This window comes from Cryobacterium breve, from assembly GCF_004402375.1.
In the GTDB taxonomy this organism is placed as follows: Bacteria; Actinomycetota; Actinomycetes; order Actinomycetales; family Microbacteriaceae; genus Cryobacterium; species Cryobacterium breve.
The window spans coordinates 55,627-111,421 of the sequence record NZ_SOGJ01000010.1; the positions used below are offsets into that span (position 1 = coordinate 55,627).

The window sequence follows — 55,795 nt, forward strand, 5'->3', positions numbered from 1 at the left end:
TTTAGTGTTGGTACGTACAGATTTCGACCGCTCCCCGGTCGAGCAGGAAGGACGGAACATGGACCACGAGGTCGAGAAGTCGGATGCACAGTGGCGCGCGGAATTGAGCCCCGAGCAGTATGCCGTTTTGCGCGGTGCCGCGACCGAGCGCGCCTGGACCGGTGAGTTGCTTGATGAGGGCCGCTCCGGGATCTACACCTGCGGGGCCTGCAATGCCGAGCTATTCAAGAGCGGCACGAAGTTCGACTCCGGTTGCGGCTGGCCGAGCTTCTACGAGTCGGTGCGCCCCGAAGCGGTCGAACTGCTCGAAGACCGCACGCTCGGTGTCGTGCGCACCGAGGTGCGCTGCGCGAGTTGCGGCTCCCACCTGGGACACGTCTTCGACGATGGATTCGGAACGCCCACCGGCGACCGCTACTGCATGAACTCCATCTCGCTCAACTTCAAGCCGGTCGAGTAAGCGGTGTCAGCGGTCCTCGATGCGGTCGGTCAACGACGGTCCCACTCCAAGGTGACCGCCCAAGCGCCGTCCCACGAGGAACTGCTGCCGCTGGTGAGCATCGCAGCCCGGGTCGCCGACCACGGGGCACTACGCCCATGGCGCTTGATCGAGGTGCGCGGTGACGCTCGTCTCCGTCTGGGCGCCGCGCTGGTGGAGGCCGCCGGGCTGACCGGGGACGAGTCCGCCAAACTCGCCGCCAAACCCCTGCGCGCTGAACTTCTGATCGCCATCGTCGCGAGCCGCCGTGAGAGTGACTCTGTGGCCGTCTGGGAACAGGATGCCGTCGCAGCCGGTGTCGGCCACATGCTGAGTCTCCTCCTGACTGATCAAGGCTGGGGCGTCATGTGGCGCACCGGCCCGCTCACCCGCTCAGAACCCGTGCGCAAGGTCCAGGAGCTCAGCGCATCCGAAGAACTCCTCGGCTGGCTCTATGTCGGCGGCGTACCGGACGGTTGCAAGCAGGGAGTGCGGCGGTTGATCGACCCGTCGGACTACCTCAGAGAACTCTGAGCCGTACCAGTTCTGAGCCGTACCAGTTTGGAGCCGTACGACTTCTGCGCCATTTCGCTACAGGGCCGGCCACGGGACTTGAACCCGTAACCCCCACTTTACAAGAGTGGTGCGCTACCAATTGCGCCAGGCCGGCATGAGGCGAAAGCCGCCTCGACACACCATCCTAAATCACGAAACCTGCCCGTGGGGCCACGCCCCGGCCGGGATCAACCTGCTGGTGCAGGCTCGGGAGTCGGCGTCGAGGTGGAGTAGGTCTCGCCGGCCGCCTGCAGAACGAATGCCGCGAATTCCTTCGGGTCGTCGAGTGCACCGACGTACTGCTTGCCGTTGACGAGCACTGTAGGCGTTCCCGTGATGGCTTCGACCTCGGTCTTGGGAAGCGGTCCGGACACGGCCCGGTCGGTTGAGGCGATCACCCAGGACTTGAAGGTCGTGTCATCGATGCACTCGTTGATCTTCGACACCGCCGAGCTCACGCCAGCCTTCTTCACGAGCCCCTTGATGGCCGCATCGTTGTGACCGACGGTGCCTTCCTCGGGCTGCTCATCGAAGAGTGTGGCGTTGAAGGAGTAAAAATCATTGGGGGCGTAGTTCGCGACGCAGGCAGCGGCGTTGGCGGCCCGAAGCGAATACTTGGATCCGGACGACTTATGGGTCAGGATCGACACCGGGTGAATCTCAACGGTCGCCGCGCCCGACGTGACCCACTGGCTGATCTGGTCACTGTTCGCGGTCTCGAACTGGCTGCAGAACGGGCACAGGTAGTCAGAGTAGATGCGAATGTCGGCAACGGTTCCGGTCGCGTCCGGCTCAGACGGGATCGGTTTGGCGTCGGGCTGGAGAGCTGTCGTGGTGACCGGGGTCATCCCCTCACCGATCAGCACACCGTCGCTGGCCATATTCGCCGGCCCAGGGCCTACCGGGGGGATCGAGTTGATGATGACCAGGGCAATGACGGCGACAACGGCGACCCCCGCCGCGGCGATGACACTTCGAAGGGCGACCCGGTTGCGACGGTCCTTCTTCTTCTGCTGTTCGCGGATCCGTTTGGCTTTGGTGCGTACAGCGTCGCGTCGATGATTCTTAGTGGGACGGCCATCGCCCGATCCGCCAATAGTCATAAATGCTCGCTCCGAAGTAGGTATGTGCAAGGGCAAGCCTTTTGCGAATGCCTCCCAAATAGTAGGTCCCCTTTCTGGGAAACGACCAGACGAGGCCGGTCGGCAGGCCGGGCGCACCTTTTTCCGCTGATCGGGTGCTCTCCCCGCCATGTCATACTGAAGGAGCTGACCTGTAGCCCATGACGCGCTACCGGCATAGCAACCCATCACAACGGATCGTCCGGCACGTACCTGCCGGTGAAGGAGAAAACAACCATGGCTTCAGTCACATTCGACAAGGCAACCCGCTTATATCCGGGTTCCGCCATTCCTGCCGTTGACAAGCTCGACCTGTCGGTCGCCGACGGAGAGTTCCTCGTGTTGGTCGGCCCGTCCGGCTGCGGCAAGTCCACGTCCCTGCGCATGCTCGCCGGCCTCGAAGAGGTCAACGACGGCAACATCTTCATCGGTGAGCGCAACGTGACGGATGTCCCGCCGAAAGACCGCGACATCGCCATGGTCTTCCAGAACTACGCTCTCTACCCCCACATGACGGTTGCGGAGAATATGGGCTTCGCGCTCAAGATCGCCGGCGTCAACAAGGACGAGCGCGCCACCCGCGTTCTCGAAGCCGCGAAGCTGCTCGACCTCGAGCCCTACCTCAGCCGCAAGCCGAAGGCACTCTCCGGGGGGCAGCGCCAGCGCGTCGCCATGGGCCGCGCCATCGTGCGTCAGCCCCAGGTCTTCCTGATGGACGAGCCGCTGTCGAACCTCGACGCCAAGCTGCGCGTGCAGACCCGCACCCAGATCGCCTCACTGCAGCGCCGCCTCGGCGTCACCACGGTGTATGTGACCCACGACCAGACCGAGGCCCTCACCATGGGCGACCGCATTGCGGTGCTCAAGGACGGCGTCCTGCAGCAGGTCGGCACCCCACGAGACCTGTATTCGAAGCCGAACAACGTCTTCGTTGCCGGATTCATCGGCAGCCCGGCCATGAACCTCTTCCTGGCCGACACCGTCGACGGTGGCATCAAATTCGGCACAGCGACGATCCCCGTTCCCCGCGAGACCCTGGCCGGCTCCACCGGCAAGAAGGTCACGATCGGCGTTCGCCCTGAGGACATCCACCTGTCCACAACGCACGGCGAAGGCCTCGAAGTCGCCGTAGACCTCGTCGAGGAGCTCGGCGCCGACGGTTACCTCTACGGGCACTCCACGGTCGAAGGCAAGCGCACCGACATCGTCGCTCGCGTCGATGGCCGTTCGCACCCGTCCGCGGGCGACACCGTCTACCTCACCCCGACGCCGCACCACATGCACGTGTTCGACGCCGAGACCGGCCTCCGCCTCGGTGGTGCAGTCGCCGACTAGTCTTCGACGAAGAGGAACGGCGACTCACAGGAACGGCCGGAGGGAGCATGCTCCCTCCGGCCGTTTTGTCGTTCCCCGACCCGGTAGTCCGCCGGTAAACTCAGGTCATGAGCGGTTCTCTCAACATCACGTCGGCCACGGCCGATCCAGCCCTGCTTGACCTTCCCTGGCACCTCCCGCTCGACGCCTGGCCGAACGAGAACATCGCGGCCCTGCCCAAGGGAATCTCCCGGCACCTGGTGCGCTTCGCGCACCTGAGCGGACGTGTCGTCGCCATCAAGGAAACCACCAGCGAGATGGCTAAGCGCGAGTACGAGATGCTCCGCACCCTACAGGGACTCGAAATCCCCTGCGTCGAACCCCTCGCCGTGATCACCAACCGCACCAACGACGACGCCGAACCTCTGAACTCCGTCCTCGTCACCCGGCACCTCAAATTCTCCCTCCCGTACCGCGCCCTGTACTCGCAGACCCTCCGCCCGGACACGGCGACCCGCCTGGTCGACGCCCTGGCCCTTCTGCTCGTACGCGTGCACATGGCGGGCCTGTTCTGGGGCGATGTCTCCCTGTCCAACACCCTGTTCAGGCGCGATGCCGGCGCGTTCGCCGCCTACCTGGTCGACGCGGAGACCGGGCAGCTCTACCCGGGCGGTCTGTCCAACGGCCAGCGGGAGAATGACCTGGAAATCGCACGCGTCAACATCGCGGGCGAACTGATGGACCTCGAAGCCGGCGGCCGAGCGGCCGACGAGCTCGACCCCATCCGGGTCAGCAACGGAATCGTCGCAGCGTACCGTCTGTTGTGGAAGGAGCTCACCGGTTCGGAGTCGTTCTCCAGCTCCGAGCGCTGGCGCATCACAGAGCGCGTCGAACGTCTCAATGACCTCGGCTTCGACATCGAGGAACTCGCCATCAAGACCGACAACACGGGTACGACCGTGCGCATTCAGCCGAAGGTCGTCGATGCCGGCCACCACCAGCGCCGACTCCTGCGACTGACGGGGCTCGACGCCGAGGAGAACCAGGCCCGGCGCCTGCTCAACGACCTCGATTCCTACCGGGTCTCGTATGGTGACCCTGAGGCCGACGAGGAGATGCTGGCGCACGAGTGGCTGGTGCGCGTCTTCGAACCCGTCATCCGGGCCATCCCCCGCGATCTCAAGGGCAAGCTCGAGCCGGCAGAGGTCTTCCACCAGCTGCTCGACCACCGCTGGTTCATGGCCCAGAACCAGTCCAGGGACATCCCGCTGGCGGAGGCCGTCACCTCCTACGTCAAGGATGTTCTGCGGCACCGCCGCGACGAGGCCACCGTGATCGAGCCGGTCACCGGCGAGATCACGATTCCGATCGACGTCACCGACGACGACACCGCCGCTCTGGCGGACGCCGCCGAGTCCGCCGCAGACGATGAGGCCGACTGGCGCCTCAAGGTCTGACGCAGTCGGGTTCCGCGGGGCTGATTCACCCCGCCGAGACGCGAGGCGTCTTCCGGCAGGGTTAGGACGCGGAGGCGGCTGCGGCCGCGGCTGACTTCGCGACCTTCACGGCCTTGGCTGCCGCGCGCAGGCGGGAGACCTCGTACAGGGTCACTCCGGCCGCAATCCCGGCGTTCAGCGATTCGGCTGAGGCACTGATCGGGATCGATACGATCGCGTCGCAGGTCTCGGTGACGAGGCGGGACAGGCCTTTGCCCTCGCTGCCGACGACGATCACGATCGGGCGCTCGGCGAAACCGATACCGAGCTCAGGCAGTTCGGTATCACCGTCGCCGGCGAGGCCGATCACGAGCACACCGCGTTCCTTGAGCGCCTTGAGCGACTGGGTCAGGTTGGTGGCCATCGCGACCGGCAGGCGAGCTGCGGCACCGGCGGAGGTCTTCCATGCCGATGCGGTCACGCCGACGGAGCGACGCTGAGGCACGATCACGCCGTGACCGCCGAACGCGGCCGTCGAGCGGATGATGGCGCCGAGGTTACGGGGGTCGGTGATGCCGTCGAGGGCGACGAACAGCGGCTTGTGTCCGCGGCTGATCGTCAGCTCCAGCAGCTCCAGCGGCTCCGCGTACTCGTAGGCCGGCACCTTGAGCGCAAGGCCCTGGTGCACCGAGTCCCGGCCGGCCAGGCGGTCGAGTTCCGGACGCATGACCTCGAGCACCGGGATGCCGCGAGTCGTCGCCAGGGTGAGGACCTCTTTCACCCGGACGTCCATCTCAATCCGTGTGGCGATGTACAGAGCCGTGGCGGGGATCTTCGCCCGCAGCGCCTCGAGCACGGAGTTGCGCCCGGTCACGACCTCATGCTCGTCGATCTGCTTCGCCCGGCGGGTGGATGATCCGCCGCCGCCGGTGTTACCGGTGGTGGCAGCGCGCGGCGCGCTCTTGGGGCCCGCGGAGCTGCGGCTGCGACCGCCGCCGGCCGCGACGAAGCGGTCGGCAGCCAGTTTGCGCTTGCCGGCGGGGTGGTACGGACGGTCTTCGGCCTTGGGCGTGGGCTTCTTGCCCTCGAGTGCCTGGCGCCCCTGGCCGCCGGAGCCGACCTGCGGTCCCCGGCTGCCCTTGCGCACTGCCCCAGTACGGGACTTGCGGTCTGTGTTCTTCATCAGTCAAAACTCCAATGGGCACCCGAGGGGGTGTCTTCGATGGTAATTCCGGCGGCGACGAGCTCGTCCCGGATACGGTCTGCGGCCGCATAGTCGCGGCCCTGCCTTGCGATTTCTCGGTCGTCGAGCAGTCGCTCGACAAGGGCGGTCAGTGCGATCATGGCCGGTTCGTCCGTCGATACCGCCCACCCGGGCGATAGCGGGTTGATCCCGAGGACCTCACTCATAGCGAGCACGTGTCCACGCGCGGCGGCCGCGGCGTGCAGGTCTTCGGCGTCCAGCGCCGCGTTGCCCGTGCGCACGGTTTCGTGCAGCACGGCCAGAGCCTGAGGAACTGCCAGGTCATCGTCCATGGCCGTCGCGAATTCGTCCGGGACGATCTCCACGCCGGATCCGGCGAAACGGGTGTCGGCCAGGCGGCGGTCAGCGCGGTCGAGAAAGCTCTCGATCCGCTCGAGGGCCGCTTCGGCCTCCACGAGGGAACCCTCGTGGTAGTCGATGGTGGATCGGTAGTGGGCCGCGCCGAGGTAGTACCGCACGACGATCGAGCGAGCCTGGTCGAGCAGCTCGGCCGCGAAGACCGAGTTGCCGAGCGACTTGGACATCTTCTGCCCGTTCACGTTCACGAGCCCGTTGTGTACCCAGTAGTTCGCGAAACCGTCGCCGGCGGCGGCGGACTGAGCCAGCTCGTTTTCGTGGTGCGGAAAGCGCAGGTCAAGGCCGCCGCCGTGGATGTCGAACCGTGCGCCGAGGTAGCGCGACGCCATGGCCGAGCATTCCACGTGCCAGCCGGGTCGCCCTGCTCCCCAGGGGGACGCCCAGGAGGCCGATTCCGGTTCGTCGGCCTTGCGTCCCTTCCACAGAGCGAAGTCCCGCGGGTCCTTTTTGCCGCGCGGGTCGGCATCCACTGCCGCCTCCATGTCGCCGCGGCGCTGACGGGTCAAATCGCCGTAGCCGGGCCAGCTGGCCGTGTCGAAGTAGACATCGCTGGAGCCGTCGTCGGCCGGATAGGCGTGACCGCGCTCGATCAAGCGGCCGATGAGGTCTTGCATCTGCTGGATACTGGCGGTGGCTCGAGGTTCGTAGCTGGGGGCCAGGATGCCGAGCCGTTGGTAGCCGGCGGTGAACTCCAGCTCGTAGCGATAGGCCAGGGCCCACCACTCCTCGGTGCCGCGAGCGGCGTGGGTGAGAATCTTGTCATCGATGTCGGTGACGTTCCGCACGAACGTGACGTCGAAGCCGCGGTAGGTGAGCCAGCGGCGTAACTGGTCGTAGACGAGTGCGCTGCGCAGGTGGCCGATGTGGGGAGAAGACTGCACGGTGGGTCCGCAGACGTAGATGCCCACCGCGCCGGGCGTGAGGGGAATGAAATCGCGGAGGGCCTGGACCCGGGAATCGTAGAGTCGCATTGTCACGCTTCCCAGCTTAGGTCAGGGTCTGCCGGCTGCCACGGGAGAATGAGCGCTGTCGCAATGGCGGCGATTCCCTCGCCGCGCCCCGTGAAGCCCAGGGCATCCGACGTCGTCGCGGAAACATTGACCGGCGCCTTCAACAGGCCGCTCAGGATCGCCTCCGCTTCGGCACGGCGGGGGCTGAGCTTGGGCCGGTTGCCGATGATCTGCACCGCGACGTTGCCGACCCGGAAGCCGGCCTCGGCTAGCAGGCGCAGTGTCTCCTCCACGAACACGTCACCGTGGGCACCCTCGAAGCGCGGATCGGAGGTGCCGAAGACCCCGCCGATGTCGCCGAGTCCGGCGGCGGACAGCAGGGCGTCGCAGATCGCATGCACGGCGGCGTCACCGTCGCTGTGCCCGGAGAGACCACGCTCCCCCGGCCACATCAGCCCGGCCAGCCACAGTTCCGACTCGTCATCGAAGGCGTGAACGTCGAGGCCGGTGCCGACTCGAGAGGCGGACGCGGCCGGTTCCCGCACGCTGAGTAGGGACTCGGCGCGGCGCAGGTCCCACGGAGTGGTGATCTTGAAAGCCAGGGGGTCTCCGGCGATCACGGTGACCGGGAAGCCCGCGGCGGCCACCACACCCGCATCGTCTGTGGCCGCCGCGGTGGCGCCGGCGGTTGCGGATTCGAGCATGTCCCGCGGGAAGCCCTGGGGGGTCTGGACAGCGGACAGCTCGGCACGGTCCACCGTGCCGAGGATCACTCCGGAGGTCGTGACGTTCTTGATGGTGTCGACCAGAGGCAATCCGGGAACGATCCCGTTCCCGGTGGCCCGCACGGCATCGACGACGGCGTCGCAGAGCGCGGCAGGGGTGAGGGCGCGCGCCGCGTCGTGCACCAACACGATGCGCACGCCGGGCTGCAGGGCTGCCAGCCCGCGGTCAACGGATTCCTGCCGGGTTGTGCCGCCGGCCACCACATCGACGGATGCCGCACCGCCGGCCCGGCCTGCGATCCGACGTGCCTCGGCGAGGTGGCTGTTCGGTGCGACGACGATGACCTGGGCAGGGTCGCGCATGCCGAAAACGGCGAGCAGGGAGCGTTCGAGCAGCGTGCGCCCGGCCACTGTGACGAACGCCTTCGGCTGCGGGTGCCCGAGCCGGTTGCCATTGCCCGCGGCGACGACGATGACCGCAACCTGGGGCACAGGGGAATCATTCATGTCAGGAGGCTATCTGGTGAGGTCGGCGGCGAGTAGACGCGGAATCGGGGCGGTGAGGGGAACGCGAAAGGCGGCACCTTTCGGCGCCGCCTTCCAGCGAAAGCAGTTCAGGATGTTTCAGGGCCTGCTCCGGATCAGGAGGCAAGAACCTCGTCGAGAACCGTGGAGGCCTTCTCTTCGTCGGTCTTCTCGGCCAGGGCGAGCTCGGAGATCAAGATCTGACGAGCCTTGGCCAGCATGCGCTTCTCGCCGGCGGACAAGCCGCGGTCTTGGTCGCGGCGCCACAGGTCGCGAACGACCTCGGATACTTTGATCACGTCACCGGACGCGAGCTTTTCCAGGTTGGCCTTGTACCGACGCGACCAGTTCGTGGGCTCTTCGGTGAAGGGCGCTCGCAAGACCTCGAACACCTTGTCGAGACCCTCTTTGCCGATCACGTCTCGAACGCCGACCAGGTCGACGTTCTCAGCGGGCACCTCAATGGTGAGGTCGCCCTGAGTGACATTGAGCTTCAGGTACAGTTTTTCTTCACCCTTGATCATCCGCGTCTTCACCTCGGTGATCGTCGCGGCTCCATGGTGGGGATAAACGACAGTTTCGCCAACCTCAAAAAGCATGTGTGTATATCCCTTCAGCAACGTCTAGGATACCACAGCTGTCGGTGGTAGGGTTCGCCGCGCCTTCGCACGCGCCGTGCGGCCCGGTGTAAGCCAGTAGGCTGGAGCGAAAGCTAATTTTGCGGCGTTTGGCCATCGGGCAAAACGGTGAACTGTTGTGGAGGCCTTGTGAGAGCTCGAACCATCGTGTCCGTCGTCCTGGCGGCCGGCATCCTGCTGGGGACCAGCGGCTGCAACCTCTTTGCTCCGCAGTCGACGACCGCCAAGTACGACGCGAGCGATGGCGTGAGCGGCGATGTCGGCGACCTCGCCATCCGCAACGCAATCCTGCTGTCCGAGGAGGGCGCGGTCGCCAATCTCGTGGTCACCGTCGTCAACTCGGGCGACACGGCGCAGAGCCTGAACGTTCAGTACGACGACGGCTCCGACAAGGTCAACCAAAAGGTGAACGTGGATGCGAACTCCAGCGTGACCCTCGGCACGGAGGACGCTCCCACGGTCACGGTCACGGCCGACCTGGAACTCGGTTCGCTGTTCCCGGTGTTCTTCCAATACGGCGGCGAAACCGGCGTCGAGGTACTCGTTCCCGTGCTCGACGGCAGCCTCGGCGAGTACTCGACGCTGCTGCCGACGCCCGCCCCGTAGGGCGGGCGCGCGGCGCGCTCAGGCGTCGAAGCGGTAGCCGAGGCCGCGCACGGTGACCAGCATCGTCGGGTTCGACGGCGTGGCCTCGATCCGCGACCGGATCCGTTTGATGTGCACGTCGAGGGTCTTGGTGTCGCCGAAGTAGTCGGTGCCCCAGACCCGGTCGATCAGCTGACCCCTGGTCAACACCCGGCCCGCATTGCGGAGCAGGAATTCCAGCAACTCGAATTCCTTCAGGGGCAGGTTCACAATCTCGCCGGACACTGTGACGGTGTGCCGTTCGGTGTCCATGCGCACGGTACCGGCTGCCAAAACGCTGAGGTCCTCACCGGCTTCGTCGATGCGTCGCCGGGACACGGCCCGGATGCGCGCGAGCAGTTCCCTGGTCGAGTAGGGCTTGGTCACGTAGTCATCGGCACCCAGCTCGAGCCCCACGACGATGTCGACCTCGGAGTCTTTGGCGGTCAGCATGATGATCGGCACCATGGACCGTGTGCGGATTTCCCGGCAGACCTCCGTACCCGGAATGCCGGGCAGCATCAGGTCGAGCAGGATGAGGTCAGCACCCGTACGGTCGAACTCCGTGATGGCGCTCGGACCGTCCTCAGCGACCGTGACCTCGTAGCCTTCACGTTCGAGCAGGAAGCTCAGCGGCTCGCTGAGCGCGCTCTCGTCTTCGACCAGCAGGATGTGGCTCACAGGGTGTCTCCTATCGCCGCCGGAGCGGGGTGCGGCGCCTCGGGGAGGCGGATGGTGAATGTCGATCCGCTGCCGGGCTGGGACCAGACCCGGATATCGCCGCCGTGGATCAGAACGATGTGCTTGACGATCGACAGTCCGAGGCCCGTGCCGCCAGTGTGCCGGGAACGGGCCTGGTCGACGCGGAAGAAGCGCTCGAAGATCCGCTCGAGGTCGGCTTCCTCGATGCCCACGCCCTGGTCCGTGACGCTGATCTCGACGACGCCGTCATGGCGACGCACGCCGACGCCGACCCGGCCGCCCTCGGCGGAGTAGTTCACGGCGTTGGACACCAGATTGTGCACCGCCATCACGAGCAGGCGCTCGTCGCCGTTCACTTCGGCGCCGGACTTCTTCCCAACGGCGATGGTGATCTGTGCCGCGTCGGCAGGGACCCGGTTTTGATCGACCGCGGCCGTCACGATGGCGTCGACGCTCAGGGTCTCGGGTTCAGTGAGGGAATCCTGCGCCTGAAGTCGCGAGAGTTCGATGATCTCCTGGGTCAGCCGAGTGAGCCGTCCCGACTCGGTGGTGAGACGGTTCGCGAAGCGGCGCACCTGCGCCGGTTCGTCCGCGGCCTGATCGAGGGCCTCGGCCAGCAGCCCGACGGCGGCAATGGGGGTCTTCAACTCATGGCTGATATTGGCGACGAAGTCGCGCCGCACCTCGTCAAGGCGGAACGCCTCGGTGCGGTCCTCTGCCAGCAGCAGCACGTAGCGGGTTCCTAGTCGGGCCAGCCGCACTCGCACCCGCATGCTGGCATCGCCGAAGGGCCCGCGGGAGAGGACCAGGTTCTCTGAGATCGGTTCCCCGGTGCGGCGCACCTGGGCGATCAGGTCGAGCACCTCGGTGTGCACCAGCTGGCGGTTCCAGACCAGCCCCATCGACACAGCAGCCTGAGACGCCTTGATCACGTTGTTGGACGGGTCGACCACGGCACCGGCTGTCTCGAGCGCGTCGAGCACCTGGTCGATCCCATCGGGAACGGCCGGGTTCACCACCTCGGCCGCCCGTCGCCCGTGGCGCTCGGCCACGTGCAGAAGTGTCATGAATCCGGCACCGACGGTGAGGCCCAGTGCCAGCGCCAGCAGCACGAGCCCTGTCGATTCCATTTATCCAGATTACTGACACTTATCGGGGGCAGGTGACCCAGTCGCCCCGGCACGCAGACTACTTTAGGTAGTGTTCAAGACCACGGCACCTGCCGTTAACCTCACTCCCCCATGATTACCCGGGGCCCAGGTGGGTCTCACGTGTCTGCGCGTTACGCGCGCCCAGGAAGGACCACACACCATGCGTGAAGTATTCCAGCAGGAACTCGCCGAAGTGCAGGATCGCCTCGTCGAGATCTCGCGCCTCGTGGCGATTTCCATCGACAAGGCGACGCGCGCGTTCAACGAGTCTGACGTGGGCCTCGCCGAAGAAGCGATTTCCGAAGACGAGAAGATCGACGAGCTGACCCTCGAACTCGACGAACTGGCCATCACGATCCTCGCCCGCCAGCAGCCGGTGGCCCGCGACCTCCGGATCGTCGTCAGCGCCCTGCGCATCAGCGCATCGCTCGAGCGGATGGGCGATCTGTCCACGCACATCGCCCAACTCGCCCGCTACCGGTTCCCCGACAAGGTCGTGCCGAAGAGCCTGCGCGGCACGTTTGCGGAGATGGGCTCGCTCGTCACGGCGATCGCGAAGATGCTCACCGAACTCCTCACGAACGAGGACATGCTGCTGGCCGAGACCATCCGCAATGAAGACGACAAGGTCGACGCGCTGCACCTGAGTGTCTTCGACGCCGTGCTCGGCGAGACCTGGAAGGGCCAGGCCATCGACACGGTCGACTCCACCCTCGCCAGCCGCTACCACGAGCGTTTCGCCGACCACGCGGTCTCGATAGCCAAGAAGGTGCAGTATCTCGGCACCGGTGCCTGGCAGCAGAACACAAACGCCTAGCACCGGGCGCTCGCTCGATTCGGCAGCACCCACGAGAAAGCCCCGGAAGCACATGCTTCCGGGGCTTTCTCGTTCGAGGTGGGTGAGGGCGGATGCCCTACTTCTTTTTGCCCTGAGCTGCGACCGCTGCCGCGCCGGCGGCAGCGGCTTCCGGGTCCAGGTATCGTCCGGGGCCGAGCGGCATCATGTCTTCGCCGAGGCGGTACACCAGCGGGATGCCGGTGGGGATGTTCAGCTCGGCGATGTCGGCGTCGCTGACGCCGTCGAGGTGCTTGACCAGGGCGCGCAGCGAGTTGCCGTGGGCGGTGACGAGAACAGTCTTGCCCGCACGCAGGTCGGGCGTGATGTCCGACTCCCAGTAGGGCAGCATCCGGTCGACGACGTCACTCAGGCACTCGGTGCGGGGCAGGTCTTCACCCAGGTTCGCGTAGCGGACGTCGTGCGCCTGGGACCAGGCGGAATCGTCGGCCAGCACGGGCGGCGGCACGTCGAACGAACGACGCCACAGCTGGAACTGCTCCGGACCGAACTTGGCGAGGGTCTCCGCCTTGTCCAGGCCCTGCAGGGCGCCGTAGTGGCGCTCGTTGAGACGCCAGGAACGCTTAACGTCGATCCACAGCCGGTCGGCCTCCTCGAGCGCGATGTTCGCGGTCTGGATGGCGCGGGTAAGTAATGAGGTGTGCAGAACGTCGGGCAGCAAGCCTGACTCGGCGAGGAGCTCGCCGGCGCGCTTGGCTTCGCCAGCACCCTGCTCGCTCAGCCTGACATCCACCCAGCCGGTGAAGAGGTTTTCTTGGTTCCATAGGCTTTGGCCGTGACGGAGAAGGATGAGATTGTATGCATCTGACATGCGTCCAACTCTACCGACGTGCCGGGCGTGCCAGTGCTCAGCTCAGTGGCCGGGGGAGCGGATCCCGAGGCGGGGCAGCCGGGGGATGTCCGCGACGGAACCGGCCGACTGGGGCACGATGACCTCCTGGGCGGCCGACACGAGGATGCCCTGGGACGCCACATAGAGTGTGACCGTGGCGGGGACCGTGCGCTTGACGGTGGCGAGCGCGATCGGGCCGAGCTCGTAGTGGATGGCGCTGGAGGTGATCAGGCCGACCCCCCGGTGCTCGGTGCTGCCGTCCGTCAGCTGCCGCACGGCCTGCACCTCGTCACCGTGCGCCGGAAGGACAGCGTCGGAGCCGTCCAGGTGCAGCATGACCAGCCGGCGCGGCGGATGTCCCAGGTTGTGCACCTTCGCCACGGTCTCCTGGCCGCGGTAGCAGCCCTTGTTCAGATGCACGGCGGTACGGAGCCAGTCGAGTTCGTGCGGCAGGCTCTTCTCGTCGACCTCCAGGGCCCGGCGCGGACGCCAGGCAGCGATCCTCAGCGCCTCCAGGGCAAGCAGGCCGGCGACAGCGACCACGCCGTTGCGCACGGCGTCGCGTAGTTCCGGCAGCGAGGCCCGCGGCACGAGGGTCTCCGTCCACTGCCAGGCGGCCCCCGGGTGCGCCGGCGCATCCGCGTACTGGAATCCGCCTGCGGCCACCTGGTTCCAGGGGTCGTGCCACACCAGCGGCACGCCGTTGGGCGCGGCGGGGGTGGCGCTTGACGGCACCGCCGGATCACCCATGCAACCGATCACGGCCCAGGACGCAGTGTGGTCGACAACCTGCACGCGCAGGGTGAAGCGCATCTTGTCGAGCCAGGCATGCAGTCCCGGCAGCTGGGCCGCCTCGACCAGCAGCCAGGTCTCGACCCCGTCGTCGATGACCTCCATGGCGTACTGGACATGCCCGGTCGGGTCGAGCAGGAGCGTCTCGGTGGACTCCCCCGGGGTGAGGCCGCGCAGCTCCTGGCTCGAGATCGAGTTGAGCCAGCTCAGTCGGTCCGGTCCGGCCACGCTGAGCACGCCGTGGTGGGACAGATCGACGATGGTGCCGCCCGCCAGCAGCCGGCGCTGCTCGGCGAGCGGGCCGCCGTAGTGCGCGGCCACACCGGCGTCGATGCCCTCGGCCTGCACCGCGCCGTCGAGTTCGAGCAGCGGGGACGGGACGGCCAGGGGCGACGGAGATTCGATGGTCATGGGAACTCTTTCCAACTGACGGTTCGACGCCGTGGCGTCAGGATGTTCGGCGCTCGTGAGAACCGGGTCATTCGACGCGCTTGAGGCGGCCGGAGGCGTGTGTGCGCAGGCTCTGCCCGAGGGCGGCGATGTCCCAGGCCCAGAGCAGGTGACCGTCGACCAGACCGTAGAGCCTCGTGGCGGCGGAGTAGGGTTTGGCGCCCTGGGTGCGCATCACGGCATCCGTCGCCAGATCGATGCGGGGACCCTTCACCTGGCCCAGGTAGATTTCGGCGACGCCACCGGGATGCACGATAGTCACGTCGATGTCGAAGCCGTCGTCGGCGTTGCGCAGGTTTTCGACCGCCGCGGCGGTGACGAACGGATGCGCGCCAGCGGCCGGCAGCAGTCCCGGCCCGGGATCGCCGGCACCCTGACTACGACTCAACCGCCAGTACCCGGTCTCGGTCATCAGCGGCGTCTTCTCGTCGCTGCCGCTGTCCGGTTCGGGCTCGAGCCAGGTGTAGGAGCTGTAGTTCAGATGCGGCAGACCGTCGTGGCTGAAGCTCAGACGGTGGCCGAACTCGCGGCTGACGGACTCGTCTCCGATCAGGTAGTCGAGGACTCCCGACCCCTCCCACACTCCGAGCAGCCACGACAGCGGCACAACCTCGGACGGGAGCTGAGTGGGGAGCTCAAACATCGGTGGCTACCGCTGCCCCCGGAACAACTTGAACAGGACCATGCCGGACACCCAGGCGATCGACAGGCTCGCCAGCGCGAGCAGCCCCAGGAAAAAGATTTCGAGAGCGAGGATTGACATGTTTCTAACTCTAGTCCGACCGGAGGACTGAACCCCTAAGCAAGGCCGATCAGGGCGAAAAGGCCGGTTGCGGCGGCGAGCACGATCACGGCGCCGACGAGGCTGGCCGTGACCCGGCTGACGTAACCTTCCTTCTGTCCGGTGGCGAGCTGCACGCAGAGCGTGCCGATCGTGCAGCCGGCGAACGAGAGCCCGATCCAGACCAGCTGCTGGCCGGGCAGGGACAGCCACCCGGTCAGAACGGCGCACACGAGCGCGAACAGCCACACCACGACGACGCTCTTCCACTGCCAGCTCACCCTCTCATTCTGCACTGCCGGGCACCCTTTCCGCGGCACGGTAGGATTGTGCGCACAATCCTTGGAGGGTGCGCGTGGCCCAGTTGTTGATCCTGACCTCGGCGGTCAACAGTGACGTTCTACCCGCCCTTGCCCTGCTCTCCCACGGCACGAGGGTCATCCCGGCGCAGCCTGACCAGCTCGTGACGGCGCCCGACGCCGATCTGATGCTCGTTGACGCGCGCTTGAACCTGATGGCGGCCAAGTCGCTGTGCCAAATCCTGCGGAGCACCGGAAGCACTGTTCCGATCCTGCTGGTGATCACGGAGGGTGGCCTCGCCGCCGTCAGCCCGGACTGGGGGGTCGACGATGTCATCCTTGAGACCGCCGGGCCGGCGGAAGTGGACGCGCGCGTCCGTCTCGCCACCGGGCGAGTGCAACGCACGGAGGAATCCGGCACCATCCGGGCCGCCGGGGTCATCATTGACGAGGCCAGCTACTCGGCCAAGGTGCACGGCCGGCCGCTCGACCTCACCTACAAGGAATTCGAACTGCTGCGCTTCCTGACAGCGCACCCGTCGCGGGTCTTCACCCGCGAACAGCTGCTCAGCGAGGTCTGGGGCTACGACTATTTCGGAGGCACGCGCACGGTGGACGTGCACGTGCGACGGCTGCGGGCCAAGCTCGGCGACCAGGAATCCCTGATCGGCACCGTGCGCAATGTGGGCTACCGCTTCAACGTGGCGGAACAGGACGGAACCCGTGGAACTCATCCGGTCCTCCCCTGATCTGTCGGATGCAGGCTTCGCGGCCGAGTTCCACCGGGTCGCCGCCGCCGCCACTCTCGTCGACGGCTACGCCCCCTTCAATGAGCAGGCCCTGTTCGACGTGGCCGCCGGCCACCGCACGCCCGTGCTGATCGAGCATGCGGACACCGTGGTGGGCGCGGGAATCCTCGGGGGCGGCGAGCTCGACCTCGTCGTGGACCCGGCACGTCGCCGGCTCGGGCACGGCGGTGCCGCCCTCGCCGCCCTCATGGCCGACACGCTCGGCGAGCTCCGCATGTGGTCGCACGGTGACCACCCCGCCGCCCGGGTGCTCGCCGACCGGTTCGGCTTCCTGGCGGAGCGCACCCTGTTGCAGCTCAGACTCGACCTGACGGACCCGGACCGCGCCGGCATCCGTGTCGAGAATCCGGCCGACATTCGCATTGACACGTTCCGGCCCGGGCAGGACGATCGGGAGTGGGTGGCGCTCAACGCACTCATTTTTGCCGCTCACCCGGAACAGGGGGCGCTCACCGAGGGCGACCTGGCCGATCGCCGGAGCGAAGCGTGGTTCCAGGCCGGCGACTTCCTGATCGCTCGCGATGCGGGTACCGGGCGCATGGTCGGCTACAACTGGCTGAAGATCGAGGCCGACGCGCCAGTCGGCGAGATCTACGTCATCGGCGTCCATCCGGATGCCGCCGGCCGCGGCCTCGGCAGGCGGCTCATGCTGGCCGGGCTGGACCGTCTCCGGGAGCGCGGCTGCCGGGCCGCGGACCTGTATGTGGAAGCGGACAGCTCCGCCGCGGTGACGCTGTACCGTTCCCTCGGCTTTTGCGATCGCACCGTCGATGTTCAGTACCGCCGGGGCGCGCGTTAGACAGTGTTCATCCAAGATCGTCGCGTTCGCGCGGTCGGCAGTGTCAAGATGGATGAATGGACGGCGACAACATCCAGACCGACTCGGGACTGGGCAGCGACTTTGACGATGATTTCGATCCACTGATCGGCGCGAACGATCCCGCGCTCCCCACCGAGCGTTACCTTGATCGCGAACTGAGCTGGCTGGCCTTCAATCAGCGCGTGCTCGAGTTGGCGGAGGACCCGGACCTGCCGGTGCTCGAGCGAGCGAACTTCCTGGCCATCTTCGCCAGCAACCTGGACGAATTCTTCATGGTTCGCGTCGCCGGGCTCAAACGCCGCATCCTCACCGGGCTGGCCGTGCCGACCAACGTCGGGCGCGCCCCACAGGACGCACTCTCGGACATCTCCACCATGGCCCATGTGCTGCAGGCCCGGCACGCACGAGCCTTCCAGGATCTCGTCATCCCCGCCCTCGCCGACGCGGGCATCGACATCGTTCAGTGGGACACCCTGGACGACGCGGACCGCCGCTCCCTGCGCGACTACTTCTCGAACCAGATTTTCCCCGTGCTGATGCCCCTCGCCGTCGACCCGGTGCATCCGTTCCCGTATATTTCCGGGCTTTCGCTCAACCTCGCGGTCCGGGTGCGTAACTCCAAGACCGGCAAGCAGGAATTCGCCCGGCTCAAGGTGCCCACCATGCTCCCCCGCTTCGTGCGCGTGGACCGCCGCGAGGAGGCGAGCAGCGTGCGCTTCATCACGCTCGAGGACCTGATCGCCAACCACCTCGGAGATCTCTTCCCTGGCATGGACATCCTCGAGCATCACATCTTTCGGGTCACCCGCAACGAAGACGTCGAGATCGAGGAGGACGAGACCGAAAACCTGATCAAGGCCCTCGAGAAGGAGTTACTGCGCCGCCGGTTCGGCCCACCCATCAGGCTGGAGATCACCGAGGACATGGACGAGGTCACCCTCGGCCTGCTCGTGCGCGAGCTCGACGTCACCGACCAGGAGGTCTATCGGCTGCCGGCCCCGCTCGACCTGGGCGGACTGTTCGACCTGCGGATCGACCGTCCGGACCTGCGCTATGTGAAGCACGTGCCGACGACGGCCGTGCAGTTGCTGGCGCCGGAACCGAATGCGGAACCGGACATCTTCAGTGCCATCTCCCGCCAGGACATCCTGCTGCACCACCCATACGAGTCATTCGCGACCAGCGTGCAGGCGTTCCTGGAACAGGCCGCAGCCGACCCTGACGTGCTCGCCATCAAGCAGACCCTGTACCGCACCTCCGGCGACAGCCCCATCGTCGAAGCGCTCATCGCGGCCGCTGAATCGGGCAAGCAGGTGCTTGCCCTGGTGGAGATCAAGGCTCGCTTCGACGAGCAGGCGAACATCACCTGGGCACGAAAGCTGGAGAAGGCCGGCGTGCACGTGGTCTACGGTCTCGTGGGCCTGAAGACGCACTGCAAGCTCGCCCTCGTCGTGCGCAACGAGAACGGTGTCCTGCGCCACTACAGCCACATCGGCACCGGCAACTACAACCCCAAGACCAGCCGGCTCTACGAGGACCTCGGGCTGCTCACAACGGACCCGCAGGTGGGCAAGGACCTCACCCGCCTGTTCAACGAGCTCTCGGGCTACGCGATCGAGAAAAAGTTCAAGCGTCTCCTCGTGGCGCCGTTGCACTTGCGCCGCGGCCTCTTGAAGAGCATCGCGGCGGAAACCGCGGCCGCCAGGGCCGGCAAGCCGTCAGGCATCCGGATCAAGGTGAACTCAATGGTCGACGAGGCCATCATCGACGCGCTCTACCGCGCCAGCCAGGCGCGCGTGCCGATCGAGATCTGGGTGCGCGGCATCTGCAGCCTGAAGCCGGGGGTCCCCGGGATGAGCGAGACCATCAAGGTGCGTTCAATCCTCGGGCGCTACCTCGAGCACTCCCGGATCTTCTCGTTCCACACGAATGGCGACCCGCAGGTCTACATCGGCAGCGCCGATATGATGCACCGCAACCTCGACCGCCGGGTCGAGGCGCTGGTGCGCCTCGTCGCCCCCGACCACCTGGCCGAAATCGACGCCCTCTTCACCCGGGCCATGGACGACCGCACCTCATCGTGGTGGCTGGACAGCTCGGGTGAGTGGACGCGTCACCACCTGGACGGCTCCGGTCTCCCGCTCGACGATATGCAGGACAGGCTCATGCAACAGATTTCCCTCCGCAAACGCCCGACGGGCCGCCGATGAGCGAACCGGCGGTCTACGCCGCGGGCGCCGTCTGTTGGCGCCTGATCGACGGCAAGATCCACGTTCTCCTGATCCACCGCACCGTGTATGGAGATGTCACAATCCCCAAGGGGAAAGTCGATCCCGGCGAGACACTGCCGCAGACGGCCGTGCGCGAGATCGCGGAAGAGACCGGGCTCGCCGTGGCCCTTGGCGTGCCGCTCGGCATCTCCACGTATTCCCTGCTCAACGGCCGCGAGAAGATCGTGCACTACTGGGCTGCAGAGATCACCGCCGAAGCGATCCAGCACTCGACCTTCGTGCCCAATGGCGAGGTCGCGGCGATTGAGTGGGTCAGCATCAAGAAGGCGCGCACCTACCTCAGCTACACGCCCGACGTGGACATCATCGACGCTTTCGCCAAGCTCGTGGACACCGGCGTCACCCGCACCTTCGCCCTGATCGCCCTGCGCCACGGCAAGGCCGTGCAGCCGGGCCAATGGGACGGCCCCGACTGCAGCCGGCCGTTGACCGAGCGCGGCGTCAAGCAGGCCGCGGCCATCGTGCCCACGATCACCGCCTGGCAGCCCCAGCGGATCGTGTCGAGCACGGCGACCCGCTGCGTGACCACCGTGGCGCCGCTCGCGGCGGCCACCGGCATCCAAGTCAAGCGCACCGAGCGCTACAGCCAGGACGCCTTCGAGCAGGGACTGGCGGATGTCCGCTCCGGAATCGGCAAGCGGGTGCGGTCACGCAAAACTGCCGTGATCTGCAGCCACGGGCCGGTCCTCCCCGAGATTCTGCATGAGATCGCCCTCGCCACCGGCACCACCCACGGCGCGTACATCTCCCACGCGGCTGCTCTCGAAACAGGATCCTTCTCCGTGGTGCACCTCTCCGCCGACAATCCAAGCGCGGGAATCGTCGCCATAGAAACGCACTCACCTGCCCTGTGACCGGTTTTTGTCTGAATCGTCGGCTGCGTTCCCTCGGACGCCGCGCCGCGTTCACCCGCCGTTAACCTTTCTGCAGGGGTGTCGTTAACCGCGCCGAATAGGGTCCATTCGAGGCCAGCACCGGTCTTGAACTTGCAGTCACTTTTTTTGAAGTCAACCCTCGAAAGGGATATCTGTGAATTTCACGCGTTTTGGCCGACCCGCGGTCATCGCCGTCGTCGCCGCACTTGCTCTGTCTTCCTGCGCCGCCAACGAAGGAGCCGCACCGGAGTCTGACTCCGCCAGCGCCCTCACCGGCACGATCAACGCCGGCGGAGCTTCCTCGCAGGGCTCGGCCCAGGAAGCCTGGATCGCAGCGTTCCAGACCTCGAACCCGGACGTCACCATCAACTACGACCCCTCCGGTTCCGGCGCGGGTCGCGAGGCGTTCATCGCCGGTGGGCTGGACTTCGCAGGCTCCGACTCCTACTTGAGCGACGAAGAACTCGCCGGCACCTTCGCGGCCTGCGCAGCGGACACCACCGCTGTAGACCTGCCCACGTACATCTCGCCCATCGCCGTGATCTTCAAGGTGGACGGGGTGGACGACCTCAACGTCGACGCCGACACGCTGGCCAAGATCTTCGCTGGCACCATCACCACGTGGAACGACCCGGCCCTGGTCGCCCTGAACGAGGGCGTCACGCTCCCGTCGACCGCGATCACCGCCGTGCACCGCTCGGACGACTCGGGCACCACGAAGAACTTCGCCGACTACCTCGGCCAGAACGCCCCGGACGTGTGGACCGAGAAGGCCTCCGACACATTCCCGTTCCAGACCGGTGAGGGTGCCCAGGGCACCTCGGGCGTCGTCGACGCCGTCACCAACGGCGTGGGCACCATCGGCTACGCCGACGCCTCACGCGCCGGAGACCTCGGGGTCGCCAAGCTCAAGGTCGGTGACGAGTTCGTCGCCTACAGCGCCGAAGCCGCCGCAGCCGTCGTCGACGGTTCTCCCATGGTTGAGGGCCGCGAAGCCAACGACCTCGCGTTCGACCTGAACCGCACGACCACCAACCCGGAAGAGTACCCGCTGGTTCTGGTCAGCTACGCCGTCGTCTGCACCGAATACGCCGACCCTGCCCAGGCGGAGCTCGTCAAGGCCTACGTCGGCTACATGGCCAGCGCCGAAGGCCAGGCCGAGGCGGAAACATCCGCCGGTGCCGCACCGATGACGACCGAACTGCAGGACAAGGTCGCAGCGATTCTCGAGACCGTCAAGTAGCACCCATTTCACCGCACCTCAGCTGCCCGATCGGGAGCTCGCATCGCTTGCGAGCTCCGGGTCGGGCAGACTGGGGTTTGTGGCCCGTGACCTGAACCCCTCTTTCCCCGCTTTCGCCCCAACCCTCCCAGGGAGTTACCCGGCATGACGACCGCACTAGAGCGCCCCTCGCTCAAGGCCAAGGAACGACCTGGCGACCGCATCTTCTCCACGAGCACGATTGTGGCCGGCGGCCTCATCCTGGCGATCCTCGCCGCCGTCGCCGTCTTCCTGCTGGTGCAGAGCCTGCCTGCCTTCATCGCCGATCCGGAGGAGTTCAAGGGCGACGCCACCAATTTCTGGCAGTACGTCTGGCCGCTCGCATTCGGCACGCTCTGGTCGGCCTTCCTCGCGCTGATCATGGCCGTCCCTGTTGCCATCGGCATTGCGCTCTTCATCTCGCACTACGCCCCCCGCAAGCTCGCGCAGGGCCTGGGGTACCTGATCGACCTCCTCGCCGCTGTGCCTTCCGTGGTCTTCGGCCTGTGGGGCATCGGCGTTCTCGCCCCGCTCGTGCAGCCGTTCTATACGAACCTGGTCGAGTGGTTCGGTTGGTTCCCGCTTTTCGCCGGCCCGGTCTCCGGCACCGGTCGTACGACGCTCACGGTGGCCATTGTGCTCGCTGTGATGATTCTGCCGATCATCACCGCGCTGTCCCGCGAGATCTTCCTGCAGACCCCCGTGCTCTACGAGGAGGCGTCGCTAGCCCTCGGCGCCACCCGGTGGGAAATGATCACCATGGCTGTGCTGCCCTTCGGCCGCGCCGGCATCATTTCCGCCTCGATGCTCGGTCTCGGCCGGGCCCTGGGTGAGACCATGGCCGTCGCCATGGTGCTCTCACCGAGCCGGGACGTCATCTTTCAGCTCCTCACCTCGCAGAACCCCACCACCATCGCCGCGAACATTGCATTGAACTTCCCGGAGGCGAACGGCGTCGGCGTCAACATCCTGCTCGCGACGGGCCTTATTCTCTTCGTCATCACACTCGTGGTGAACATGATCGCGCGCGTCATCATCAACCGCCGCAAGGCATTCTCCGGAGCTAACTGATGACCCTGACGAAGTCGGCCACGGCTGCCCCCCTGACGAACTCCCTGACCGCGGGCAAGCTCCCCCGGCGCACCTCGCTCGTCGTTCTCCTGTCCAGCTGGTTGGTGACCGGCGCATTCTTCTTCGTGCTGATGCTCTCCGGCGCCACCGAGGGCTTCAATGGCGTCGCAACGCTCTTCTTCGGAACCATCGTCTACTGCGTCGCCATCTACCTGCTGTCGTACTTCGTCGAGGGCGTACGCAAGGCCAAGGACCGCCTGGTCACAGCACTCGTCACGGTTGCATTCGTTGTCGCCCTGCTGCCACTCTTCTCACTCGTGATCACCACCCTGGTCAACGGGCTGCCGGCGTTCCTCACTCCGAGCTTCTTCACCCAGTCCCAGCGCAACGTCGTCGGCGAGGGCGGCGGAGCATTGCACGCCGTGATCGGCACGCTGATGATCACCGGTATCGCCACGCTCATCTCGGTTCCGATCGGCCTGCTGAGCGCGATCTACCTCACCGAGTACGGCCGCGGCCGGCTTGCGCGGGCCATCACGTTCTTCGTCGACGTCATGACCGGAATCCCGTCGATCGTTGCCGGACTCTTCGCCTTTGCGCTCTTCTCCCTCCTGTTCAACGACCCTGGCATCCGCTTCGGGTTCGGCGGCGCAGTGGCCCTCACGGTGTTGATGATCCCGGTCGTCGTGCGCTCGAGCGAGGAAATGCTCAAACTTGTTCCCAACGAATTGCGCGAGGCGGCCTACGCGCTGGGTGTGCCGAAATGGCTGACCATCCTCAAGGTTGTGCTGCCGACATCCCTTGCCGGAATCGTGACTGGGATCATGATCTCGATTTCGCGTGTGATCGGTGAGACGGCACCCTTGCTGATCATCTCCGGCTTCACGGCCAGCATGAACTACGACCTCTTCAACGAGCGCATGATGACTCTGCCCGTCTTCGTCTACACCCAGTACGCCAATCAGGGCGCGGACACCCAGGCCTACCTCGATCGCGCTTGGGCCGGTGCCCTCACGCTCATCCTGATCGTGATGCTGCTCAACCTCGGCGCGCGCATCATCGCCAGAATCTTCTCTCCCAAGCTCGGCCGCTAGGCTCCACCTCCCGGCCTCCGGCCGTCTGAACCAAAGGATTGCATGTCCAAGCGCATTGAAGTCAACGACCTCAACGTCTACTACAGCAAGTTTCTCGCTGTCGAAGAGGTGTCGTTGGTGATCGAGCCTCGCACTGTGACAGCCCTGATCGGGCCCAGCGGATGCGGCAAGTCCACCTTCCTGCGCACGCTGAACCGCATGCACGAGGTCATCCCCGGGGCGTATGTCACGGGCGACGTACTCATCGACGGCAACAACCTCTACGGACCCGGCGTCGATCCGGTGCTCGTACGCCGGCAGGTCGGCATGGTCTTCCAGCGCCCGAACCCGTTCCCGACCATGTCCATCGGCGACAACGTGCTGGCCGGTGTGAAGCTCAACAATCGCCGCATGGCCAAGGCCGACGCTGACGACCTGATCGAGAAGTCGCTGCAGGGCGCGAACCTCTGGAAAGAGGTCAAGGACCGTCTCGACAAGCCCGGCTCGAGCCTCTCCGGCGGCCAGCAGCAGCGTCTCTGCATCGCACGGGCAATCGCGGTACAGCCCGACGTCATCCTGATGGACGAGCCCTGCTCGGCTCTCGACCCGATCTCGACGCTGGCGATCGAGGACCTGATCGAGGAGATGAAGTCCGATTACACGATTGTGATTGTGACTCACAACATGCAGCAGGCCTCACGGGTCTCGGACCGCACCGGATTCTTCAACATCGCCGGCACCGGCAAGCCCGGCAAACTCATCGAGTACGACGACACGACCACCATCTTCTCCAACCCGAGCATCCAGGCCACCGAGGACTACGTCTCCGGCCGCTTCGGGTAGGCCGGCGCAGCGCCCAGCCCCGCTTCGCCCCGAGCGAATTGGTTGGCCGAGCGGTTTAGCTGGTGCGGGCGAGCAGGGCGGCGTTGAAGGCGCGGGTCAGCTCGGGAACGGCCGGGAACGGCCGTCCGTCGAGTTCGATCACATGCACGGCCAGGCGCACGCTGGACAGCAGCCACACGGCATCCGCCGCCCGCAGCTCGTCGGCCGTCACGTCGCGGTACTCCGTGCGCTCCCCCGCCGCCTGCAGGTGCTCGAACACACTCTGCTGGGTGGTGCCGTGCAGGATGGCGCCACTCGGCGCAGGAGAGACGAAGACGCCGCCCGCGCGAAGCACCACGGTCGAGGTGGGCCCCTCCAGCACGAAGCCGTCGTGCGTGAGAAAGATCGCATCGTCGGCCCCACGGCGGTGCGCCTCCCGGAGCGCGGCCATATTGACCGCGTAGCTGAGCGTCTTGGCCCCCATCAGCAGCCACGGCGTCTGCTCGGCAACTCCGTGCGGGTAGCCGCGGTTCAGGGTGACCGCCCGGATCCCGGATGCACGCACGGTCCCGAAGTCGGGGGCGGCGGTCGCGTGCAGCCACGCGGTGGGAGCCGGGCCCGAGTCGACGCCACGGCTGTAAACGAGCTTGAGCACGATTTCGCCCTGCTCAGGAAGCCGCTCGACGGCATAGGCGATCGCCGCCCGCCACTGGACCTCGTTCGGTGCGGGCAGCTCGCAGATGGCAGCCGAGGTTGCCAGACGAGCAAGGTGCGCGGCTACGGCCTGCGGGTGGCCGTCGACCACGCCGAGGGTCTCGAAGACGCCGTCGCCCCGCTGAGCGCTCAATTCCCCCACGCGCAGTGCCGGGGCGGTCCAATCCACCTCCCGGAACGTGTCGCCGAAGTGCCCGCGCGGTGAATCGGCGGGAAGCGGGTCGATCAGAAGGGTGAAGGGCAGCGTCTGGGACGGAGCAGTCATTTTCCGAGCCTACTCAGTTCCTGAGTTGGATTCTTCCCCGTGCCGGCAACGGATCAGGAACTCTGAATGGCGAGAATCGGGTCACTCGTGGGCTGCTTGGAGCCGCCCTTCGGTTCGACCGTGACACCGATCGTGTCCCCGGCGGTGAGGCTGCCGTCGAGAACGCGCCAGACGGTGCCGGTGCCGGACGAGTCGAAGGTTCCGGCCGGAACCGGGCCGGAGCCGCCGATGTACCAGAGCTGGTAGTCCTGTTCGGCTGACAGGGCCGGCAGATCGTCGATCAAGAGTGCGGAGAGACCGCTTTGTTCGGACCAGACCAGGGTTGCCTCCTGGCCGTCTGTCGTTCGTGCCGATGCGCGCTGCGTGTCGGCCGCCGCCGTGATCTGCACCAGGCCGGCGGCCTGGTCCTGCTCGAACTGACCGGACTCCAAGGACTGGCCGACGAACGTGCCGCCCGCGAACAGGGCGACGGCGGCAGCCGCGGCGGCCAGCACACCCACCGGACGCTGGAACCAGCGCACGCGGGCACGCTCGGCGGCGGCGCCGCGGGTGGGCGCGGCAGCGGCGGAAGGGAGCGCAGGAGCATCCGTGACCACCGCCTGAGTCGGTCCCGGCGTCTCGGAAGGAACGGTCTGAGCGGCGGCCGGCGTGGTGTGCTCGGCCGGGCGGGTGGTCGCGGGCGCGGTCAGCGGCGCCAGCTGGGTGGTGGAGGCGAGCTTGGCCATCAGGGAGACCTTGAGCCCGGCCGAGGGCCGCACGGGGGCGGCGGCGAGGCCCAGTGCCACCGCGGTGTCGCTCAGTTCGGCCGCTTCGATGCGGGCCTGCTCGGATACCGCGAGGTGCGCCTCGTAGGCCGCAGCGTCTTCCACGCCCAGCGCGTTCAGGGCGTACGCCCCGGCAAGCTCGCCGGGGTTGTCCCCTGAGACGGTGCGGGCGTCGTCGTTGCGGGTGTTGTCGCTCATGACGCCACTCCCATCTCGTCGCGCAGGCGGATCAAACCGTCTCTCAGCCTGGTTTTCACGGTTCCGAGAGGGATCTGCAACCGCTCCGCCACTTCACTCTGGCTGAGGCCGCCGTAGTAGGCGAGGCTGATCGCCTGGCGTTGCAGTTCCGTCAATCTGGACATCGCCTTCTCCACCCTTTCGTGCTCGATTCGTACGGCGACCGTCTCGGACACCTCGTCGTAGGCGACCGCAAGATCACGGATGCCGATTTTGACGTCCCGGTCGCGGCTGGCCTGAGACGACCGGATCCGATCGACCGCCCGGCGATGCGCCATGGTCAGGATCCAGGTCGACGCTCCGCCGCGCTGAGCCTCGTACCGCGTGGCCGTCTGCCAGATCTCCAGGAAAATCTCCTGGGTCACCTCTTCCGACTGCGCGGGGTCGACCAGCAAACGCCGAACCAGGCCCAGGACGCGCGGCGCAATCTGGTCATACAGCTCCCCGAATGCGGCTTCGTCTCCCTGGGCCACTCGGCCCAGCAGTTCCTCCTGGGAGTCAGGGACAGTCGACTCCCGGTCGACATCGAATTCAGCACTCATGAGAACAAGCATGTCAGGTCTTGTCCGCGTCCATATTCATCGTTCGACGCACAAGCCGAATCGGATTGGTGCGACGGGAACAAAGACGCGGTGACAGGTCACCCCCGCACGCCCGGACGAGTACAGACGGAGTGAAGGCCGGGCCGCAGAACGCCTCTCGGCGCGAGGCCGCTCAGAGCGGCGAATATTGGAGCCCGGGGTTACTGCGGCCCGACCAGCATCCAGTGTAAACGACACGCATGCGGTTCGCGCACAAACTCGGGCATCATCCGATTGCAGGTGCTGCGGTCGGGCGCTTCGGGGCCTTCTAGTCGAGGGACTCGCTGCGCCAGAGCCGGGCGCAGGAGGCGAATTCCTGGGCTGTCGTGGAAAACCGAAGCGCCCGCGTGGTCAGTTCAGTGGACCGAGCTGGCTCGGTCGTCTCCAGATCGTCGGCGATACTGGTGCACCCCACCGAGATGACGCGGCAGAATGCGGCCGCACGGTCGAGGGCCACGGCGAAGTCACCCGTGAAGATTCCGCGCAGGATCTGGTCGGCCAGGATGATGATCTCGGCCGTTCCGGTGGGCACCGCTGCGCCGGCGATGAGCGGGTCGATGGCCGGCGTGACCTCGCTGCCGCGCTGGTAGAGGAAGGACGTGCCTGCGGGGTCCTGGCGGATGAGCAGCCGCACCAGGTAGAGGCGCCACATCGCGCCGGGCAGGCTGCGCGGCGTCGCCCGCGACCACAGCTCGGCCACGGCGTCGATCCCGTGCTCGTCGGTGTAAGCCACGAGCCGATCGACGATCTCCGGGTCAGGGTCGCTGCGCACCCGGGCGAGCAGCGCATGAGCGGTTTCGTGAGCCACCCGGCTGATCGCCGCGGGGTCGTCGCCGCCCTGAAAGGACTCGAACTTGCTGCCGGAGAACTGGGTCGGCTTGTGAAAGTTTTCGGCCATCGCATCCTCCTGTGGTCGCTGGCGTGGTTCGCCGTTTGTTCGCTGTGGGCACATCCGCGGCCGGCGCGGAAGGCTCCCTTCCACGGTACCTAGAAAAATAGATCCGGAATCCCCTGTACATTATTAACCGCGGGCCTCTAGCTCAGTTGGTAGAGCAAAGGACTTTTAATCCTTGGGTCGTCGGTTCGAGCCCGACGGGGCCCACTCAGAATGAAGTCGGTGCACGCCAGGGCCATGCCTCACGTCTCGCCCGGGCCTGCTCACGACGCTCTTGTTCACGGCTCGCGCTCAGGCTTGTCATCCAACTCCCGGCGGGCGTCCAGCGTTGATTCGGGCGACGCTCGGGTCGGTCCTTCATACTGCGAGGGATGAAGCGGGCATGCCCGATGCCAGCGACAGAATACGGAGGTCGCCATGGGCAGAGTGAATGAAGAAGTCGAAGTCGAGATCGGAGTCGTCTCGCGCTACCGGCGCCACCCGAATGGGCACGGCCTGGTCTCCCCCGGCGCCCGAGTGCACCCCGGCGCGTTCGTGTCCCGAACCGCGTATGTCGAGAGCGGTGCACGCGTGGGACCGGAAACATGGATCGGCCCCGGCAGCTGGATCGACCATGGAGCGGAGATCGGGGCGCGAGTGTTCGTCGGTCAGAACGTGCACATCGGCGAGAACGCGGTGGTCGGCAACGCCGCCCGCCTCGGTAGCTACGTTCGGATCGGACGGGAGGCGGCGATCAACCCCGGGGCGGTGGTCGAGCGCGACGGCCGGGTGCCGGACAAAGCCGTCTTCGGGGCGGCCTCCGGCAGGGGACGGCCGGGCGCGCAGCCGGCATCCGCCCGGCTCGACCACGCCGCATAGGTCCGTCCGTCGCGACTCCTATGCGAGGTCCGGGGGGACGCCGAGTTCGCGCTGCACCATCAGCGCGAGCTCGCGCAGCAACACCAGGTCGACGGATTCCGCCGGGCGTGGTTCCGGGTCGAAGACGCAGAGGGCGCCGATGAACTCCCCCGACGGCGACTCGATCGGAAAGCCCGCATAGAAACGGATACCGCCCTCGGCCACGACGAGAGGGTTGTCCCGAAACCGCTCGTCGAGGCTGGTGTCCGGGATCACCAGCTCCGACGTGCTCTGGATTGTGACGGCGCAGAAGGACACCGCCCGAGGCGACTCGCTCTCCGTCACACCGATACGGGCCTTATGCCACTGCCGGTCGGTGTCGATAACCGTGAGCGCGGCGGACCGGGTGCCGAAGAGCACGCTCGCAAGTGCCACGATGCGATCGAAGCGTTCCTCCGCCGGCGTGTCGAGGATGCCGAGCTGGTCGACCGCGAGCTGACGGCGCATCTCTTTCGCCGCGGCGTGCTCGGGGGAGGGCGGTTCCACGTCGGGGCCTGAGACCCGGTCGGCGTCGAGGAGCGGGGCCATCTGGGCGGCCAGGGTCTCGGCCCAGTGCGCATACGTCTCGGCCGACCGGTATCGACCGGGTGGGGGTGTTGGCGCCGCGATGGACGGGACGAACGTGACCCGGTCCGCGTCGGCACAGAGGTGCTCCGTCACCCGGTTCAGGAGCCGGGCGTGACTGTCAGCCACATTGCCGAGCCTCGAGTCAAAGATCGGAATCGACCGAATGGGCTGGATTCCCGCCACGATGATGCGGGTGCTGCGCGACGATGCGCTTGCCAGAAAGCGAAGCAGGTTCGCCAGATCGCTCCGCCACGCCCGGGTGGGCGTCAGAGTGAGGGCATCGTTCACCCCCAGGAAAACGACGATGGCGTCGAAACGGGACAGCCTCACCCCGTTCAGATCGAGGAGGGCTGAACCGGCGGTCATCCGGGGGTTCGCAATGAGGTCGACGTCGACCCCGCGCCCCGTCTGCGCGGACAGCGCCCGGGCAAGCGAACCGGGCATCGCCAGGTTGTGGCTCACCACTCCGCGGCCGACGGCCAGCCCGGCGCCGAAGATGAGGACGCGGTCGGAGTCGATGCCCGCAGAATGCGCCTGCGGGGCATCCGTGGGCATCGGGATCGCGTCGAGGCTGCGTTCGGATGCCGCGGCCCAGGCACGCATGACGGGGGCAAGTACCCACCGCAGGAGTTCCCGCACTGACGCCCCTGTGCTGCCTGGACACCAGGGTGAATCGACCACAGCTCAAGTATCCCCCATCCGGGGAGCGAATCGCCTATCCCCCATCCGGGGATGTGCCCGTCTCGCTCCCTAGACGAGCGAGACGACCGCCTGGGCGGCCGCGAAGATGAGCAGGCCGGCCAGCGCACCGACGACGGTGCCGTTGATGCGAATGAACTGGAGGTCCTTGCCTACCTGCAGCTCGATCTTCTCGCTTGTCTCGGCGGCATCCCAGCGCGCGACGGTCTCGGTGATCACCCCCGCGATCTCGTGCCGGTAGCGGCGCACGATATAACTCGCCGTGTCCGCCAGCCAACGGTCGATGCGCGCGCTCAGGGCCGGGTCGCTGATCAGCCGCCCACCGACCTCCATGACGGTTGAACGGATGCCGGAGCGCAGCCCGCTCTCGGAGTCGCCCAGCGCCGCCACCAGGGAGATCTTGACCGCCTCCCAGGTCTCGCTCGCGAATTCGCGCAGCCGGGCGCTGTCGAGCAGTTCGAGCTTGAGCGCCTCCACGCGCCCGATCATCGCGGGCTCGTGCTGCAGGTCGTGGGTCAGCTCGCCGAGGTAGCGGTCGATGGCCTCGCGGAGCGGGTGTGCTGCATCCGCCCGCACGGTGGCCATGAAGGCGAGGACCTCCCGGTGCGCCTTGTCGTCGACCAGCTTGTCGACGAAGCCGGGCATCCAACTCGGCAGGCGCTCGGACACGGCCCGCCCGAAGGCCTCAGGATGCGCCAGCAGCCAGGCCTCAGCCCGTTCGAGCAGCAGGTCGACGGCGGCGTGCTGCTGGCCGGATTCGACCAGCCGCTCCCCCACCCGCCCGATCGGCGGCGCCCACTCGGGCTTCAGCAGATTTTCGCGGGCCACGGTTTCGATCAGGTCCTTGATCGCGTCGTCACTGAGCAGATTGAGCAGGCCCGCTCCTGCCACAGCGACCTCGTCGGTGAGTCGGCGGGCGTTGTCCTCCTCGGAGAGCCACGCGCCGAGCCGCCGCGAGGCGCCCATCGACTCGAGCTTGCCGCGGATCACCGATTCGGAGAGGAAGTTCGTCTCGACGAATTCGCCCAGGCTCGACCCGATCTCGTCCTTGCGGCTGGCGATGATATTCGTGTGCGGAATTCGCAGTCCGAGCGGATATCGAAACAGGGCCGTCACGGCGAACCAGTCCGCGATGGCGCCGACCATGCCGCCCTCGGCCGCCGCTCGCACGTACTGCAGCCAGGGATAGCTCTCCTGAAGGGCGAACGCGGCCGCGAAAACCACCGCCATCAGCAGGAGCAGACCGAGGGCGAGCCGCTTCATGCGGATCAGGGCCGTGAGGCGCTCGGCATCCTGCGGGCTCAATGATGACCGGGGCGCCGCTCTCAGCGGAACGGTCTCGGTCAGGTTCTGCCTCAGATTCTCGGCCATCCTCCCAGACTGCCTGATGACCGCTGCCGTGCGAAACCCTCTACCCCGCGGCCACCTCGCCGCGGGTGCCCCGTGGGGCTCTCTCAGCAGTGGCAGTGGTCCTCGTCGACCGGCGTCGACGGCGGCACGTCCAGCACCGGGCTGCGGTCGAAGAAACCATCGGGCTTCAGCTTGAATCCGGCGGTGTCCACCGGCATGATCGGCCAGTCCTCGATGCGCGGATAGTGGGTGAGGCCGAACGTGTGCCAGAGCACGATGTCCTGGCCGTCGATGTCGCGGTCAGCTTCGATATAGGCCGGCAGGCCGGCACCGCCGCCGTGCTGGTTGACGAAATCACCGGTCGGGTAACGCTCCTCCTCGGCGAACCGGGTCACCCACAGATCCTTGGTCGCGAAGGTCGCCCGGCGGGCCACGGAGGAGTTCTCATCGGCGAGGAGCGTCGGCTGTCCCTCCGGGTAGAGCTTGTAGCCGACAGGTTCGCCCAGCCGGTTGAGCACGTTCGGGTTGGACACGAGCCAGGTGCGCCCGCTGCGCATATCGGCCTCGCGCACCCCCTCGGATTCGCGGGCCAACAGCGTGCGCTTGCGGGTGAACGCGTTGCCGCGTTCATTGCCGGGACCCATTGGTACGCGCACGGCCTCCTCCTCTTCGACCCGATTGGCGTTGCCGTCGAGGGCCATGTCCAGCCGGGCGCTGAAGAGGTGCTGGTGGAACGGCGCGCCCAGCCCCGGAGCCAGTTCGGAGGCGTACGGGTAACCCTTGCCGGGGAAGGCGCTGGTGAACACGACGCCGGTTGCCTTCGCCTCGAATTCGATCGTGCCGTCAAGGTAGAGGTACCAGTAGAACCCGTAGTCGTAGTTGCCCACGGTGGTGAAGAAGGAGATCACCAGTCGGCGGTTGCGCCTCGTGTAGTCGATGCCCGACCAGAGGTCGCTGTGTTTGGCGAGGATGCTCCAATCCTCCTCGTGCAGGCAGATGCCGTTCTTGATCGTGCGGGGGTTGCCGAAACCGTCCGTGATGATCGGGCTCAGGTAGGTGATCTCGCCGAGGCAGTCGCAGCCCAGCTCGAGCGAATTGGCGTACTGCCCGACGAGGTACTCTCCCGTGTCGAAATAGTTCTGCCAAGACCGCACCGGGGCCGGATCCCCGTAGGGCACGACCATCTCCGCGATTGAAGCCCGCTTGATGATGGAACGACGGATGCCGTTGTCGTCGAAGCCGATGTTGTGCAGCACGACACCCTCCCGCACGTCGAAGCCCACATCCAGGCTCCATTTCTCCCACTCCACGTGGTTGCCACCGGTCACGGTGAAGCTCGGGCCCTCCGGCTGCGTGATCTCGATCGGCTTGAGTGTCACGCGCAACGGTCCGGTCAGAGTGGGATCGGTGTAGTTGCCGTGCTCGGCCGGAATCGGCACCATCCCGAAGTCGATCACCTGGTCGACGGTCCTGCTGACGATGTCCACGTAGGCGACGAGCCCATCGATGGGGTGAGCCCAGGCGCTGTCCTCAGGGAAATCCTGCCGGAACGCGAGACCGCGCAGGATGCGACGGCCCTTTTCCTCCGGGTACTCGAAGACTCCCGCCGACAGCGGCGCGACCCGAACGTCCACCACGTCGAGACCTCGGTCGGCGAGGGCCTTCAGCCAGCGGTCGTCCTGGGTGAGGAGCGCTTCGACAGCGGCGAATTCCTCCTCGAGCACTGGCAGCTCCCCGGTCTCGGCGGTGTCGAGCACAACCACGGATTCAACCGTCTGCCGCGTTGCCGACACGGTGACGTCCCGCGGCGCGGTGCACCCGGACACGTCGTGCAGGAACACCCGAAACCTACGGTCGGGTTCGGCCGGCGCGCCGCGAGGCGGGTCGAGCAGTCCAAGATAGGCAACCCGGATGCTCTCCCCGAGCAGAGCGGCTTCGGTCAGGATGCCGCGGACGACGAGAATCTCCGTGTCTGTCGCGAGAGCGTAGGCATCGGTGACTGCGAGCGAAACGGAAGTCATGGTTCCCCTTTCCAGGGCTGAAGAAGGCCGGACCCTACGCCCCAGCCGAAATCTTTTTTCTATGGTTGTAGAACCATAGGCGGTCACTAAGCTCGCTGGCAAGGGCTGATTCAGCCGACTTTTCAGCGGGAGGGCAGCATGCCGAAGGTTGTCGACCACGACCAGCGCCGAGTCGAACTCGTCGAGGCCACCTGGCGGATCATCGCCCGCCACGGCATCGAGGGGGCGACGATGCGGGACATCGCCGCCGAGGCCGGCTTCGCCAACGGTGCTCTGAAACCGTACTTCCCGACCAAGGACGACCTGCTCGCCTTCGCGTTCAGCCACGTCTTCAGCCAGACCGGGCGGCGCATGACCGACGCCACAATCGGCCGCTCCGGACTCGGCGCGCTCCGTGCCTACTGCCTGGAGATCCTGCCACTGGACGACATCCGGGTCAGTGAGGCCCGCATCGTCATCCCGTTCTGGCAAAGGGCGCTGACGGATTCAACCAAGGCCGAGCTGCACTCGTCTGCGATGCTCCTGTGGCGGGACACCATGTGCGATCACCTCCGGGAAGCAGACACCGCCGGCGAGCTGCGCACCACCCTTCCGCACGAGGACCTCGCAGGGCTCCTGATGAATCTCGTCCTCGGCGCCCAGATCACCGCGGTGCTGTCGCCGATCGAAAACTCCCCGGACCGGCTCGTGGCCCAGCTGGATGCCTGCATCCGGCTGATGGCCGCCGGCGACTGAACCTCCGGTCTTTTTTCGACGCACGTGGAAAAACCGTGACAATGCCGTGCGGCTGAGCTAAATTACTGGCAATGTGCGCTGTTCACGTTGGCAAAGGAGCTCCCCGTGACTCTGACGACCGTACCTGTCCCGCCCAGCGGCGTCGGCGACCCGGTGACCTGTGCCCGCGCGGACACGTTCGCCGAGTGGCGCACGCTGGTCTCCGACTCCTTTGTTCCGTTGGAGGTGCGTTCAGATGCGACCGACTTCCGGGGAACTCTGCGCTCCCGTGTGCTCGATGAGCTCTCCATCGTGGAGGTCACCGCCAATGGCCACCAGGTGCTTCGCACCCCGGCCCTCATCGCCCGGTCGGCCCGGCACTATTTCAAGCTCAATCTGCAGCTCTCCGGGCACGGCATCCTGATCCAGGACAACCGGGAAGCAACCCTGCGCCCGGGCGACCTCGCTGTCTACGACACCCACCGTCCCTACACCCTCACATTCGAGCAGGACTTCCGGACCCTGGTTCTGATGTTCCCCCACGACGCCCTGGACTTGCCCGCCGAATCGGTGGGCCAGCTCACCGCTCGGCGGATGGCCGGAGACGCCGGCCTCGGCCGGATGATCAGCCCGTTCATGGTGCAGCTCGCCGAGAACCTCGATGCGCTGTCCGGCACGACCGGGCACCGCCTGGCCTACAACGCCGTCGACCTGATCGCCACGATGTTCGAAAGTGAGTTGAGCATCCGCCGTGAACCCGTGGCCGGCACGCACGGCGGCCTACTCACCAGCATCCGCCAATACATCGAGGCCGAACTCGGCGACCCCGACCTCGTGCCGGCCGGCATCGCCGCCGCACATTTCATCTCCACCCGTCAGCTGCACAAGGTGTTCCACGAAGCCGACACGACGGTCTCCAGCTGGATCCGCGCCCGCCGGCTCGAACGCTGCCGCCGAGACCTGCGCGACCCCATTCTCACGGACCGGTCGGTCGGCGTGATCGCCGCGCGCTGGGGTTTTCTCGACCCTGCCCACTTCAGCCGCATCTTCCGCACGGCGTTCGGCGAACCGCCCAGTACCTATCGGCGCGGCTGAGGGAACGCTAGGAGAGCCGTCGCGCTCCGGCAAGTTCTGTTCGTGGAAAAACAAGACTGCGGCCCGATGCTCGGCGAGAGTCGTGGCACTGGCTCACACAGGCGGAGCCGCTCAACGAGGAGCACCCATGACAACGAAACTATTCATCGACGGCGAGTGGACCAGCGCGACGGGCGGATCGATCGCCACTCTGAACCCGGCGACCGAGGAGATCCTCGAACACGTCGGCTTCGCGAGCAGTGTGGACGTCGATGCCGCCGTCGACGCGGCCCGTGCCGCCTTCAACGGTGCTGAGTGGCGGGACCTGCTCCCGGTGGCCAGAGCCCGGCTCCTCTTCCGGCTCGCCGACCTGATCGAAGCCCATGCTGACGAGCTGGCCGAGCTGGAGACCCGGGACCAGGGCCAACCGCTCGGCGTTTCCCGCAACATCTCCGTGGCCGGCGCGGCCGAGCACTTTCGCTACTACGCCGGCTGGGTCACCAAAATCGAGGGGCGCACGTCCCCGATCTCGTTCCCCGACACCCACCACTACACCCGGCGGGAACCGATCGGGGTCTGCGCCCTGATCACTCCGTGGAACTTCCCGTTGATGATCCTGGCTTGGAAGCTCGCCCCGGCCCTGGCCACGGGCAACACCGTCGTGATCAAGCCGGCCGAGCAGACCCCGCTCACAGCCATCCGTCTGGTCGAACTGGTCGTCGAGGCCGGTTTCCCGGCCGGCGTGGTCAACCTCGTCACGGGCGACGGCAGCACCGGCCAGGCCCTGGTGGACCACCCGCACGTGGACAAGGTGTCGTTCACCGGCTCCACCGCCGTCGGCCGCTCCATCGTGGCCGGCTCGGCCGCCTCCAACCTCAAGAAGATCACTCTCGAGCTGGGTGGCAAGGCTCCCTCGATCATCACCGCGGATGCCGACATCGACGCGGCCGTCGGCGGCAACCTGGCCGGCGGTCTCCTCAACTCGGGCCAGGTCTGCGCCGCCTACACCCGGTTCTATGTCAACAAGAAGCGTGAGGCCGAGTTCGTCGAGAAGATGGCGGCCGGGGTTTCCGGCATGAAGCTCGGCGCCGGGATGGACCCGGCCACCCAGCTGGGTCCGCTGGTCTCGCAGCGACACCTCGACCACGTCGAACGGATGGTCACGGTCGGGCGAGCCGAGGGCGCTGAACTCGTGACCGGCGGATCCCGTTCCGGCGATGTCGGCTATTTCTTCCAGCCGACCGTGTTCGCCGGTGTGCGCGACGACATGGCCATCGCGACCGACGAGGTCTTCGGACCGGTTCTCTCGATCATGTCCTACGACGATGACGACGACCTTCAGGACCTCATCAACCGCGCCAACGACACCGATTACGGGCTCGCGGCCACCGTCTGGACGAAAGACCTCGAGAAAGCGCACCGCCTGGCCAACGGCATCCGCGCCGGGGCGATCTTCGTGAACATGCCGCCGGTGCCGGATATGGCCGCGCCGTGGGGTGGGTTCAAGACCAGCGGCTGGGGCAACGAGATGGGCCCGTATTCGATCGACGCGTACACGCAGGTCAAGGGCGTCTGGATGCATTACGGCAGCTAGTCCCTTCGACGGCGCGGCATCCTTTCGCCCCTGGCCGCGCCATCCGTTCGTCACCCGCAATCGTCTCTTCACGCCATCGTCAACTCATCGAGGAGTAAACCCATGACGACTACCCGCAGCACCTCTCAATCCGATTCCCAGTCCACCCTGCGCACGGGCCGCCTCGGCGTGATCGGCATCGTCTTCTTCGTGGTCGCCGCCGCCGCACCGCTGGTGGGCATGACCGGCGCGGTGCCGGTCGCGATCGTGCTCGGCAACGGCGCCGCCGCACCGGGCGCCTACCTCGTGGTGGGCCTCACCCTGCTGCTGTTCAGTGTGGGCTACGCCGCGATGAGTCAGCGGGTCACCAACGCCGGGGCCTTCTTCGCCTACATCGGCCGGGGACTCGGCCGGCACCTCGGCAGCGCATCGGCCTTCGTCTCGATCCTCGCCTACCTCGCCATCCAGCTGGCCATCTACGGGTTCTTCGGCGGGCTACTCGGTGCTCAGGTCGGCCTGCTGCCCTGGTGGGCCTGGTCGCTCGCCGCCTGGGTTGCCGTCACCCTGCTCTCCCTGCTCAGCGTGGAAGTCGGCGCCAAGGTCCTCGGGGTACTGATGCTGCTCGAGCTTCTGGCCCTGATCGTCACCTCGGTCGCCATCCTCGCGGACGGCGGACCGGAAGGCGTGAACGTGTGGGCCTCATTCAACCCTGCCGCGATCCTCGCCGGCGGGCTCGCCGGTTCAGCTGGGATCGCGTTCGCCTTCGCGTTCGCATCGTTCATCGGGTTCGAGGCCACCGCCATCTACGGCGAGGAATCGAAAGACCCGAAGACCGTGGTGCCCAGGGCCACCTACCTCGCGGTCGGAGTTATCACGGTGTTGTTCGCGCTGACGTCGTTCGCCATGGTCACCGGGATGGGCGCGTCGTCCGTGGTCGAGAAGACCGTGGAGCGCTCGACCCTTGGCGGCGTTCCCCTCGCCGACCCGGCCGCAGTGCTCTTCTCCCTCGCCACCCAGTACGTGGCACCGTGGATGGCGACCGTGATGGGAATCCTGGTGCTCTCCAGTCTGTTCGCCGGGCTGCTCGCATTCCAGAATGCGGCCAGCCGGTACCTCTTCGCGCTCGGCCGTGGCGGGGCCTTGCCTCGGCAGCTCAGCCACGTGAACGGCCGCGGCGCCCCGAGCGCTGCCTCCCTCGCCACCTCGGTGTTGACCGGGCTCGTCATCGCGGCCTTCGCGGTCTTCCAACTGGACCCGGTGCTCAACATGTTCTACTGGTTCAGCGGTCTCGCCGTTGTGGCGATCGTGCTGATCGAGATTCTCGTCTGCGTGGCGGTCATCACGTTCTTCCGCCGGAATCCGGGTCACGAGAACGTCTTCCAGACCGTGATCGCCCCCGTGCTGGCGACCATCGGACTCGTGCTCGGCGAGTACCTGCTGATGAGCCGTTTCGGACTCCTCGCCGGAACGGTCGCCGCGGATGTCGACCCCACGGTAACCCCCTGGGGCCTCAGCCCGATCGGCTGGGTCCTGGTGTTCCTGCCCTTCGTGCTGCTGCTTGCCGGCTACCTGCACTCGATCTGGTCGACGACCGAAAACGAGGATCTGGTCAGGGACGTTCTCTCGTGACCGTTCCGATCGCACCGGCAGTGTCGCGGACCAGGTGTCCGCCGCGAGGCAGGCACCCCGATCCGTGCCCCCCGGTTCATGTCGTGGTCACGGTCACAGGCCGAACCCGGCGTGACGGATGGCCCAGCGCACCGTCCAGGACTCCCCCGGCTCCAGCCGGCGCAGCCCCGCTCCCGAGTTGAACGCGTCGGCCGGGGCGGTCATCGGCTCGATCGCCACCGCCAGCCCCAGAAACGGACCGTCTGGACCCTCGAAGGGGAAGTTGCGCGGGGTGAAGACCTGCACGTTGCGGATGTTCCGGTCACCCCAGATCGCGACGCTGCGGCCGTCGGGAGCGGTCACCGAGGCAACCCTGGTGACAAGCTCCTCGCCGGACACCTCGGGCAATACCTCGGATGACTCGTGCCCCACCCCGCCGAAGCCGTCGTCGAGATCGATGTCACCGATCCGGCGGCCCTGGCGCAGGTCGAAACGCGTGCCGGCGACGGAGGATTCCCCGACGGGGTTCTGCCGGTCGTCGACGTCGATGTGAGTGTGCGCCGCGACCGTGAGCACGAGGTCCGCCGTGGGAACCCCGCCGATCTTGAGGTACGGATGCGCGCCGAGGGCGACAGGGGCCGTCTCCCTGCCGACATTGCGCACCATGTGCGTGACCTCGAGTCCGTCATCGGTCAGTGCGTATCGCACGGTCGTGTCGAGCAAGAACGGATAGCCACCCTGCGGGAAGACAGTGGCCGCTAGGGTGACCGAACTCGGGCTGCGCTCGAGCATGCGGTAGGGCGAATACCTCAGCAGTCCGTGGATGGCGTTGGACAGCTCCGGCTCGGTGAGCGCCAGTCGCTGTACGATTCCCCCGTGCTGCCAGAGTCCGTCCCGGATGCGATTGGGCCACGGCGCCAGAACGATTCCGGCGCCCCACGGCGGAGTGGCGTCAACCGCAAAGGTCTCAACCAGATCTATGCCGTTCAGGGAATACAAGCGGAGGCCGGCCGCGACCTCGGTGACGATCGCGAGGGCCGGCCCGTTCGGCGTGGCCGCCCTCAAGTCATACTGGAAACCCGTTACTGAGCGCATGAGGTCAACCTACTCCGGTTGCAGAACGGTCAGGCCGGCCTCGCGGAGCGGTGCCAGCGCGGCTTCGTCGGCCCCGGCATCCGTCACCAGGGTGTCGAACGCGCCCAGCGGTCCAACCTGCCCGAGATGCACCTGGCCGAGCTTGGAGCCGTCGGCCACGACGACCGCCCGGGTCGCAGCTGCGAGCATGAGCGCCTTCACACCGGCCTCGGGCAAATTGATGTTGGAGACCCCGTGGCCGGCGTCGACGCCGTTGCAGCCGATGAACGCCAGGTCGGCGTGCACCTGGCTGAGCACGGTCCGGGCCAGCGGCTCGACCAGGGAATGCTGCAGGGGGCGGAGCGATCCGCCCGTGACGATCACAGTGAACCGCGGGATGGCGGGTTCGAGGGCGAGAGCGATGCTCAACCCGTTGGTGATGATGACGACGTCGGTCAGTTCGGTGCGGGCCAGCAGGGCGCGGGCGATAGCGAGGGTGGTCGTGCCCACGTCGAGGATGATGCTCTGCCCGCTCGACACCAGGGACGCGGCGAGCGCGCCGATCTGTGCCTTGGGCAGCACGGATGACGCGAGCGCCTCCTCGAACGAGAACTCACGCAGTGGGCGGCCGCTGGTGGACGCGGCCGGAACCGCCCCGCCGTGCACGCGTTGCAGTGAACCGGCGGACTCGAGCAGGTCGAGGTCGGCCCGGGCCGTGACGCCGGACACCCCGAATGCCTCACGTAGCTCCCGAACCCGCACGAAGCCGCGCTCTCCGACGAGGCGCTGGATCTCCTCGCGCCGCTGGTAGGCCGGAAGGGCGTCGCGGTCGCCCGCGGAGTCGGCCGGTGCGGACGTGTCAACGGATGCCATTCGTCCATCTTTGCTTACTTTGCTTTAGTTTTCAATGCGAAACATCTGGTTTCATATACGCAAATCGGCTAGCGTGTTGTGTGCCATGAACACACCAGACTTCGAAGCCGACGCCGGGATCATCCGTCACCGCCACACCCTCGCCGATGGTCGGGACCTCATCTACTTCGATGACCCCCAGACCACCCTGCCGCCCGAACGGGCGGCCGACCTGCGCGAACTCGACCCGCGGCCCGCCACGGCCCGGATGCGCCAGGACCCCCTCAGCGGCGACTGGGTCTCGATCGCCGCCGCCCGCCAGAACCGGGTCTTCCTGCCACCCGCGCACCTGGACCCGCTCGCCCCGTCGACGCCGGGGAACCCGTCCGAGGTGCCCAGCAACTACGACGTCGCCGTGTTTGAGAACAAGTCGCCCTCGTTCGGACCGCTGCTCACCGACGCCGACGCCCCCGCCGGGCTCGACGACCTGAACACCATCGGACTCAACCGCGTCCGCACATCGGTCGGCCGCTGCGAGGTCGTCTGCTTCAGCCCGGAGAACGAAGGTTCGTTCGCGAGCCTGTCGGTCGTGCGCGCCCGCACCGTGATCGAGGCCTGGGCCGAACGCACGTACGCCCTTTCTCAGCTACCCGGCGTGGAACAGGTCTTCCCATTTGAAAACCGCGGCGAGGCGATCGGCGTCACGCTGCACCACCCGCACGGCCAGATCTACTCCTACCCCTACGTCACCCCGCGCACGCAACGGGTCATCGCCTCGCTCGACCAGTACGGGCCGAACCTGTTCGCGGACATCCTCGCCAGCGAGCAGTCCGGCGGCCGGGTCATCCTGACCGGTGAGCACTGGACCGCGTTCGTGCCATTCGCCGCCCGCTGGCCCATCGAGGTGCACATGCTGCCGCACCGCCACGTGCCCGACTTCGCCGCGACCAGCCTCGCCGAACGCGACGAGCTGGCCGTGCTGTACCGGCGTCTGTTGCGCGGCATCGACGCCCTCTATGACACCCCGACGCCGTACATCGCGGCCTGGCACCAGGCCCCGGTCTCGGTGCGCCGCGACGAGATCCGCCTGATGTTGCAGGTGACCAGCCCCCGCCGCGCCGCGGACAAGCTCAAGTTCCTGGCCGGGTCGGAGGCCGCCATGGGCGCCTGGATCGGCGACGTCACGCCCGAGCAGGCAGCCGACAACATTCGCCGCGCGGTCGAACGCTCCGCCGCGGCGGACGCCGCCGAGGAGCTCAACGGCGCCGCCACATCCGCCACCTCCACACTCAGCACAACGCCCGAAGGGCAGGCCCACGCATGAACGACCTCATCACGACCGTGACGGATGGCTTCACGAGCCGCTTCGGCGCGGCCCCGGCCGGACTCTGGTCTGCCCCCGGCCGCGTCAACCTGATCGGCGAGCACACCGACTACAACGACGGCTTCGTGTTCCCCTTCGCGATCAACCGGCGCACGGTCGTCGCGTTCGGCCTGCGCAGTGACCGCCTACTGCGGGTCGCGAGCTCATTCGCCGAGGAGAGCGTCGAACTCTCCCTAGACGACCTGGCCCCGGAGAACCTGGCGGGCTGGTCGGCATACCCGCTCGGCGTGGCCTGGGCGCTCGGCCAGTTCGGCGCGGATCTCGCCCTCGTACCAGGCTTCGACGTGTTCATCGACTCGGATGTGCCGATCGGGGCCGGGCTGTCGTCGTCCGCCGCAATCGAGAGCGCCGTCGCCGTGGCACTGAACGACCTCTGGCAGCTGGGACTCGACCGGCGCGTGCTCGCCCGGGTGGGCCAGCTGGCCGAGAACAGGGCAGTCGGGGCTCCCACCGGCATCATGGACCAGTCCGCGTCACTTCTAGGCGAGGCCGACTCCGCCGTATTCCTGGACTGCCGCACCCTCGAGGCCGAGGTGATCCCCCTCGGGTTCGACGCCGCCGGCCTCGAACTCCTGATCATCGACACCCGGGTGAGCCACGCCCACTCGACCGGGGGGTACGCCTCCCGCCGGGCATCCTGCGAACGGGGTGCACGCATGCTGGGGGTGACCTCCCTGCGCGACCTCACCGTGGACGATCTCGACCGGGCCCTCGACGTACTCGACGACGAGACGTTTCGACGGGTGCGGCACGTCGTCACCGAGAACCGGCGCGTTCAGGACACGGTGCGCACCCTGCGCGAGCACGGCCCGACCGCGATCGGCGCCCTCCTCGACGCCTCGCACCTGTCGATGCGGGACGACTTCGAAATCTCGGTCCCCGAGCTCGATCTCGCCGTGGACACCGCCCGCGGCGCTGGGGCCATCGGCGCCCGGATGACCGGTGGCGGCTTCGGCGGTGCGGCCATCGCCCTGACTCCGAGCGCCCTGATCGCCGCGGTGACCGCCGCGGTGACCGCCGCGTTCGCGGTCCGGGGCTTCACGGCGCCGGACCTGTTCGTGGTGCGCGCCGCCGATGGGGCCGGGCGCCAGCAGTAACGCCGGGCCACGCCCTCGATCCGCTTGGATCTGTTTCGGTCCGGTTCGGTCCGGTTCGGTCAGTCCAGTTCGGTCCAGTCCAGTTCGGTTCGGTTCAGTTCGGTTCAGTCCTGTTCGGTTCGGTTCGGTTCGGTGGCCAACTCAGGAGAAACCGATGGGAGCGTCTGCGGCACCCACGGATTGCGGGGCCGAGGCGACTCCGGACATCCGTTTCTCCTGAGTTGGCCACAAAAAACACCCACAGCCACGTGCGTTCAGGGTGCGACCGCGGTGGATTCGCCTCCGGTGATGCGCACGAGCTCGTCGAACGTGGTCGGGAACACGGTGTGCGCGTGTCCCGCTGCGGCCCAGACGACGGGGAATTCGGCGAGCGCGACATCCACCAGGGTGCGGAGCGGCGACGGATGCCCCAGCGGCGCGACGCCGCCGATCACTTGACCGGTGGCCTGCTTGACGACATCCTTCGAGGCGCGTCCGATCGTGCCGCCCAGCCTGTCCCCCAGCCAGACCGCGTCGACCCGGTGCGCCCCGGAAGTGAGCACGAGCAGCGGCTCGCCGTCGAGGGTGAAGACGAGCGAATTCGCGATGGCGCCGATGTCGACGCCGAGCGCATTCGCGGCGGCGACGGCGGTCGTGGCAGCATCGTCGAACCAGCGAACCTCCGGATCGAGGCCATGGGCGCGAAGTGCCTTTCGAACCCTCTCAACGGACGGATGCGCACTGTTCACCATGCCGAAATCCTACGGCCTGGGCGCGGCACTCCCGATAGGCTGACGCGTATGACTGCCGACAGCGCCGCCCGCATCGTCACCCTGCCCGACCGACCCGGACCGGTCGTCGCCGAGAGCGCCTACGTTGCCCCGGGCGCCGTGCTGGTGGGAAACGTGACCCTGGGCGAGCATGCCAGCGTCTGGTACAACGCCGTGTTGCGGGCAGAGGCGGAGCCCATCCGCATCGGTCCGGGCTCCAATCTGCAGGACAACGTCTCCTGCCATGTGGATCACGGCTTCCCGCTGATCGTCGGCCGCAATGTGTCCGTCGGACACGGCGCCGTTCTGCACGGATGCACGATCGAGGACGGTTCGCTGATCGGCATGATGGCAACCGTGCTGAACGGCGCCGTTATCGGTTCCGGGTCGCTCGTCGCCGCGGGAGCCGTGGTGCTCGAAGGCACCATCGTGCCGCCGCGGTCGCTGGTCGCCGGCGTTCCCGCCAAGGTGCGGCGCCCCCTGACGGATGACGAGGTCGCCGGCCTCGGCCACAACGCCGAGGAGTACCTGCGCCACTCCGCACTGCACGCTTCAGTGGCGGCGCAGCGCGAGGACTGAGCGGCGCAGGTTCAGGCTCGCGGCGCAGGTTGCAACGTGCGCCGGGTTCCGCAACGTGAGCCCCGACGGCATCATCACCGGTCCTCGCGGGTCCCGGTCGCCGAGAGAGGAAGGGCGCCCGTACCGGACTAGCGGATGAGGGAGAGTTCGGCGGCCTTCACCACGTTGCAGAGCAACATGGCACGGGTCATCGGACCTACACCGCGCGGGTTCGGAGACAGGAAACCGGCGACCTCGGCGACATTCGGGTGCACGTCTCCGGTCAGCGTGCCTTTGCCCGTGATCGGATCGGTCACCCGGGTGATGCCCACGTCGAGTACAGCGGCACCGGGCTTGACCCAGTCGGCCTGGATCAGGTGAGGCACGCCGACGGCTGCCACGACGATGTCGGCGCGACGTACCTCGCCGGACAGGTCGACCGTGCGCGAGTGCGTCAGAGTGACGGTGGCATCCAGGCCCTTGCGGGTGAAGAGCAGGCCCAGCGGACGCCCGACTGTGAGACCGCGCCCGACGACAACCACACGCTGGCCCACGATCGGCACATCGTAGCGGCGCAGCAGTTCGACGATGCCGGCCGGGGTGCAGGGCAGCGGCGAGTCCAGCTCGCCCTCGATGCCGAGGACCAGCCGGCCGAGGTTCGTGGGGTGCAGGCCGTCGGCATCCTTCGACGGGTCAATCAATTCGAGCATGGCGTTGTCATTGTGGCCGACCGGCAACGGCAGCTGGATGATGTACCCGGTCACCTCGTGGGCGGAGTTGAGGTCGGCGATGGCAGCGCGCACATCGGCGCTGGTCGCCGACGCGGGAAGGTCGACGCGGATCGACTCGATGCCGACCTCGGCGCAGTCACGGTGCTTACCCGCTACATACGAGCGCGACCCTGGATCGTCGCCGACCAGGAGGGTGCCGAGCCCGGGCACGATGCCGTGCGCACGCAGCTCCGCGATGCGGTCGACGAGCTCGGTCTTGACCGCTGAAGCCGTCTTGACTCCATCGAGGGTGATTGCCGTCATTGTAGATCCATTCAATCGGTCGTTCTCAAGTACTCCGATGCTGCCTACCAATCGATACTGCCCGCTCAGCCGCCGCGGCCGCGTGCGAATTCGACGGAGATGTTATGCGACACGCCGGTGACGGATGCCGTCACCGCGTTCTCAGCGCACAATCCCCGTCGAATTCGTTCACGCAGGGCGCACGGCGCAGTGGGGCCCGCCGCAAGGGGTAGTCGACGGGGCTACTGCTGCAGCCCGGGGTAAAGCGGGAAAGCGTCGGTGAGCACCTTCACGCGGGCGCGCAGACCCTCGATGTCTGCATCGGGTTTGAGGGCCTCGGCGATGACGTCGGCGACGACCGTGAACTCCTCGTCGCCGAAGCCACGGGTGGCCAGGGCCGGCGTTCCGATGCGCAAGCCGCTGGTGACCATCGGCGGGCGCGGGTCGAACGGAACAGAGTTGCGGTTGACCGTGATGCCTACCGCGTGCAGGGCGTCCTCGGCCTGCTGGCCGTTGATGGGCGAGTTGCGGAGGTCGGCGAGCACGAGGTGCACGTCGGTTCCGCCGGTGAGCACGTCGACGCCACCGGCGCGCGAGTCGTCCGCCATCAGACGGTCGGCGAGGATGCTCGCACCTCGCAGGGTGCGCTCCTGGCGCTCCTTGAACTCGGGCTCGGCCGCGAGCTTGAACGCGGTCGCCTTGGCGGCGATCACGTGCATCAGCGGGCCGCCCTGCTGGCCGGGGAACACGTTGGAGTTGAGCTTTTTCGCCAGCGCCATGTCGCGGGAGAGGATCAGACCGGAGCGGGGACCGGCGAGGGTCTTGTGAACCGTGGTTGACACAACATCCGCGTAGGGCACCGGGGACGGGTGCAGGCCTGCTGCGACGAGACCGGCGAAGTGGGCCATGTCGACCCAGAGCATGGCGCCGACCTCGTCGGCGATGCTGCGGAAGGCCGCGAAGTCGAGGTGGCGCGGGTAGGCGGACCAGCCGGCAATGATGACCTTGGGCTTGGTCTCGAGCGCCTTCTCGCGCACGACGTCCATGTCGACCAGGAAGGTGGTCGGGTCGACGCCGTAGGCAACCGGGTTGTAGAGCTTGCCTGAGAAGTTGAGCTTCATGCCGTGGGTGAGGTGGCCGCCGTGGGCAAGTTCAAGGCCGAGGATGGTGTCGCCGGGGGTCGCGATGGCCGAAAGCACTGCGGCGTTCGCGGTGGCTCCGGAGTGGGGCTGCACGTTGGCGTAGGCGGCGCCGAAGAGGGACTTGGCCCGGTCGATGGCGAGCTGCTCGGCCACGTCGACGTACTCGCAGCCGCCGTAGTAGCGGCGTCCCGGGTAGCCCTCGGCGTATTTATTGGTGAGCACAGAACCCTGCGACTGCAGCACCGCGCGGGGAACGAAGTTCTCGCTGGCGATCATTTCGAGGTAGTCGCGCTGGCGTCCGAGCTCCTGCTCGAGGACGGCGGCGATCTCGGGGTCTACGACCTCGAGGGGCTCGTTGAACGTGGACCGCAAGATGGTGGAAGGCACGGAATCGGGCACGGGGTCTCCTCAGACTTTTTGATTACGACGTGATGATCAATCGTCGTGGCCCAGGCGTGCGGTCACTAACCGTGTCAGTCGCTCCCCGATGGTGACCCATCTTTCGTGCTACGCCAGTCGCGACAGGTTTGATCTTATCAGTCGGGCCGGGTGCCCAGCTCATCGATTATGAGCACGTCCACGCGCACATGGCGGGTGTCATAGGCGGCACGGCCCACCATGTGCGCTGCGACCGGGGCGGTCAACGCCTGGAACACGACGATGGCGATGGCGAGGGTGACGGTGCCCACCGTGAAGTTGTTCAGAGCCACGTCGGCCGTGATCGCCATGAGGCCGAAGATCTGCGGCTTGGTAGCCGCGTGCAGCCGCGACAGCACGTCGGGAAAGCGGATGACGCCGACCCCGGCCGCGAAGCACATCACGGCCCCGGCGAGCACCAGGACCGCCGAGATCACGTCGCGCAGTTCGTCGCTCATTCGGTGTTCCGCACGGGCAGGAAGCGGGCGACGCTCAACGAGCCGAGCACCGCGAACAGGGCAAGGACCAGGAGGACCGGCAGAGTGTCGGTATGCCGGTTGAATGCCATCTCCGCGCCCATGGCGCAGATCACGGTGGCAACCAGGACGTCCGAGGCGATCACCCGGTCGAGCACGGTCGGGCCGCGCACGATCCGATACAGGGCGCACAGGGCGCCGGCTCCGAACAGCGCCCCGGCAATAACAGCGACGATCTGCATCAGGAAGTCCCTCCCCGCTTTCGTTTGTCGTGCGCATGCTGATCGCGCGCGCGCTGGTCTTTCTCGCTCCGGTCCTCGCCGCTGACCCGGTGGAGGCGTTCCACGTCTTCCCGGGAGCCCAGGGCCAACACGATCCGGCGCTCCTCGTCCAGGACGCCGTTCCGGAACCGCTCCACCTGTTCCGGGCGCGCCACGTTCAGCACGTGCAGGTAGAGCGTGGACCGCACCCGGTCCACATCGACCACGACGGCCCCGGGAACGATGGACGTCGACACACCGGTGAGAGTCAGGATGAAGTCGCTGCGGGTGCGCAGGTGCACGGCCACGATGGCGTTGCTGGGCGTGTAGCGCGGCGAGAGTGCGACGGCGGCCACCTGCAGCGAGCCGCGAACGATATCGAAACCGAGCCGGATCAGGTAGAGAGCGGTGTACCAGATATTCAGGCGCAGTCCCAGTTGCACCGCGGGCAGGTAGAAGCCCACGGAGACGAGGGTGGCCAGCAGCGTGCCGGTGAGCAGGTTGAGCCAGGAGAAGGAGCCCCAGAGCAGCATCCACAGCAGCACGAGCCCCAGGAACAGGGGCATCTGGTTTAAGAAAGCGGCAAGACGCTGCCTCGGGGTACTCATGGTGCGCCGTTCGGGAAGACGGCATCGATGTACGTTGCGGGGTTCTCGATGTTGGCCGCCGCACGGCCCGTGAACGCGAACACCGGCCCCGCGAACACGGTCAGTGACAGGGTCAGCACCAGCAGCGCGGTCGTCGCGCCGGTCATCAGTGGTGAGATGGTGCGCGTCGTGACCGCGCCCTCGTCGTCCGGGTCGTCCAACAGAGCGTCGAGCATCGGCGACTCGTAGTCCTCGACCTCGCCTGCCTCCCGCCAGAACGCGACATTCCAGGCGCGGGCCAGGGCGTAGAGGGTGAGCAGCGAGGTGGCGGCTCCCGCACCCATCAGGATATAGGTCACCGGTTCGCCGATTTCGGCTCCGGCCTGGAAAAGGGCGATCTTGCCGAGGAAGCCCGAGAAAGGCGGGATGCCGCCGAGGTTGAGCGCGCCCACGAAGAAGAGGAAGGCCACGAACGGTGCCGCCTTCAGCAGTCCGCCGAGACGCGCCAGCGATGTCGTTCCGCCCACCCGTTCGATCAGCCCCGCGCAGAGGAAGAGAGTCGTCTGCACCGTGATGTGGTGCACGACGTAGAAGATGGTGGCCGCGATGGCCAGCGGCGTGCCCATTGCGATGCCGAAAATCATGTAGCCGATGTGGCTCACCAGGGTGAACGACAAAAGCCGTTTGATGTCCGCCTGCGCGAGCGCGCCGAGAATTCCCACGATCATGGTCAGGAACGCCACGACCATCAGAGGCACCGACAGCGGGCTCTCCGGGAAGAGCAGGGTCTGGGTGCGGATGATGGCGTAGATACCGACCTTCGTGAGCAAACCCGCGAACACCGCCGTGACCGGGGCCGGAGCCGTCGGATAGGAGTCGGGCAGCCAGAACGACAGTGGGAACACCGCGGCCTTCACACAGAAGGCCAGCAGGAGCAGCAGGTTCAGGACCAGCTTCACGTCCGGCGGGAGGTCAGCCACACGTTCGGAGATCAGGGCCATGGTCACGGTGCCTGTGGCCCCGTAAATCAGTGCGATCGCACTGAGGAACAGAATGGATGACATCAGGCTCACCACGATGTAGGTGACGCCGACACGGATGCGCGCCCCCGTGCCGCCCAGTGTCAGCAGCACATAACTCGCCGAGAGCAGCATCTCGAATCCCACGTAGAGGTTGAACAGGTCACCCGCGATGAACGCGTTGAACAGTCCGGCCGCCAGCACGAGATAGGTGGGGTGGAAGATCGAGACCGGTGTTTCCCGGTCTCCGTCCACGATGCCCTGCCCCACGGCGAACAGGAGCACACCGAGCAGCATCAGCGCGGAGACCAGAAGCATGATCGCCGAGAGACGGTCGACGACGAGCACGATGCCCCATGGCGCATCCCAACCGCCCACGTTCACCACAGCGGGACCGGTCTGGTCGACCTGCACCAGGAGCACGGCGCTGATGACCGCCACCAGGGTCAGGGCGAGCACGCTGACCACGATCTGCTGGGGACGGCGACGGCCGAAGGCGAGGGTCAGGGCGCTTCCAAGCAGCGGGATGGTGACGACCAGGGGCACGAGGAGGTTCACAGGTTCATCCCCCCGCCGGGAGCGGTGGCCGGGTCGCCGCGCTCACCCGTGTGCGGCTGCTCGTGCGCGTGCTCGCTCCCTCGCTCGTGCGCGTGCTCGCTCCCTCGCTCGCTCGCGTCGAGGTCTTCCTGGCTGGCTGCCTCGTCCTCGGTGACCGAACGGAAGGACTCCTCCGTGCTGCCCACGGTCTCGGCCGCGTGCTCGTCGGTGACCGTGTCACCTTCGTCGCCGAGGCGCGCCAGCCACCAGGACCGGTAGATGAGCGCGAGGATGAGCGCCGTGATCCCGAAGTTGATCACGATGGCAGTGAGCATGAGCACCTGGGGCACCGGGTCGGCCATGTCTGCGTCGGCGGCAGTGCCGGTGACGATGGGCGAGCTGCCGGGGCGACCGCTCATGATGAAGATCAGCAGGTTCGTGGCGTTCCCCACCAGCAGGAATCCGATCAGGACCCGGGTGAGGCTGCGCTCCAGCATCACGTAGACCCCGGCGGCGTACATGACCGCCATCACGATCACGAGGGTGAGGGAGGCGCTCATGCGGGCGCCTCCGCGCTCTGCTGCGGGCGCGGCTCGGTTTCGCCGGCCTCCTGCTGCCGGTCGACCTCACTGCCCAGGCTGCGCAGGATGTCGAGCACCAGCCCGACCACGACCAGGTACACCCCGATGTCGAAGATGGTGGAGGTGCCGAAGGAGAGCGGACCGAGCACGGGCACCGTGGTTTCGAAGTAGGCGGATTCCAGCGGGATGCCGCTGAAGAAGAGCGAGACCACGGCCATCCCGACCGCCAGCACAATGCCCAGACCGAGGATCTTGCCTGGATCGACGGGAACAGCCTCGCCCAGCTCGTAGCGCCCCCCGGCCAGATAGCGGGAGACGAGCGCGAGCCCGGCGATGAGGCCGCCGGCGAAGCCGCCGCCGGGCGCGTTGTGACCGGCGATGAGCAGGTAGACGGAGACGATCATGGCGGGGTGGAAGAGAAGCCGCACGAGCACCTCGAGCATGATCGAGCGGTCTTTCTCGGCCACGGTGCGACCGGCCAGCAGCCAGGACTGGCGGGTGACGGCATGCCCCTCGGAGGGCGCGGCCGGGTCCGCGACGACCTTGCGCCGATGCGGCAGCGACCGGCGCTTGCGGGAATCGCGCAGCCGGGGAACGACCGCGTTGCGGCCGGAGACGAACAAAAGGCTGGCGACGCCGGTGGCCACGACGATCAGCACGGAGATCTCACCCATGGTGTCCCAGGCACGGATGTCCACGAGCATCACGTTCACGATGTTGCGTCCGTGTCCCTCCTCGACCGCGAGCCGGGGCAGTTCCGCTGCGATGCTGGGGGCCTGCCGCGCGCCGAGGGCAATCACGCCGATGACGCCCATCACGGTTCCGACGAGCACGCCGATCACCGCGCGTCGCCGCCGGTGCATGGGACGGTTGTGCTGCGCGATTTTCTGGGGCAGCCGGCGAAGCACCAGCACGAAGACGACGATGGTGATGGTTTCCACGAGAGCCTGGGTCAGGGCCAGGTCGGGGGCGCCGTGGAACGCGAACAGGGCGACGAGGCCGTAGCCGGTCACTCCGGCCAGCAGCACGGCCGTGATCCGTTCGCCGACGTGGGCGGCCATCACCGCCGCGATGCCCATGGTGAGGGCAACCACCACCTGGCCCGGATAGTCCCAGAGCACGATGGTGTTCGGCCAGCTGCGGTTGACTCCAGCCGCGAACCCGAGTGCCAGAACGAAGACGACGAGGATGGTGGAGAGGTACTGCGGCAGTCCACCGATCTGGGCGAAGTGCGTGATGCGCGCCGCGGCCCGGTCGATGCCCCGCACGGTGTAGCCGTAGCCCTGGCCGGCGTCGACGTAGGCCGGTACCGTTGCCTGCAGTCGGGCCACGCCCCGCCGTTTCCAGAAGAGCACGACGCCGACCACCACCACCACGGCGCTCAGGGCGAGCGCCGGTTCGAAGCCGTGCCAGAGCGCAAGGTGGTAATCACCGCCGCCAGGCACGGTGCCGGCGTACGAGGCCAGCACCGGGTCGAGCAGGAAGACGAACGGGCCGAGCAGCACGGTGGCCACGGCGAGCAGGCCCGGGGCCAGCTGGAAGTCCCACCGAGCGTGGTGCAGCGCGGTCTCCGCGAGACGAGGCCTGGTTCCGAATGCGCCCCAGAAGAAGCGGGCGCTGTAAGCGACCGTCAGAACCGAGCCGAGCACTGTGCCGACCAGGGCGACCCAGCCCCAACCGTCGCCGGCCAGGGCTGCCTCCAGGAACGCCGTGAACACGGCCTCCTTGGCGACGAACCCGAGCAGCGGCGGAATGCCGGCCATGGAGGCGACCGCGACCAGGGCGATCGCGGCCAGCGCGGGCGCGTTGCGCCCCACCCCGGACAGCTGGCGCCAGTCGCGGGTGCCCGCCCGGTGGTCGATGATGCCGACCGTCAGGAACAGGGCCGACTTGTAGAGCGCGTGGGCTAGGAGCAACGCCACCCCGGCGAGCGCGGCGTCCTGGGTGCCGAAGCCGACCACAACCACGAGGAAGCCGAGCTGGCTGACCGTGCCGTAGGCGAGCACGAGCTTGAGGTCGTACTGCCTCAGCGATCGCCACGCGCCCACCAGCATGGTGCCGACGCCGAGGGTGACGAGCACCGGCATCCAGCCCGGTGTGTCGGCATAACCGGGGGCGAGGCGAGCCACTAGGTAGATGCCGGCCTTGACCATCGCGGCCGCGTGGAGGTAGGCGCTCACCGGGGTGGGGGCCGCCATCGCCGCCGGCAGCCAGAAGTGGAAAGGCACGAGCGCGGACTTCGACAGCGCGCCGACCAGGATGAGCAGCACCGCCCAGGTGGCGGCCGGTCCGGTGACCGGGTCGGCCACGATGGCGGCGAGGGATGTGGTTCCCGTCTCCACCGAAAGGATCACAACCCCGATCAGCATGATCAAGCCGCCGAAGGTCGTCACCAGCAAGGCCTGCAGGGCCGCGCCGCGACTCGCACGCTTGAACGTGTGGTGCCCGATCAGGAGGTAGGAAAGCACGCTTGTGATCTCCCAGAAGACGAACATCACGACGATGTCGTCGGCCGTGACCAGACCGTACATGGTCCCGGCGAACGCCAGCAGGGCCGCCGCGAAGCGCCCGAGTGCGGGCTCGTCGGCTGCGAAGTAGCGGGCGCAGTAGATCAGCACGAGAGCGCCGACCCCCGTCACAACCAGGGCAAGCAACCAGGCGAGAGTGTCGACCCGGAACGAGAGCGACACTCCCAGCGCTGGAATCCACGGGACGGACTCGGTGACGGCGCCGCCCGCGGTGACGGCCGGGGTCTGGCCGACCGTATAGGCGAAAGCCGCTGCGGGGAGCAGGGCGATCAGATAGAAGACACGAAGGGACAGCCACCGGGTGAGGAGGGGCGTCAGCGCGGAGACGACAGCGAAAAGGGCGAGGATTGTCGCCATGCGGCCTCCCGGCTCTCCAAGTCAGAGTGTCGCGCACAGTCTACCGGAGGCTCGCTGGTGCGTGCCCTGTGCGGGGGCCGCTAAGGTTGGCGAAAACCCGATCTATCGGAAGAGCCCTATGACGCGTGCAAGCCGGGGGCCACACGTGCCCCACAAACCTGACCACCCCGAGTTCCACGGGCGTGGCACGGAGACTCCGTTCGAGCACATCTCGGACGCCCTCAACGTGCACGAGGACGAGGGTCTGCACAAGGGTCTCAAGGCCCGCCAGGTGCAGATGATCGCCATCGGCGGCGCCATCGGCACCGGCCTGTTCCTGGGTGCGGGCGGACGCCTCGCCACCGCGGGTCCCTCTCTCGTCTTCGTGTACGCGATCTGCGGTTTCTTTGCGTTCTTGATTCTGCGTGCCCTCGGTGAGCTCGTGCTTCACCGGCCGTCGTCGGGCTCGTTCGTCTCGTATGCCCGCGAGTTCTTCGGCGAGAAGACGGCGTTCGTCACCGGCTGGCTGTACTGGCTGAACTGGGTGATGACCGCCATCGTCGACGTCACGGCCGTCGCGATCTACATGAACTTCTTCGCCAAGTACTGGGCACCGTTCGGTGACGTGCCGCAATGGCTCTACGCCCTCGCCGCCCTCGCCGCAGTGCTCTCCCTGAACCTCCTGTCGGTAAGCGTGTTCGGTGAACTCGAGTTCTGGTTCGCCCTGATCAAGGTTCTCGCTATCGTGGCCTTCCTGCTGGTCGGCACCTGGATGGTCATCTTCGGCACGCCCATCCCCGGCCAGGAAACGGGGTTCAGCCTGATCGGGGACAACGGGGGCTGGCTGCCGAACGGGCTGATCGCATCCGTTCTCGTGGTGCAGGGCGTCGTCTTCGCCTACGCCTCGATTGAACTGGTCGGCACGACCGCCGGGGAGACCAAGAACCCGGAGAAGGTGATGCCGAAGGCGATCAACACCGTCATCATCCGTATCGCCGTGTTCTACGTGGGCTCGATCCTCCTGCTGTCGCTGCTGCTGCCCTACACCGCGTATAAGGCCGGAGAGAGCCCGTTCGTCACGTTCTTCGGCACCATCGGAGTCGGCGGCGTCGACGTGATCATGAACCTGGTGGTGCTCACCGCGGCCCTGTCCTCACTCAACGCGGGCCTGTACTCGACCGGGCGCATCCTGCGGTCGATGGCACTGGCGGGATCGGCACCGCGCTTCGCCGGGAAGGTGAGCCGCACGGGGGTGCCGTTCGGCGGCATCCTCCTCACCGGCGTTGTCACCCTGCTGGGCGTCGCCCTGAACGCCGTCGTGCCCGACAAGGCGTTCGAGATCGTGCTGAACATGGCCGCCATCGGCATCATCAGCGCCTGGGGCATGATCGTGCTGTGCCAGCTGCGACTGCACGCGTGGTCGAAGCTCGGCATCCTGCAGCGACCGAAGTTCCGGATGTTCGGGGCCCCCTACACGGGCTACGCCAGCCTGGCCTTCCTCGTCGCCGTGCTCGTGCTGATGGCCTTCGACTGGCCGGTCGGTACGCTCACGATCAGCTCGCTCGTGATCATCATCCCGCTGCTGATCGTGGGCTGGTATGCCTGCCGCGGACGCATTCTCGAGATCGCGAGCGCCCGCGAGGGGTTCACCGGCCAGGTTCCCATTGTGCCCAACCGGCCCCTCTCCGACCAGATGCGCGCTGCCGACCCGAAGGATGGGAACCCGACGGAATAACCGCCACGCCTACGAAGCACCATTCCGCGTGCCGACAGCCGGTGCGGCTACCATTGCGGATTGATCACTGCGAGACCCGATGTTTCGCGATTTACGGAGAGACCAATGACCACCGAATCGGTGTGGATGCCACCCAGCGCGCTCGCTCTGCTGATCGAGGAACTCGCCGTTCTGGCCAGTCACCCTAGCCCCGACGCGGCCACAGCCGACCGGGTCCGGGTGCTGCGCAAGACCCTCAGCCAGGCCGAGGCCTCGATCAAACCGGACGACGGCCTGGTCGAGCCCGGCATGCGGATCACCGCCATGCTCTCCGGCGACACCCGGGCCACCGTGTTCCTGCTCGGCGAACGTGAACTCGTGTCCCTCGACCCCGAGGTGCGAGTGGATGTGTACTCGCCGTCGTCGCCGATCGGCCAGGCCATCATCGGCACCCACGTCGGCGACACCGTCACGTACACGACGCCGTCCAACGCCAACATGCAGATCGAGATTCTCGCGGCGGTCCCGTACACCGGCGGTCGCTGACCGCCAGCACTGAGACGACACGTGTGAGGGGTGCGGATGCGTCCGCACCCCTCACACGTGTCGGTTCGGCCCCGTCGGAGCGGTCAGGCCGCGC

At 67.0% G+C, this 55,795-nt stretch carries 54 protein-coding genes, 2 tRNA genes and 1 riboswitch (1 of these 57 cut by a window edge); of the genes, 25 read left to right on the forward strand and 31 right to left on the reverse strand.

Annotated features, from left to right (window positions below):
- The first annotated feature begins 58 nt into the window (after positions 1–58).
- Positions 59–460 (forward strand): peptide-methionine (R)-S-oxide reductase MsrB, encoded by a 402-nt coding sequence (msrB, locus tag E3O65_RS02785; RefSeq protein ID WP_134362233.1) that lies wholly within the window; start codon positions 59–61, stop codon positions 458–460.
- A gap of 3 nt (positions 461–463) precedes the next feature.
- Complete coding sequence (locus E3O65_RS02790; RefSeq protein ID WP_134362234.1) at positions 464–1,012, forward strand: nitroreductase family protein; 549 nt, start codon at positions 464–466, stop codon at positions 1,010–1,012.
- A gap of 63 nt (positions 1,013–1,075) precedes the next feature.
- Here the strand turns inward: E3O65_RS02790 and E3O65_RS02795 are convergent.
- Together E3O65_RS02795 and E3O65_RS02800 are read right to left on the reverse strand one after the other, a co-directional pair.
- Positions 1,076–1,148 (reverse strand) — tRNA-Thr (locus E3O65_RS02795).
- Positions 1,149–1,221: 73 nt separating this feature from the next.
- Positions 1,222–2,136, reverse strand: a complete 915-nt coding sequence (locus tag E3O65_RS02800) for a DsbA family protein (RefSeq protein ID WP_134362235.1) — start codon at positions 2,134–2,136, stop codon at positions 1,222–1,224.
- A gap of 255 nt (positions 2,137–2,391) precedes the next feature.
- Here E3O65_RS02800 and E3O65_RS02805 point away from each other — a divergent pair, with 255 nt between their 5' ends.
- Together E3O65_RS02805 and E3O65_RS02810 are read left to right on the forward strand one after the other, a co-directional pair.
- Positions 2,392–3,489, forward strand: a complete 1,098-nt coding sequence (locus tag E3O65_RS02805; RefSeq protein WP_134362236.1) for an ABC transporter ATP-binding protein — start codon at positions 2,392–2,394, stop codon at positions 3,487–3,489.
- A 107-nt stretch (positions 3,490–3,596) separates the two neighbouring features.
- The gene (locus E3O65_RS02810; protein ID WP_134362237.1) at positions 3,597–4,925 is read left to right on the forward strand and encodes a DUF4032 domain-containing protein; all 1,329 of its coding nucleotides are present in this window, start codon (positions 3,597–3,599) and stop codon (positions 4,923–4,925) included.
- Between the two features lie 61 nt (positions 4,926–4,986).
- On the opposite strand, the gene rlmB is transcribed toward E3O65_RS02810, so the two are convergent.
- From rlmB to E3O65_RS02830, 4 genes are all read right to left on the reverse strand, one after another.
- The gene (rlmB, locus tag E3O65_RS02815) at positions 4,987–6,087 is read right to left on the reverse strand and encodes a 23S rRNA (guanosine(2251)-2'-O)-methyltransferase RlmB (RefSeq protein ID WP_134362238.1); all 1,101 of its coding nucleotides are present in this window, start codon (positions 6,085–6,087) and stop codon (positions 4,987–4,989) included.
- Positions 6,087–7,502, reverse strand: coding sequence for a cysteine--tRNA ligase (gene cysS, locus E3O65_RS02820; RefSeq protein WP_134362239.1), 1,416 nt, complete (start codon positions 7,500–7,502; stop codon positions 6,087–6,089). Before cysS ends, rlmB begins: the two co-directional genes overlap by 1 nt.
- Positions 7,499–8,707: a 2-C-methyl-D-erythritol 4-phosphate cytidylyltransferase gene (ispD, locus tag E3O65_RS02825; protein ID WP_134362240.1), complete on the reverse strand. Its 1,209-nt coding sequence runs from the start codon at positions 8,705–8,707 to the stop codon at positions 7,499–7,501. The genes cysS and ispD overlap by 4 nt, the downstream gene beginning before the upstream one ends.
- A gap of 134 nt (positions 8,708–8,841) precedes the next feature.
- Positions 8,842–9,324, reverse strand: a complete 483-nt coding sequence (locus E3O65_RS02830; protein WP_134362241.1) for a CarD family transcriptional regulator — start codon at positions 9,322–9,324, stop codon at positions 8,842–8,844.
- A 168-nt stretch (positions 9,325–9,492) separates the two neighbouring features.
- On the opposite strand from E3O65_RS02830, the gene E3O65_RS02835 reads away from it, so the two are divergent.
- Positions 9,493–9,969 carry a DNA modification methylase gene (locus E3O65_RS02835; protein WP_134362242.1) on the forward strand — a complete coding sequence of 159 codons (477 nt, stop codon included), beginning with the start codon at positions 9,493–9,495 and terminating at the stop codon, positions 9,967–9,969.
- A gap of 18 nt (positions 9,970–9,987) precedes the next feature.
- Here the strand turns inward: E3O65_RS02835 and E3O65_RS02840 are convergent, their stop codons facing one another.
- On the reverse strand, positions 9,988–10,668 hold the full coding sequence (locus E3O65_RS02840) for a response regulator transcription factor (protein ID WP_134362243.1): 681 nt from the start codon (positions 10,666–10,668) through the stop codon (positions 9,988–9,990).
- Positions 10,665–11,819, reverse strand: a complete 1,155-nt coding sequence (locus tag E3O65_RS02845) for a sensor histidine kinase (RefSeq protein ID WP_134362244.1) — start codon at positions 11,817–11,819, stop codon at positions 10,665–10,667. The genes E3O65_RS02840 and E3O65_RS02845 overlap by 4 nt, the downstream gene beginning before the upstream one ends.
- 181 nt (positions 11,820–12,000) lie before the next feature.
- Between E3O65_RS02845 and phoU the strand changes: the two genes are divergently transcribed.
- Positions 12,001–12,657, forward strand: a complete 657-nt coding sequence (gene phoU, locus E3O65_RS02850) for a phosphate signaling complex protein PhoU (protein ID WP_134362245.1) — start codon at positions 12,001–12,003, stop codon at positions 12,655–12,657.
- Positions 12,658–12,754: 97 nt separating this feature from the next.
- Here phoU and E3O65_RS02855 read toward each other — a convergent pair whose 3' ends face one another.
- The 4 genes from E3O65_RS02855 to E3O65_RS02870 all read right to left on the reverse strand — a co-directional run bounded on the left by E3O65_RS02855 (position 12,755) and on the right by E3O65_RS02870 (position 15,832).
- Positions 12,755–13,507, reverse strand: coding sequence for a phosphoglyceromutase (locus E3O65_RS02855; RefSeq protein WP_134362246.1), 753 nt, complete (start codon positions 13,505–13,507; stop codon positions 12,755–12,757).
- Positions 13,508–13,549: 42 nt separating this feature from the next.
- Positions 13,550–14,731 carry a CAF17-like 4Fe-4S cluster assembly/insertion protein YgfZ gene (ygfZ, locus tag E3O65_RS02860; RefSeq protein ID WP_134362247.1) on the reverse strand — a complete coding sequence of 394 codons (1,182 nt, stop codon included), beginning with the start codon at positions 14,729–14,731 and terminating at the stop codon, positions 13,550–13,552.
- A 67-nt stretch (positions 14,732–14,798) separates the two neighbouring features.
- A complete protein-coding gene (locus E3O65_RS02865; protein ID WP_134362248.1) occupies positions 14,799–15,413 on the reverse strand; it encodes a heme-binding beta-barrel domain-containing protein in 615 nt (204 codons plus the stop codon).
- 155 nt (positions 15,414–15,568) lie between these two features.
- Positions 15,569–15,832, reverse strand: coding sequence for a hypothetical protein (locus tag E3O65_RS02870; protein ID WP_134362249.1), 264 nt, complete (start codon positions 15,830–15,832; stop codon positions 15,569–15,571).
- Between the two features lie 74 nt (positions 15,833–15,906).
- On the opposite strand from E3O65_RS02870, the gene E3O65_RS02875 reads away from it, so the two are divergent.
- The 8 genes from E3O65_RS02875 (at position 15,907) to pstB (ending at position 24,893) form a co-directional block, all read left to right on the forward strand.
- Positions 15,907–16,599, forward strand: coding sequence for a winged helix-turn-helix domain-containing protein (locus E3O65_RS02875; protein ID WP_134362250.1), 693 nt, complete (start codon positions 15,907–15,909; stop codon positions 16,597–16,599).
- Complete coding sequence (gene mshD, locus E3O65_RS02880) at positions 16,574–17,458, forward strand: mycothiol synthase (protein ID WP_166785631.1); 885 nt, start codon at positions 16,574–16,576, stop codon at positions 17,456–17,458. Before E3O65_RS02875 ends, mshD begins: the two co-directional genes overlap by 26 nt.
- A 56-nt stretch (positions 17,459–17,514) precedes the next feature.
- Positions 17,515–19,689, forward strand: coding sequence for an RNA degradosome polyphosphate kinase (locus tag E3O65_RS02885; RefSeq protein ID WP_134362252.1), 2,175 nt, complete (start codon positions 17,515–17,517; stop codon positions 19,687–19,689).
- Entirely contained in the window at positions 19,686–20,624 is a 939-nt protein-coding gene (locus E3O65_RS02890) for an NUDIX hydrolase (RefSeq protein WP_134362253.1), read from the forward strand. The genes E3O65_RS02885 and E3O65_RS02890 overlap by 4 nt, the downstream gene beginning before the upstream one ends.
- Positions 20,625–20,799: 175 nt before the next feature.
- A complete protein-coding gene (gene pstS, locus E3O65_RS02895; protein WP_134362254.1) occupies positions 20,800–21,888 on the forward strand; it encodes a phosphate ABC transporter substrate-binding protein PstS in 1,089 nt (362 codons plus the stop codon).
- 144 nt (positions 21,889–22,032) lie between these two features.
- The gene (pstC, locus tag E3O65_RS02900) at positions 22,033–22,977 is read left to right on the forward strand and encodes a phosphate ABC transporter permease subunit PstC (RefSeq protein WP_134362255.1); all 945 of its coding nucleotides are present in this window, start codon (positions 22,033–22,035) and stop codon (positions 22,975–22,977) included.
- On the forward strand, positions 22,977–24,071 hold the full coding sequence (gene pstA, locus E3O65_RS02905) for a phosphate ABC transporter permease PstA (RefSeq protein ID WP_134362256.1): 1,095 nt from the start codon (positions 22,977–22,979) through the stop codon (positions 24,069–24,071). The genes pstC and pstA overlap by 1 nt, the downstream gene beginning before the upstream one ends.
- A 42-nt stretch (positions 24,072–24,113) precedes the next feature.
- A complete protein-coding gene (pstB, locus tag E3O65_RS02910; protein WP_134362257.1) occupies positions 24,114–24,893 on the forward strand; it encodes a phosphate ABC transporter ATP-binding protein PstB in 780 nt (259 codons plus the stop codon).
- Positions 24,894–24,948: 55 nt separating this feature from the next.
- On the opposite strand, the gene E3O65_RS02915 is transcribed toward pstB, so the two are convergent.
- From E3O65_RS02915 to E3O65_RS02930, 4 genes are all read right to left on the reverse strand, one after another.
- Positions 24,949–25,851: an aminodeoxychorismate lyase gene (locus tag E3O65_RS02915; protein ID WP_134362258.1), complete on the reverse strand. Its 903-nt coding sequence runs from the start codon at positions 25,849–25,851 to the stop codon at positions 24,949–24,951.
- 53 nt (positions 25,852–25,904) lie between these two features.
- The gene (locus E3O65_RS02920) at positions 25,905–26,813 is read right to left on the reverse strand and encodes an anti-sigma factor (protein WP_134362259.1); all 909 of its coding nucleotides are present in this window, start codon (positions 26,811–26,813) and stop codon (positions 25,905–25,907) included.
- On the reverse strand, positions 26,810–27,394 hold the full coding sequence (gene sigK, locus E3O65_RS02925; protein WP_241985618.1) for an ECF RNA polymerase sigma factor SigK: 585 nt from the start codon (positions 27,392–27,394) through the stop codon (positions 26,810–26,812). Before sigK ends, E3O65_RS02920 begins: the two co-directional genes overlap by 4 nt.
- Positions 27,395–27,701: 307 nt before the next feature.
- Positions 27,702–28,331, reverse strand: coding sequence for a DNA-directed RNA polymerase subunit beta (locus E3O65_RS02930; protein ID WP_134362261.1), 630 nt, complete (start codon positions 28,329–28,331; stop codon positions 27,702–27,704).
- A 131-nt stretch (positions 28,332–28,462) separates the two neighbouring features.
- Here E3O65_RS02930 and E3O65_RS02935 point away from each other — a divergent pair.
- Positions 28,463–28,535, forward strand: a tRNA-Lys gene (locus E3O65_RS02935).
- Between the two features lie 210 nt (positions 28,536–28,745).
- On the forward strand, positions 28,746–29,186 hold the full coding sequence (locus E3O65_RS02940) for a hypothetical protein (RefSeq protein ID WP_241985617.1): 441 nt from the start codon (positions 28,746–28,748) through the stop codon (positions 29,184–29,186).
- An 18-nt stretch (positions 29,187–29,204) separates the two neighbouring features.
- On the opposite strand, the gene E3O65_RS16960 is transcribed toward E3O65_RS02940, so the two are convergent.
- The 3 genes from E3O65_RS16960 to E3O65_RS02955 form a co-directional block, all read right to left on the reverse strand.
- Positions 29,205–30,431, reverse strand: coding sequence for a GAF domain-containing protein (locus E3O65_RS16960; protein ID WP_134362262.1), 1,227 nt, complete (start codon positions 30,429–30,431; stop codon positions 29,205–29,207).
- Positions 30,432–30,542: 111 nt separating this feature from the next.
- On the reverse strand, positions 30,543–31,862 hold the full coding sequence (locus E3O65_RS02950) for a DUF445 domain-containing protein (RefSeq protein WP_134362263.1): 1,320 nt from the start codon (positions 31,860–31,862) through the stop codon (positions 30,543–30,545).
- Between the two features lie 83 nt (positions 31,863–31,945).
- The gene (locus tag E3O65_RS02955; RefSeq protein WP_134362264.1) at positions 31,946–33,862 is read right to left on the reverse strand and encodes a primary-amine oxidase; all 1,917 of its coding nucleotides are present in this window, start codon (positions 33,860–33,862) and stop codon (positions 31,946–31,948) included.
- 138 nt (positions 33,863–34,000) lie between these two features.
- Between E3O65_RS02955 and E3O65_RS02960 the strand changes: the two genes are divergently transcribed.
- From E3O65_RS02960 to E3O65_RS02975, 4 genes are all read left to right on the forward strand, one after another.
- Positions 34,001–34,597, forward strand: a complete 597-nt coding sequence (locus E3O65_RS02960; RefSeq protein WP_134362265.1) for a TetR/AcrR family transcriptional regulator — start codon at positions 34,001–34,003, stop codon at positions 34,595–34,597.
- A gap of 111 nt (positions 34,598–34,708) precedes the next feature.
- A complete protein-coding gene (locus tag E3O65_RS02965) occupies positions 34,709–35,671 on the forward strand; it encodes an AraC-like ligand-binding domain-containing protein (RefSeq protein WP_198411652.1) in 963 nt (320 codons plus the stop codon).
- Positions 35,672–35,798: 127 nt separating this feature from the next.
- Positions 35,799–37,244: an aldehyde dehydrogenase family protein gene (locus E3O65_RS02970; RefSeq protein ID WP_134362266.1), complete on the forward strand. Its 1,446-nt coding sequence runs from the start codon at positions 35,799–35,801 to the stop codon at positions 37,242–37,244.
- Positions 37,245–37,346: 102 nt separating this feature from the next.
- A complete protein-coding gene (locus tag E3O65_RS02975) occupies positions 37,347–38,852 on the forward strand; it encodes an APC family permease (RefSeq protein WP_134362267.1) in 1,506 nt (501 codons plus the stop codon).
- Positions 38,853–38,945: 93 nt separating this feature from the next.
- On the opposite strand, the gene E3O65_RS02980 is transcribed toward E3O65_RS02975, so the two are convergent.
- Together E3O65_RS02980 and E3O65_RS02985 are read right to left on the reverse strand one after the other, a co-directional pair.
- Complete coding sequence (locus E3O65_RS02980; RefSeq protein ID WP_134362268.1) at positions 38,946–39,926, reverse strand: aldose 1-epimerase family protein; 981 nt, start codon at positions 39,924–39,926, stop codon at positions 38,946–38,948.
- 9 nt (positions 39,927–39,935) lie between these two features.
- Entirely contained in the window at positions 39,936–40,778 is an 843-nt protein-coding gene (locus tag E3O65_RS02985; RefSeq protein ID WP_134362269.1) for a DeoR/GlpR family DNA-binding transcription regulator, read from the reverse strand.
- Between the two features lie 85 nt (positions 40,779–40,863).
- Between E3O65_RS02985 and galT the strand changes: the two genes are divergently transcribed.
- Both galT and galK read left to right on the forward strand, forming a co-directional pair.
- Positions 40,864–42,081 (forward strand): galactose-1-phosphate uridylyltransferase, encoded by a 1,218-nt coding sequence (gene galT, locus E3O65_RS02990; protein ID WP_134362270.1) that lies wholly within the window; start codon positions 40,864–40,866, stop codon positions 42,079–42,081.
- A complete protein-coding gene (gene galK, locus E3O65_RS02995) occupies positions 42,078–43,238 on the forward strand; it encodes a galactokinase (RefSeq protein WP_134362271.1) in 1,161 nt (386 codons plus the stop codon). Before galT ends, galK begins: the two co-directional genes overlap by 4 nt.
- Before the next feature lie 254 nt (positions 43,239–43,492).
- Here the strand turns inward: galK and E3O65_RS03000 are convergent, their stop codons facing one another.
- Positions 43,493–43,969 carry a YbaK/EbsC family protein gene (locus tag E3O65_RS03000; RefSeq protein ID WP_134362272.1) on the reverse strand — a complete coding sequence of 159 codons (477 nt, stop codon included), beginning with the start codon at positions 43,967–43,969 and terminating at the stop codon, positions 43,493–43,495.
- Between the two features lie 48 nt (positions 43,970–44,017).
- On the opposite strand from E3O65_RS03000, the gene E3O65_RS03005 reads away from it, so the two are divergent.
- Positions 44,018–44,566 (forward strand): gamma carbonic anhydrase family protein, encoded by a 549-nt coding sequence (locus tag E3O65_RS03005; protein WP_134362273.1) that lies wholly within the window; start codon positions 44,018–44,020, stop codon positions 44,564–44,566.
- Positions 44,567–44,694: 128 nt separating this feature from the next.
- Here the strand turns inward: E3O65_RS03005 and E3O65_RS03010 are convergent, their stop codons facing one another.
- The 8 genes from E3O65_RS03010 to E3O65_RS03045 all read right to left on the reverse strand — a co-directional run bounded on the left by E3O65_RS03010 (position 44,695) and on the right by E3O65_RS03045 (position 53,462).
- On the reverse strand, positions 44,695–45,579 hold the full coding sequence (locus E3O65_RS03010; RefSeq protein ID WP_134362274.1) for a bifunctional methylenetetrahydrofolate dehydrogenase/methenyltetrahydrofolate cyclohydrolase: 885 nt from the start codon (positions 45,577–45,579) through the stop codon (positions 44,695–44,697).
- Positions 45,580–45,800: 221 nt separating this feature from the next.
- Entirely contained in the window at positions 45,801–47,099 is a 1,299-nt protein-coding gene (glyA, locus tag E3O65_RS03015; RefSeq protein WP_134362275.1) for a serine hydroxymethyltransferase, read from the reverse strand.
- A gap of 41 nt (positions 47,100–47,140) precedes the next feature.
- Positions 47,141–47,230: riboswitch (ZMP/ZTP riboswitch) on the reverse strand.
- Between the two features lie 6 nt (positions 47,231–47,236).
- Positions 47,237–47,575 (reverse strand): monovalent cation/H(+) antiporter subunit G, encoded by a 339-nt coding sequence (gene mnhG, locus E3O65_RS03020; RefSeq protein WP_134362276.1) that lies wholly within the window; start codon positions 47,573–47,575, stop codon positions 47,237–47,239.
- Positions 47,572–47,835, reverse strand: a complete 264-nt coding sequence (locus tag E3O65_RS03025; protein WP_134362277.1) for an MrpF/PhaF family protein — start codon at positions 47,833–47,835, stop codon at positions 47,572–47,574. Before E3O65_RS03025 ends, mnhG begins: the two co-directional genes overlap by 4 nt.
- Positions 47,835–48,461 (reverse strand): Na+/H+ antiporter subunit E, encoded by a 627-nt coding sequence (locus E3O65_RS03030; RefSeq protein WP_134362278.1) that lies wholly within the window; start codon positions 48,459–48,461, stop codon positions 47,835–47,837. The genes E3O65_RS03025 and E3O65_RS03030 overlap by 1 nt, the downstream gene beginning before the upstream one ends.
- Positions 48,458–50,017 (reverse strand): Na+/H+ antiporter subunit D, encoded by a 1,560-nt coding sequence (locus E3O65_RS03035; RefSeq protein ID WP_134362279.1) that lies wholly within the window; start codon positions 50,015–50,017, stop codon positions 48,458–48,460. The genes E3O65_RS03030 and E3O65_RS03035 overlap by 4 nt, the downstream gene beginning before the upstream one ends.
- Entirely contained in the window at positions 50,014–50,556 is a 543-nt protein-coding gene (locus tag E3O65_RS03040) for a sodium:proton antiporter (protein ID WP_134362280.1), read from the reverse strand. The genes E3O65_RS03035 and E3O65_RS03040 overlap by 4 nt, the downstream gene beginning before the upstream one ends.
- The gene (locus E3O65_RS03045) at positions 50,553–53,462 is read right to left on the reverse strand and encodes a Na+/H+ antiporter subunit A (protein ID WP_134362281.1); all 2,910 of its coding nucleotides are present in this window, start codon (positions 53,460–53,462) and stop codon (positions 50,553–50,555) included. The genes E3O65_RS03040 and E3O65_RS03045 overlap by 4 nt, the downstream gene beginning before the upstream one ends.
- Before the next feature lie 145 nt (positions 53,463–53,607).
- Between E3O65_RS03045 and E3O65_RS03050 the strand changes: the two genes are divergently transcribed.
- Complete coding sequence (locus E3O65_RS03050) at positions 53,608–55,176, forward strand: amino acid permease (RefSeq protein ID WP_422386396.1); 1,569 nt, start codon at positions 53,608–53,610, stop codon at positions 55,174–55,176.
- 105 nt (positions 55,177–55,281) lie between these two features.
- The gene (locus E3O65_RS03055; RefSeq protein WP_134362283.1) at positions 55,282–55,701 is read left to right on the forward strand and encodes a GreA/GreB family elongation factor; all 420 of its coding nucleotides are present in this window, start codon (positions 55,282–55,284) and stop codon (positions 55,699–55,701) included.
- A gap of 83 nt (positions 55,702–55,784) precedes the next feature.
- Here the strand turns inward: E3O65_RS03055 and E3O65_RS03060 are convergent, their stop codons facing one another.
- Positions 55,785–55,795 carry the final stretch of an MFS transporter gene (locus E3O65_RS03060; RefSeq protein ID WP_134362284.1) on the reverse strand. Its footprint extends 1,285 nt past the window's final position, so only the last 11 of its 1,296 coding nucleotides appear in the window; its start codon lies beyond the right edge, outside the window; the stop codon is at positions 55,785–55,787.

What these genes read in the sequence shown, in the direction of transcription:
- E3O65_RS02985 (WP_134362269.1), bottom strand. Translation starts at nt 40,778, where the DNA reads ATGGCATCCGTTGACACGTCCGCACCGGCCGACTCCGCGGGCGACCGC.
- E3O65_RS02940 (WP_241985617.1), top strand. Translation starts at nt 28,746, where the DNA reads ATGGGCAGAGTGAATGAAGAAGTCGAAGTCGAGATCGGAGTCGTCTCG.
- E3O65_RS02960 (WP_134362265.1), top strand. Translation starts at nt 34,001, where the DNA reads ATGCCGAAGGTTGTCGACCACGACCAGCGCCGAGTCGAACTCGTCGAG.
- ispD (WP_134362240.1), bottom strand. Translation starts at nt 8,707, where the DNA reads ATGAATGATTCCCCTGTGCCCCAGGTTGCGGTCATCGTCGTCGCCGCG.
- E3O65_RS02920 (WP_134362259.1), bottom strand. Translation starts at nt 26,813, where the DNA reads ATGAGCGACAACACCCGCAACGACGACGCCCGCACCGTCTCAGGGGAC.
- E3O65_RS03045 (WP_134362281.1), bottom strand. Translation starts at nt 53,462, where the DNA reads ATGGCGACAATCCTCGCCCTTTTCGCTGTCGTCTCCGCGCTGACGCCC.
- E3O65_RS03030 (WP_134362278.1), bottom strand. Translation starts at nt 48,461, where the DNA reads ATGAGTACCCCGAGGCAGCGTCTTGCCGCTTTCTTAAACCAGATGCCC.
- E3O65_RS02830 (WP_134362241.1), bottom strand. Translation starts at nt 9,324, where the DNA reads ATGCTTTTTGAGGTTGGCGAAACTGTCGTTTATCCCCACCATGGAGCC.
- E3O65_RS02805 (WP_134362236.1), top strand. Translation starts at nt 2,392, where the DNA reads ATGGCTTCAGTCACATTCGACAAGGCAACCCGCTTATATCCGGGTTCC.
- E3O65_RS02950 (WP_134362263.1), bottom strand. Translation starts at nt 31,862, where the DNA reads ATGGCCGAGAATCTGAGGCAGAACCTGACCGAGACCGTTCCGCTGAGA.
- mnhG (WP_134362276.1), bottom strand. Translation starts at nt 47,575, where the DNA reads ATGAGCGACGAACTGCGCGACGTGATCTCGGCGGTCCTGGTGCTCGCC.
- E3O65_RS02890 (WP_134362253.1), top strand. Translation starts at nt 19,686, where the DNA reads ATGAGCGAACCGGCGGTCTACGCCGCGGGCGCCGTCTGTTGGCGCCTG.
- E3O65_RS02915 (WP_134362258.1), bottom strand. Translation starts at nt 25,851, where the DNA reads ATGACTGCTCCGTCCCAGACGCTGCCCTTCACCCTTCTGATCGACCCG.
- msrB (WP_134362233.1), top strand. Translation starts at nt 59, where the DNA reads ATGGACCACGAGGTCGAGAAGTCGGATGCACAGTGGCGCGCGGAATTG.
- pstA (WP_134362256.1), top strand. Translation starts at nt 22,977, where the DNA reads ATGACCCTGACGAAGTCGGCCACGGCTGCCCCCCTGACGAACTCCCTG.
- E3O65_RS02845 (WP_134362244.1), bottom strand. Translation starts at nt 11,819, where the DNA reads ATGGAATCGACAGGGCTCGTGCTGCTGGCGCTGGCACTGGGCCTCACC.
- E3O65_RS03000 (WP_134362272.1), bottom strand. Translation starts at nt 43,969, where the DNA reads ATGGTGAACAGTGCGCATCCGTCCGTTGAGAGGGTTCGAAAGGCACTT.
- galK (WP_134362271.1), top strand. Translation starts at nt 42,078, where the DNA reads ATGAACGACCTCATCACGACCGTGACGGATGGCTTCACGAGCCGCTTC.
- phoU (WP_134362245.1), top strand. Translation starts at nt 12,001, where the DNA reads ATGCGTGAAGTATTCCAGCAGGAACTCGCCGAAGTGCAGGATCGCCTC.
- pstB (WP_134362257.1), top strand. Translation starts at nt 24,114, where the DNA reads ATGTCCAAGCGCATTGAAGTCAACGACCTCAACGTCTACTACAGCAAG.
- E3O65_RS02810 (WP_134362237.1), top strand. Translation starts at nt 3,597, where the DNA reads ATGAGCGGTTCTCTCAACATCACGTCGGCCACGGCCGATCCAGCCCTG.
- E3O65_RS02975 (WP_134362267.1), top strand. Translation starts at nt 37,347, where the DNA reads ATGACGACTACCCGCAGCACCTCTCAATCCGATTCCCAGTCCACCCTG.
- E3O65_RS03005 (WP_134362273.1), top strand. Translation starts at nt 44,018, where the DNA reads ATGACTGCCGACAGCGCCGCCCGCATCGTCACCCTGCCCGACCGACCC.
- rlmB (WP_134362238.1), bottom strand. Translation starts at nt 6,087, where the DNA reads ATGAAGAACACAGACCGCAAGTCCCGTACTGGGGCAGTGCGCAAGGGC.
- E3O65_RS03040 (WP_134362280.1), bottom strand. Translation starts at nt 50,556, where the DNA reads ATGAGCGCCTCCCTCACCCTCGTGATCGTGATGGCGGTCATGTACGCC.
- sigK (WP_241985618.1), bottom strand. Translation starts at nt 27,394, where the DNA reads ATGAGTGCTGAATTCGATGTCGACCGGGAGTCGACTGTCCCTGACTCC.
- E3O65_RS02955 (WP_134362264.1), bottom strand. Translation starts at nt 33,862, where the DNA reads ATGACTTCCGTTTCGCTCGCAGTCACCGATGCCTACGCTCTCGCGACA.
- pstC (WP_134362255.1), top strand. Translation starts at nt 22,033, where the DNA reads ATGACGACCGCACTAGAGCGCCCCTCGCTCAAGGCCAAGGAACGACCT.
- E3O65_RS02980 (WP_134362268.1), bottom strand. Translation starts at nt 39,926, where the DNA reads ATGCGCTCAGTAACGGGTTTCCAGTATGACTTGAGGGCGGCCACGCCG.
- E3O65_RS02865 (WP_134362248.1), bottom strand. Translation starts at nt 15,413, where the DNA reads ATGTTTGAGCTCCCCACTCAGCTCCCGTCCGAGGTTGTGCCGCTGTCG.
- E3O65_RS03025 (WP_134362277.1), bottom strand. Translation starts at nt 47,835, where the DNA reads ATGCAGATCGTCGCTGTTATTGCCGGGGCGCTGTTCGGAGCCGGCGCC.
- E3O65_RS02855 (WP_134362246.1), bottom strand. Translation starts at nt 13,507, where the DNA reads ATGTCAGATGCATACAATCTCATCCTTCTCCGTCACGGCCAAAGCCTA.
- E3O65_RS02885 (WP_134362252.1), top strand. Translation starts at nt 17,515, where the DNA reads ATGGACGGCGACAACATCCAGACCGACTCGGGACTGGGCAGCGACTTT.
- E3O65_RS02970 (WP_134362266.1), top strand. Translation starts at nt 35,799, where the DNA reads ATGACAACGAAACTATTCATCGACGGCGAGTGGACCAGCGCGACGGGC.
- galT (WP_134362270.1), top strand. Translation starts at nt 40,864, where the DNA reads ATGAACACACCAGACTTCGAAGCCGACGCCGGGATCATCCGTCACCGC.
- ygfZ (WP_134362247.1), bottom strand. Translation starts at nt 14,731, where the DNA reads ATGACCATCGAATCTCCGTCGCCCCTGGCCGTCCCGTCCCCGCTGCTC.
- E3O65_RS03010 (WP_134362274.1), bottom strand. Translation starts at nt 45,579, where the DNA reads ATGACGGCAATCACCCTCGATGGAGTCAAGACGGCTTCAGCGGTCAAG.
- E3O65_RS02930 (WP_134362261.1), bottom strand. Translation starts at nt 28,331, where the DNA reads ATGGCCGAAAACTTTCACAAGCCGACCCAGTTCTCCGGCAGCAAGTTC.
- E3O65_RS03055 (WP_134362283.1), top strand. Translation starts at nt 55,282, where the DNA reads ATGACCACCGAATCGGTGTGGATGCCACCCAGCGCGCTCGCTCTGCTG.
- E3O65_RS02800 (WP_134362235.1), bottom strand. Translation starts at nt 2,136, where the DNA reads ATGACTATTGGCGGATCGGGCGATGGCCGTCCCACTAAGAATCATCGA.